52 protein-coding genes (2 of these 52 cut by a window edge) are annotated in these 56,540 nt (G+C 71.9%); 28 read left to right on the top strand and 24 right to left on the bottom strand.

Annotation, left to right across the window (positions count from 1 at the left end):
- From mfd to ABZ659_RS10415, 3 genes are all read right to left on the bottom strand, one after another.
- Positions 1-419, bottom strand: partial view of a transcription-repair coupling factor gene (gene mfd / locus ABZ659_RS10425; RefSeq protein WP_360216025.1) — the 5' portion only. Its footprint begins 3,115 nt before the window's first position; the window shows 419 of its 3,534 coding nt (coding positions 1-419); it begins with the start codon at positions 417-419; its stop codon lies off the left edge, out of view.
- A gap of 287 nt (positions 420-706) precedes the next feature.
- A complete protein-coding gene (locus ABZ659_RS10420; RefSeq protein ID WP_360216022.1) occupies positions 707-3,286 on the bottom strand; it encodes an FtsX-like permease family protein in 2,580 nt (859 codons plus the stop codon).
- Positions 3,283-4,071 carry an ABC transporter ATP-binding protein gene (locus ABZ659_RS10415; protein ID WP_360216019.1) on the bottom strand — a complete coding sequence of 263 codons (789 nt, stop codon included), beginning with the start codon at positions 4,069-4,071 and terminating at the stop codon, positions 3,283-3,285. Before ABZ659_RS10415 ends, ABZ659_RS10420 begins: the two co-directional genes overlap by 4 nt.
- Before the next feature lie 409 nt (positions 4,072-4,480).
- Here ABZ659_RS10415 and ABZ659_RS10410 point away from each other — a divergent pair, with 409 nt between their 5' ends.
- The 5 genes from ABZ659_RS10410 (at position 4,481) to ABZ659_RS10390 (ending at position 8,274) form a co-directional block, all read left to right on the top strand.
- Positions 4,481-6,058 (top strand): MFS transporter, encoded by a 1,578-nt coding sequence (locus tag ABZ659_RS10410; RefSeq protein WP_360216016.1) that lies wholly within the window; start codon positions 4,481-4,483, stop codon positions 6,056-6,058.
- 242 nt (positions 6,059-6,300) lie between these two features.
- Complete coding sequence (locus ABZ659_RS10405; RefSeq protein WP_360216013.1) at positions 6,301-7,140, top strand: helix-turn-helix transcriptional regulator; 840 nt, start codon at positions 6,301-6,303, stop codon at positions 7,138-7,140.
- Positions 7,112-7,318, top strand: coding sequence for a DUF397 domain-containing protein (locus ABZ659_RS10400; RefSeq protein ID WP_360216010.1), 207 nt, complete (start codon positions 7,112-7,114; stop codon positions 7,316-7,318). Before ABZ659_RS10405 ends, ABZ659_RS10400 begins: the two co-directional genes overlap by 29 nt.
- A 65-nt stretch (positions 7,319-7,383) precedes the next feature.
- The gene (locus ABZ659_RS10395) at positions 7,384-7,536 is read left to right on the top strand and encodes a hypothetical protein (protein ID WP_360216007.1); all 153 of its coding nucleotides are present in this window, start codon (positions 7,384-7,386) and stop codon (positions 7,534-7,536) included.
- 12 nt (positions 7,537-7,548) lie between these two features.
- Complete coding sequence (locus ABZ659_RS10390) at positions 7,549-8,274, top strand: DUF2637 domain-containing protein (protein ID WP_360216004.1); 726 nt, start codon at positions 7,549-7,551, stop codon at positions 8,272-8,274.
- On the opposite strand, the gene ABZ659_RS10385 is transcribed toward ABZ659_RS10390, so the two are convergent.
- The 3 genes from ABZ659_RS10385 to ABZ659_RS10375 form a co-directional block, all read right to left on the bottom strand.
- On the bottom strand, positions 8,264-9,139 hold the full coding sequence (locus ABZ659_RS10385; protein ID WP_360216335.1) for a cellulose-binding protein: 876 nt from the start codon (positions 9,137-9,139) through the stop codon (positions 8,264-8,266). The genes ABZ659_RS10390 and ABZ659_RS10385 overlap by 11 nt on opposite strands.
- A 180-nt stretch (positions 9,140-9,319) precedes the next feature.
- Entirely contained in the window at positions 9,320-12,079 is a 2,760-nt protein-coding gene (locus ABZ659_RS10380; protein WP_360216001.1) for an SUKH-4 family immunity protein, read from the bottom strand.
- A 7-nt stretch (positions 12,080-12,086) separates the two neighbouring features.
- Entirely contained in the window at positions 12,087-13,112 is a 1,026-nt protein-coding gene (locus ABZ659_RS10375; RefSeq protein WP_360215998.1) for an SMI1/KNR4 family protein, read from the bottom strand.
- 363 nt (positions 13,113-13,475) lie between these two features.
- On the opposite strand from ABZ659_RS10375, the gene ABZ659_RS10370 reads away from it, so the two are divergent.
- A complete protein-coding gene (locus ABZ659_RS10370; protein ID WP_360215995.1) occupies positions 13,476-13,991 on the top strand; it encodes a YwqJ-related putative deaminase in 516 nt (171 codons plus the stop codon).
- 77 nt (positions 13,992-14,068) lie between these two features.
- A complete protein-coding gene (locus tag ABZ659_RS10365; protein WP_360215992.1) occupies positions 14,069-14,563 on the top strand; it encodes an SUKH-3 domain-containing protein in 495 nt (164 codons plus the stop codon).
- Positions 14,564-14,578: 15 nt separating this feature from the next.
- On the opposite strand, the gene ABZ659_RS10360 is transcribed toward ABZ659_RS10365, so the two are convergent.
- On the bottom strand, positions 14,579-15,904 hold the full coding sequence (locus ABZ659_RS10360; protein WP_360215989.1) for a histidine kinase: 1,326 nt from the start codon (positions 15,902-15,904) through the stop codon (positions 14,579-14,581).
- A 133-nt stretch (positions 15,905-16,037) separates the two neighbouring features.
- On the opposite strand from ABZ659_RS10360, the gene ABZ659_RS10355 reads away from it, so the two are divergent.
- The 7 genes from ABZ659_RS10355 (at position 16,038) to ABZ659_RS10325 (ending at position 22,553) form a co-directional block, all read left to right on the top strand.
- Entirely contained in the window at positions 16,038-16,895 is an 858-nt protein-coding gene (locus ABZ659_RS10355) for a hypothetical protein (RefSeq protein ID WP_360215986.1), read from the top strand.
- 224 nt (positions 16,896-17,119) lie between these two features.
- Positions 17,120-18,568 (top strand): bifunctional UDP-N-acetylglucosamine diphosphorylase/glucosamine-1-phosphate N-acetyltransferase GlmU, encoded by a 1,449-nt coding sequence (gene glmU / locus ABZ659_RS10350; protein ID WP_360215983.1) that lies wholly within the window; start codon positions 17,120-17,122, stop codon positions 18,566-18,568.
- Positions 18,569-18,702: 134 nt separating this feature from the next.
- Complete coding sequence (locus ABZ659_RS10345) at positions 18,703-19,683, top strand: ribose-phosphate diphosphokinase (RefSeq protein ID WP_360215980.1); 981 nt, start codon at positions 18,703-18,705, stop codon at positions 19,681-19,683.
- Between the two features lie 201 nt (positions 19,684-19,884).
- Positions 19,885-20,475, top strand: a complete 591-nt coding sequence (locus ABZ659_RS10340; RefSeq protein ID WP_360215977.1) for a 50S ribosomal protein L25/general stress protein Ctc — start codon at positions 19,885-19,887, stop codon at positions 20,473-20,475.
- A 78-nt stretch (positions 20,476-20,553) separates the two neighbouring features.
- Entirely contained in the window at positions 20,554-21,156 is a 603-nt protein-coding gene (gene pth / locus ABZ659_RS10335; RefSeq protein WP_360215974.1) for an aminoacyl-tRNA hydrolase, read from the top strand.
- A 64-nt stretch (positions 21,157-21,220) separates the two neighbouring features.
- The gene (locus ABZ659_RS10330; RefSeq protein ID WP_360215971.1) at positions 21,221-21,709 is read left to right on the top strand and encodes a hypothetical protein; all 489 of its coding nucleotides are present in this window, start codon (positions 21,221-21,223) and stop codon (positions 21,707-21,709) included.
- 139 nt (positions 21,710-21,848) lie between these two features.
- A complete protein-coding gene (locus ABZ659_RS10325) occupies positions 21,849-22,553 on the top strand; it encodes an LPXTG cell wall anchor domain-containing protein (protein WP_360215968.1) in 705 nt (234 codons plus the stop codon).
- 76 nt (positions 22,554-22,629) lie between these two features.
- Here the strand turns inward: ABZ659_RS10325 and ppc are convergent, their stop codons facing one another.
- Positions 22,630-25,362 carry a phosphoenolpyruvate carboxylase gene (gene ppc / locus ABZ659_RS10320; protein ID WP_360215965.1) on the bottom strand — a complete coding sequence of 911 codons (2,733 nt, stop codon included), beginning with the start codon at positions 25,360-25,362 and terminating at the stop codon, positions 22,630-22,632.
- Between the two features lie 299 nt (positions 25,363-25,661).
- Between ppc and ABZ659_RS10315 the strand changes: the two genes are divergently transcribed.
- From ABZ659_RS10315 to ABZ659_RS10300, 4 genes are read left to right on the top strand one after another with little or no spacing between them, the layout of a single operon-like run.
- Positions 25,662-26,669 carry a fatty acid desaturase gene (locus tag ABZ659_RS10315; RefSeq protein ID WP_360215962.1) on the top strand — a complete coding sequence of 336 codons (1,008 nt, stop codon included), beginning with the start codon at positions 25,662-25,664 and terminating at the stop codon, positions 26,667-26,669.
- Positions 26,666-27,343 (top strand): TetR/AcrR family transcriptional regulator, encoded by a 678-nt coding sequence (locus ABZ659_RS10310; RefSeq protein ID WP_360215959.1) that lies wholly within the window; start codon positions 26,666-26,668, stop codon positions 27,341-27,343. Before ABZ659_RS10315 ends, ABZ659_RS10310 begins: the two co-directional genes overlap by 4 nt.
- A gap of 39 nt (positions 27,344-27,382) precedes the next feature.
- The gene (locus tag ABZ659_RS10305; RefSeq protein WP_360215956.1) at positions 27,383-27,634 is read left to right on the top strand and encodes a type II toxin-antitoxin system Phd/YefM family antitoxin; all 252 of its coding nucleotides are present in this window, start codon (positions 27,383-27,385) and stop codon (positions 27,632-27,634) included.
- A complete protein-coding gene (locus ABZ659_RS10300) occupies positions 27,631-27,879 on the top strand; it encodes a type II toxin-antitoxin system RelE/ParE family toxin (protein WP_360215953.1) in 249 nt (82 codons plus the stop codon). The genes ABZ659_RS10305 and ABZ659_RS10300 overlap by 4 nt, the downstream gene beginning before the upstream one ends.
- Here the strand turns inward: ABZ659_RS10300 and ABZ659_RS10295 are convergent, their stop codons facing one another.
- The gene (locus tag ABZ659_RS10295) at positions 27,880-28,689 is read right to left on the bottom strand and encodes a trans-aconitate 2-methyltransferase (RefSeq protein ID WP_360215950.1); all 810 of its coding nucleotides are present in this window, start codon (positions 28,687-28,689) and stop codon (positions 27,880-27,882) included.
- 73 nt (positions 28,690-28,762) lie between these two features.
- Here ABZ659_RS10295 and tamR point away from each other — a divergent pair, with 73 nt between their 5' ends.
- Positions 28,763-29,260: a MarR family transcriptional regulator TamR gene (gene tamR, locus ABZ659_RS10290; protein ID WP_360215947.1), complete on the top strand. Its 498-nt coding sequence runs from the start codon at positions 28,763-28,765 to the stop codon at positions 29,258-29,260.
- Positions 29,261-29,291: 31 nt separating this feature from the next.
- Here tamR and ABZ659_RS10285 read toward each other — a convergent pair whose 3' ends face one another.
- Positions 29,292-30,068, bottom strand: a complete 777-nt coding sequence (locus tag ABZ659_RS10285) for a response regulator transcription factor (protein ID WP_360215944.1) — start codon at positions 30,066-30,068, stop codon at positions 29,292-29,294.
- A gap of 294 nt (positions 30,069-30,362) precedes the next feature.
- On the opposite strand from ABZ659_RS10285, the gene ABZ659_RS10280 reads away from it, so the two are divergent.
- The gene (locus tag ABZ659_RS10280; protein ID WP_360215941.1) at positions 30,363-30,818 is read left to right on the top strand and encodes a GNAT family N-acetyltransferase; all 456 of its coding nucleotides are present in this window, start codon (positions 30,363-30,365) and stop codon (positions 30,816-30,818) included.
- Here ABZ659_RS10280 and galK read toward each other — a convergent pair.
- From galK to galT, 3 genes are read right to left on the bottom strand one after another with little or no spacing between them, the layout of a single operon-like run.
- Positions 30,815-31,978 (bottom strand): galactokinase, encoded by a 1,164-nt coding sequence (galK, locus tag ABZ659_RS10275; RefSeq protein ID WP_360215938.1) that lies wholly within the window; start codon positions 31,976-31,978, stop codon positions 30,815-30,817. The genes ABZ659_RS10280 and galK overlap by 4 nt on opposite strands.
- Positions 31,979-32,017: 39 nt before the next feature.
- Positions 32,018-32,980: a UDP-glucose 4-epimerase GalE gene (gene galE, locus ABZ659_RS10270; protein ID WP_360215935.1), complete on the bottom strand. Its 963-nt coding sequence runs from the start codon at positions 32,978-32,980 to the stop codon at positions 32,018-32,020.
- Complete coding sequence (gene galT / locus ABZ659_RS10265; RefSeq protein WP_360215932.1) at positions 32,977-34,038, bottom strand: galactose-1-phosphate uridylyltransferase; 1,062 nt, start codon at positions 34,036-34,038, stop codon at positions 32,977-32,979. The genes galE and galT overlap by 4 nt, the downstream gene beginning before the upstream one ends.
- Before the next feature lie 165 nt (positions 34,039-34,203).
- Here galT and ABZ659_RS10260 point away from each other — a divergent pair, with 165 nt between their 5' ends.
- Both ABZ659_RS10260 and ABZ659_RS10255 read left to right on the top strand, forming a co-directional pair.
- On the top strand, positions 34,204-35,895 hold the full coding sequence (locus tag ABZ659_RS10260; protein WP_360215929.1) for a sodium:solute symporter family protein: 1,692 nt from the start codon (positions 34,204-34,206) through the stop codon (positions 35,893-35,895).
- Positions 35,896-35,925: 30 nt separating this feature from the next.
- The gene (locus ABZ659_RS10255; RefSeq protein ID WP_360215926.1) at positions 35,926-36,237 is read left to right on the top strand and encodes a hypothetical protein; all 312 of its coding nucleotides are present in this window, start codon (positions 35,926-35,928) and stop codon (positions 36,235-36,237) included.
- A gap of 330 nt (positions 36,238-36,567) precedes the next feature.
- Here the strand turns inward: ABZ659_RS10255 and ABZ659_RS10250 are convergent, their stop codons facing one another.
- The 4 genes from ABZ659_RS10250 to ABZ659_RS10235 form a co-directional block, all read right to left on the bottom strand.
- Positions 36,568-37,242 (bottom strand): LuxR C-terminal-related transcriptional regulator, encoded by a 675-nt coding sequence (locus tag ABZ659_RS10250; protein WP_360215923.1) that lies wholly within the window; start codon positions 37,240-37,242, stop codon positions 36,568-36,570.
- A gap of 174 nt (positions 37,243-37,416) precedes the next feature.
- Positions 37,417-39,162, bottom strand: a complete 1,746-nt coding sequence (locus ABZ659_RS10245) for a PQQ-binding-like beta-propeller repeat protein (RefSeq protein ID WP_360215920.1) — start codon at positions 39,160-39,162, stop codon at positions 37,417-37,419.
- 74 nt (positions 39,163-39,236) lie between these two features.
- Positions 39,237-41,018: a PQQ-binding-like beta-propeller repeat protein gene (locus ABZ659_RS10240; protein WP_360215917.1), complete on the bottom strand. Its 1,782-nt coding sequence runs from the start codon at positions 41,016-41,018 to the stop codon at positions 39,237-39,239.
- Between the two features lie 225 nt (positions 41,019-41,243).
- Positions 41,244-43,052, bottom strand: a complete 1,809-nt coding sequence (locus ABZ659_RS10235) for an ABC-F family ATP-binding cassette domain-containing protein (RefSeq protein WP_360215914.1) — start codon at positions 43,050-43,052, stop codon at positions 41,244-41,246.
- Between the two features lie 121 nt (positions 43,053-43,173).
- On the opposite strand from ABZ659_RS10235, the gene cutA reads away from it, so the two are divergent.
- On the top strand, positions 43,174-43,497 hold the full coding sequence (gene cutA / locus ABZ659_RS10230; RefSeq protein ID WP_360215911.1) for a divalent-cation tolerance protein CutA: 324 nt from the start codon (positions 43,174-43,176) through the stop codon (positions 43,495-43,497).
- Positions 43,498-43,520: 23 nt separating this feature from the next.
- Here the strand turns inward: cutA and ABZ659_RS10225 are convergent, their stop codons facing one another.
- The 6 genes from ABZ659_RS10225 to rsmI all read right to left on the bottom strand — a co-directional run bounded on the left by ABZ659_RS10225 (position 43,521) and on the right by rsmI (position 49,002).
- The gene (locus ABZ659_RS10225; protein WP_360215908.1) at positions 43,521-44,426 is read right to left on the bottom strand and encodes a 4-(cytidine 5'-diphospho)-2-C-methyl-D-erythritol kinase; all 906 of its coding nucleotides are present in this window, start codon (positions 44,424-44,426) and stop codon (positions 43,521-43,523) included.
- Positions 44,423-45,316 (bottom strand): 16S rRNA (adenine(1518)-N(6)/adenine(1519)-N(6))-dimethyltransferase RsmA, encoded by an 894-nt coding sequence (gene rsmA / locus ABZ659_RS10220; protein WP_360215905.1) that lies wholly within the window; start codon positions 45,314-45,316, stop codon positions 44,423-44,425. The genes ABZ659_RS10225 and rsmA overlap by 4 nt, the downstream gene beginning before the upstream one ends.
- A 40-nt stretch (positions 45,317-45,356) precedes the next feature.
- Positions 45,357-46,589 carry a ubiquitin-like domain-containing protein gene (locus ABZ659_RS10215; RefSeq protein WP_360215902.1) on the bottom strand — a complete coding sequence of 411 codons (1,233 nt, stop codon included), beginning with the start codon at positions 46,587-46,589 and terminating at the stop codon, positions 45,357-45,359.
- 122 nt (positions 46,590-46,711) lie between these two features.
- Complete coding sequence (locus tag ABZ659_RS10210; RefSeq protein ID WP_360215899.1) at positions 46,712-47,584, bottom strand: TatD family hydrolase; 873 nt, start codon at positions 47,582-47,584, stop codon at positions 46,712-46,714.
- 45 nt (positions 47,585-47,629) lie between these two features.
- On the bottom strand, positions 47,630-47,950 hold the full coding sequence (locus ABZ659_RS10205; RefSeq protein ID WP_360215896.1) for a hypothetical protein: 321 nt from the start codon (positions 47,948-47,950) through the stop codon (positions 47,630-47,632).
- 206 nt (positions 47,951-48,156) lie between these two features.
- On the bottom strand, positions 48,157-49,002 hold the full coding sequence (gene rsmI, locus ABZ659_RS10200) for a 16S rRNA (cytidine(1402)-2'-O)-methyltransferase (protein WP_360215893.1): 846 nt from the start codon (positions 49,000-49,002) through the stop codon (positions 48,157-48,159).
- A gap of 104 nt (positions 49,003-49,106) precedes the next feature.
- Between rsmI and ABZ659_RS10195 the strand changes: the two genes are divergently transcribed.
- From ABZ659_RS10195 to ABZ659_RS10185, 3 genes are all read left to right on the top strand, one after another.
- Positions 49,107-50,870, top strand: a complete 1,764-nt coding sequence (locus ABZ659_RS10195) for a phospholipid carrier-dependent glycosyltransferase (protein WP_360215890.1) — start codon at positions 49,107-49,109, stop codon at positions 50,868-50,870.
- A 124-nt stretch (positions 50,871-50,994) separates the two neighbouring features.
- A complete protein-coding gene (locus tag ABZ659_RS10190) occupies positions 50,995-52,614 on the top strand; it encodes a penicillin-binding transpeptidase domain-containing protein (protein ID WP_360215887.1) in 1,620 nt (539 codons plus the stop codon).
- A gap of 131 nt (positions 52,615-52,745) precedes the next feature.
- Complete coding sequence (locus tag ABZ659_RS10185) at positions 52,746-54,443, top strand: penicillin-binding transpeptidase domain-containing protein (RefSeq protein ID WP_360215884.1); 1,698 nt, start codon at positions 52,746-52,748, stop codon at positions 54,441-54,443.
- 40 nt (positions 54,444-54,483) lie between these two features.
- Here ABZ659_RS10185 and ABZ659_RS10180 read toward each other — a convergent pair whose 3' ends face one another.
- Positions 54,484-54,849, bottom strand: a complete 366-nt coding sequence (locus tag ABZ659_RS10180) for an SsgA family sporulation/cell division regulator (RefSeq protein WP_360215881.1) — start codon at positions 54,847-54,849, stop codon at positions 54,484-54,486.
- A 175-nt stretch (positions 54,850-55,024) separates the two neighbouring features.
- Here ABZ659_RS10180 and ABZ659_RS10175 point away from each other — a divergent pair, with 175 nt between their 5' ends.
- Positions 55,025-56,068 carry an energy-coupling factor ABC transporter permease gene (locus ABZ659_RS10175; RefSeq protein ID WP_360215878.1) on the top strand — a complete coding sequence of 348 codons (1,044 nt, stop codon included), beginning with the start codon at positions 55,025-55,027 and terminating at the stop codon, positions 56,066-56,068.
- A 1-nt stretch (position 56,069) separates the two neighbouring features.
- On the top strand, positions 56,070-56,540 hold the 5' portion of the coding sequence (gene cbiQ, locus ABZ659_RS10170) for a cobalt ECF transporter T component CbiQ (protein ID WP_360215875.1). The gene runs 291 nt beyond the window's last position; 471 of the gene's 762 nt are visible here — the first part of the coding sequence; it begins with the start codon at positions 56,070-56,072; its stop codon lies beyond the right edge, outside the window.

The raw sequence follows: 56,540 nt of genomic DNA, 5'->3' as shown, positions 1-56,540 counted from the left end.
ACCTGCGGCTGGAGCACGGACCGTACCGGCGCGACGATGACGGAGACCGGTCCCGTCTCGGGGTCGTCGGCGCGCGGGTGGACCAGGCGGCGCAGGACGGCGAGCCGCCGTCCCACGGTGTCGCTGCGCGGGGAGAGCCGCTCGTGCGGCAGGGTCTCCCAGGACGGGTACTCCGCGACGCCGTCGGGCGGCAGCAGGGAGCGCAGCGCGGCGGCGAGGTCCTCGGCCTCCCGGCCGGTCGCCGTCACCGCGAGCACCGGGCGGGAGGTCTCGCGGGCCAGCGCGGCGATGGCGAAGGGGCGGGCGGCGGGCGGGCCGACCAGGTCGACGTTCATGCGGTTGCCGTCCGCAGCCGCCTTGATCGCTTCCGCGAGCGCGGCGTCCTTGACGACGGCGTCGAGCAGACCGTGCAGACTCATGGAGGGTTTTTCCGTCCTGGACCGGGGTCCTGGGTGTCCTGGTGTTCTCAAACGGGCAACGCGTGGGGCAACACGAAGGGCCCGGCGCGGAGCGCGACCGGGGCTGTCCAGAGTACGACGCCGCACCGACGCCCGCCGGACCTGTGGATGACGCCCGGCCTGTGGACAGAGGCGTCACCCGGGAGCGCGCAGCCGAAACGCCCGGTGCCGGGAAGCCCCCCAAGGCTCCCCGGCACCGGGCCTGCTGTCCGCCCCCGCAACCCCCGTATGCGGTGGCGTACGGCGGTCTACTCGGTGGCGATCGCGTTCAGCACGTTCATCCGCCCCGCCCGGAACGCCGGGATCAGCGCCGCGAAGAGCCCCACGAAGGCCGATCCGATGAACACCCCGATGATCGTCGGCCACGGGATGTCGAGGACGTTCAGCCCCTCCAGTGCGAGCAGCTGCTGCGCGGTGGCGCCCCAGCCCATGCCGAGCCCGAGGCCGAGCAGCGCGCCGAAGAGGGCGATGACGACCGACTCCAGGCGGATCATCCGGCGCAGCTGCCGCCGCGACAGTCCGATGGCCCGCATCAGGCCGATCTCCCGGGTCCGCTCGACCACCGACAGGGCGAGGGTGTTCACCACGCCCAGCACCGCCACGATGATCGCGAGGGCGAGCAGGCCGTAGATCATGTTCAGGAGCTGCCCGATCTGGTCCTTCAGGGCGTCCTTGTAGTCGGTCTGGTCGCGGACCGTGTACTGCGGGTAGCCGTCCAGCGCCGACTTCAGCGCGGTGTACGCGGCCTGCTCCTGGCCGTCCTTCGCGGAGGCGAAGACCAGCATGTCCAGCGGCATCTTGTCGGCCGGCACGTACGTGGCGAGGGTGTCGATGGACATGTACTTGGCGCCCTGGTCGATGACGCCGTCGCTGCTGGTGATCGCGCGGACCGTCAGTTCGGCGGTGGAGCCGCCCTCGAAGGTCACGGCGATCTTGGAGCCGAGGCTGATGCCGTGGTCCTCGGCGAACTCCTCGTGCACGGACATCGAGTCCGGCCGGTAGGCGTCGGCGAGGTCGCCCTGGACCGTCTCCACCCGCAGGTCCTGCGCGTAGGTCGGGTCGGCGGCGGTGATGTCGGTGTCCTTGAGGACCTTGCCGTCGGGCGTCTTGTAGTCGGCCTCCAGGTACTTGTACTCGGTGACCCGCTCCACCGCGTCCGCGCTCTTCACGGCCTCGACGGCCTGCGGGGTGATGAGCTGCCCGGAGTCGCTCTGGATGATGAAGTCGGTGCCGACGCTCTTGTCCAGCTCCTCGGTCGCGGAGGCGACCATCGAGGACCCGACCACCGACAGGCAGGCCACCAGGGCCAGCCCGATCATCAGCGCGGCGCCGGTGGCGCCGGTGCGGCGCGGGTTGCGCAGCGCGTTGCGCTCGGCCATCCGCCCGACCGGCCCGAACATCCGCAGCAGTACGGCGCTGAGGACCCGTACGACACCGCCCGCGAGGAGCGGTCCGATGATGACGAACCCGATCAGCGACAGCACCACGCCGAGGCCCAGCCACAGGGAGCCCTCGGTCGCCTTGCTGGCGTCGGCGGCCAGGTAGAGGGAGAACACGCCGCCGCCGGTGAGCAGCAGCCCGAGCACGGCCCGTACGGCACCGGCCTTGCCGTCGGCCGGGGCGCCCGCGTCGCGCAGGGCGGCCATCGGGGAGACCTTGCCCGCGCGGCGGGCGGGCAGGTAGGCGGCGAGGACGGTGACGACGACGCCGAGCACCAGGCCGATCACCGGGGTGGTCCAGGCGATGGTCAGGTCGTCGGTGGACAGGTTCATGCCCATGGCGCCCATGAGCTTCATCAGCCCGATCGCGAGCCCGACACCCGCGCCGACGCCGAGCACCGAGCCGAACAGGCCCAGCAGCAGCGCCTCGAAGAGCACCGAGCGGTTGACCTGCCGCCGTGAGGAGCCGATGGCCCGCATCAGGCCGATCTCCCGGGTGCGCTGGGCGACCAGCATGGAGAAGGTGTTGATGATCAGGAAGACGCCGACCAGGAAGGCGATCCCGGCGAAGCCGAGCATGGCGTACTTGATGACGCCCATGAAGCCCTGGACTTCCTCGGCGTTGGCGTCCGCGACCTCCTGGGCGGTCTGGACCTTGTAGTCGCCGTCGAGGGCGGCGGTGACGTTCTTCTTCAGCTGGTCGTCGCTGACGCCGGAGGCGGCGGTGACGTTGATGTTGGTGAAGACGTCCGGCTCACCGACCAGGGTCCGCTGGGCGGTCCTGGTGTCCAGGTAGAAGATCGCGGCACCGGGGTTGGTGACCTCGAAGGCGGCGATGCCGGAGACCTTGGCCTGGTGGGTGCCGACGACGGTGATGACGCCGATCTCGTCGCCGAGCTCGATGTGGTGCTTGTCGGCGGTGTCGGCGTCCACCATCACCTGGTCGGGGCCGCTCGGCGCGGCGCCCTCGGTGACGGTCATGGTGCGCTGCTCGTTGCGGTTCCAGTTGCCGACGATGGTCGGGGCGCCGCTGCTCGGGGAGAGGCTGTCCTTGTCGGCGTCGATGACGGTGACGGAGGTGGAGAAGACGGCGCCCTCGGCCTCCTTCACCCCCTCGACCTCGGTCACGTCGCTCAGGACGGACGCGGGCATGACGGGCGGCTTGCCGTTGTCCGAGGTCGTCTCGCCGGTGTCCGAGGAGCCCTCGGCGCTGACGGAGACGTCGGCGGACGTGGCCTCGAACAACTTGTCGAACGTCGTCGTCATCGTGTCCGTGAAGACGAGCGTGCCGCAGACGAAGCCCACCGACAGCAGGACGGCGACGGCCGACAGGGCCATGCGTCCCTTGTGCGAGAAGAAGTTGCGCATCGAGGTCTTGAGCACGGTCATGACGTGCGCCCCCGGGCGTCGAAGTCCTTCATGCGGTCCAGGACCGTCTCGGCGGTCGGCTTGAACATCTCGTCGACGATCCGCCCGTCCGCCAGGTACAGCACCCGGTCCGCGTACGAGGCGGCCACCGGGTCGTGGGTGACCATCACGATGGTCTGGCCCAGCTCGTCCACGGAACGCCGCAGGAAGCTCAGCACCTCGGCGCCCGCGCGGGAGTCCAGGTTGCCGGTCGGCTCGTCACCGAAGATGATCTCCGGCCGGGCGGCCAGCGCCCGCGCCACGGCGACCCGCTGCTGCTGACCGCCGGAGAGCTGCGTCGGCCGGTGCTTCAGCCGGTCCGCGAGACCGACCGTCTCGACGACCCGCGTGAGCCACTCCTTGTCGGGCTTGCGCCCGGCTATGTCCATGGGCAGCGTGATGTTCTCCAACGCGTTCAGCGTCGGCAGCAGGTTGAACGCCTGGAAGATGAACCCGATCCGGTCCCGGCGCAGCTGCGTGAGCTTCTTGTCCTTCAGGCCGGTGATCTCGGTCTCGTCCAGGTAGATCTGACCGCCCGTCACGGTGTCGAGCCCGGCGAGGCAGTGCATCAGCGTGGACTTGCCGGAGCCCGAGGGGCCCATGATCGCGGTGAACTGCCCGCGTGCGATGTCCACGTCCACGTGGTCGAGGGCGACGACCCGGGTCTCACCGGACCCGTACGCCTTCACGACCTGCCGCGCCCGCGCGGCAACGGCCGTACGCCCTCCAGTACCCCCGTGCCTGGGAATGGTCACAGCCGAAGTCACGGTGTTTCTCCTATGTCGGTATACGAGCTACGTCGGTGTCCGAGCCCTGCGGCGCCGGGCTCCGAAGTCCTGCGGTACGTCTCTGAGTCTGGCCGCCAGGAGGGGTGCGGCGCGCTGGTGCACGGCCCCCTCTTGTGCGGGGGAAAACCCCACCCCCCGAGCTGCGGCCTGTACGACCTGCCGCTCCCCCGCGGCGTAAAGCCAGGTTAAGGACTCCCCCGCCCCCGGCTCGTCCTCCGCCGGTACCAACCCTCCCCGAGACGTTGTACGGATCTACCCCTAGGGGGCTCCACCCACAGGCTGACCCCGGGTAGGGGTCACCTCCCCCCACGGGCGCATCCACTCTCCACCCTCCCGCCACGTCAGGCTCAAGTGGGAAGCTGTCCGACGGCAGATAGATGCAAGGGGCATGGGCACGGGGACAGGAAGCGAGGCACCCGGGGTGGGCGACACGGCGGAACAGACGGGACGTACGACAACCAGCAACCGGAGAGCGGTGGTCGCGGCGCTCATGCTCGCCATGGCGCTGGCGGCACTGGACGCCACCATCGTCTCCACGGCCGTACCGCAGATCGTCGGCGACCTGGGCGGCTTCTCCGTCTTCTCGTGGCTGTTCTCCGGCTACCTGCTCGCGGTGACCGTCACCCTGCCCGTGTACGGCAAGCTCTCCGACACCTTCGGCCGCAAGCCGGTCCTCGTCGTCGGCGCCGCGATCTTCCTCGTGGGCTCGCTGCTCTGCGCCGCGGCCTGGAGCATGTGGGCCCTGATCGCCTTCCGCATCGTGCAGGGCCTGGGCGGCGGCGCCCTCCAGGGCACGGTCCAGACCCTCGCCGCCGACCTCTACCCCCTCGAACAGCGCCCGAGGATCCAGGCCCGGCTCTCCACCGTGTGGGCGGTCTCCGCGGTGGCGGGCCCGGCGGTCGGCGGGCTGCTCACCACGTACGCCGACTGGCGCTGGATCTTCCTCGTCAACCTGCCGATAGGCGCGGTGGCGCTCTGGCTGATCGTCCGTCATCTGCACGAGCCCGCCCGCGAGAGGGCCGCCGCCCGGCCCCGCGTCGACTGGCCGGGCGCCCTGGCCGTCTTCGCCGCGGGCGGCGCGCTGCTCACGGCGCTGGTGCAGGGCGGGGTGGCGTGGCCGTGGCTGTCCGCCCCCTCCCTGACCCTCCTCGGCACCGGGGCCGTCCTGGTCGCGGCGGTCGTCCTGATCGAACGCCGGGCGGCGGAACCGATCATCCCCGGCTGGGTCTGGCGCCGCCGCGTGATCGCCGCGGTGAACCTCGCCCTGGGCGCGTTGGGCCTGCTGATGGTGGCGCCCACGGTGTTCCTGCCGACGTACGCGCAGTCGGTGCTGGGCCTCGCCCCCGTGGCGGCCGGTTTCGTCCTGTCCGTCTGGACCCTGAGCTGGCCGGTGTCGGCGGCGCTCAGCCAGCACGTCTACCGCCGCATCGGCTTCCGCGCCACGGCCATGCTCGGCATCGGCCTGGCGTCCCTGGTCCTCCTCGCCTTCCCGTTCCTCCCCTACCCCGGCTCCGCCTGGCAGCCGACGCTCCTGATGCTCCTCCTCGGCGCCGCGCTCGGCCTGTTCCAACTGCCGCTCATCGTCGGCGTCCAGTCCACCGTCGGCTGGGCCGAACGCGGCACCGCCACCGGCTCCGTCCTCTTCTGCCGCCAGACCGGACAGACCGTCGGCGCGGCCCTGTTCGGCGCCGTCGCCAACGGCGTCCTCGCCGCCCGCCTCGGCGGCGCGGGCGACCTCGACTCCGTCACCCGCGGCTACGACGCCGGGACGGCCGCCCCGGAACCGGTACGCGGGGCGATCGCCGACGCCGTCCACGCCGTCTACCTGGGCGCGTCCTGCGCCGCCGCGCTGGCCTTCCTCGTCCTGCTGTTCCTCGCCCCGCGCCGCTTCCCGGTCCTCACCACCGCTCCCGACCCCGGCATCGAGGACACGCACACGGCGGGAACCGGCCCAAGGAGTCGATAGGCACGTACTGCTTCGACGGCCGGAAGACCACGGTCGGCCCCCAGGTCCGTCCACCGTCCCGGGAGACACGGAGGGTGATGCCGGGGGCATCACCGTCGTCGTCGCGCTCGTCACGCTCGTCGTCCATCACCACTGGATTCTCACCTTCTGTGCTGTTCCGTACACAGGATGCGGCCGAGACAAGTAACCTCGGAAGATGACAGAGCGTGACAACGGGGTGCGCACGGAGGGGAGTTGAGCAGGTGGCCATCGAGGACAACCCGCGGTCGCGGGAGGAGTACGGCCAGGAGTTGAAGGTGCGGCGGGAGGCGGCGGGGCTGACGCAGGAGGAGTTGAGCCAGCGGGTCGTGATGTCGCGCACGCACATCGCCCACATCGAGGGGGGTCGGCGCCGACCGGACGTGGAGGACGCGCGGCGGCTGGATCGGGTCCTGGCCGCGGGCGGCTTCTTCGAGCGGTTCCTACCCGTCCTGGACGGACGGAAAGTCGCCGAACACTTCAAGGGGGCCATGGAGTTCGAGGGCAAGGCCACCGAGATCCGGCTGTACGCCCCGAAGCTGGTGCCCGGCATCCTGCAGACGCCGACGTACGCGCGCGAGGTCCTCAGTTCCGGAGCCTCACCGAGGACCACCGAGGACCGTGACCGGCTCCTCGCCACCCGCCTCGAACGCGGCCGCATCCTCCGCGACTTCTACTCCCCCGTGGTGTGGGCCATGTTCGACGAGGCCGTCCTACGGCGCCCCATCGGCGGCCCCGCCGTGATGTGCGAGCAACTCCGGCACATCGTGGCCCTCGGGGAGAGCCATCGCATCCGCGTCCACGTGCTGCCCTTCTCACGCGGCTACCACGCCCTGCTGGAAGGGTTCGTCTCGCTGATGTGGTTCGAGGACCTGCCGCCCGTCGCCTACGTGGAGGGCCTGAAGTCAGGCCGCCTGTGGGAACTCCCGTCCGTGGTCCGCGAGTGCCAGAAGGCCTACGATCACGCACTGGGCGATGCCTTGTCGCACCGGGAGTCCCTGGAGCTGTTCAGGTCCGTCACGGAGGATTACGAGCATGAAGCGCAGCGAGCCGACCATCTCTGACGCCTCGATGCTGTCCGGTTGGCGCAAGTCCAGTCACAGCGGAGGAGACAGCGGCGACTGCCTCGAAGTGAACGACGAGGTGGGGGCCGTCCGCGACAGCAAAAACCCCACCGGCCCGGCATTGGTGTTCTCCCCTACGGCCTGGCGCGCATTCCTTACGTTTTTCGCACAGGGATAATAATCAGCGCGCCTATTCACTCGTCTGCCCCGCATCCGGCGGAGTGAGGCGACGTTAGTCGGGATATGACTGAGGCAACCGAGGACGGACCGGTCGACCCGACGGCGACCGAGTCCCTGCTGCCGGAATTCCTCGACGCGATGGCGGCCCTGGAGGCCGACCTCGCCCAACGATGGCTCAGATGCGAGAGCGGCTGCCTTACGGGGAAACCGGAATAACCGGGCCGGGTCATGCGCGACGAAGAGACCGAATACGGCCGAGTACGCTCGATTCCCCTGGTGCCGCCGGACTCGGCGTGGGACCCGGCCGAGGAACTGGCCTGGATGCTCCAGGAAGCCATGACCGACGAGCCGCCGCTCATCCCCGCGCCCCGCGACGAGGAATCCGTGACCGCCCCGGCCGCCGGTACGCCCCTGAGTAATCTTCAGGAAATCACCGCGGAACTGCCACCCCTGAGAAAACCCACGCGCAGTCACCGCAAAGTGCGAGAACACCGACGCCTGAACGCGCTCCGGTCGATCAGTTACCTGGTCGCGGCGCTCGCGGCGGTCATCGCGTCCGCGGTGAGCTTCCTGAGCGGAATGGTCGCCAGCGACCCGCTCCGCGCGGTGGCCGCGGCACGCGCCGAGGGCGGGGTCGTCGCCTGGTGGCCGCTGCTGGTGTACGGCCCGTGGCTGGTCGCGGCGCTCTCCATCCTCCGGGCGGCCCTGCACCGGCGCCGCGCCATGCACTCCTGGTGCATGGTCATCCTCTTCTCCACGATCGCCGTCGTCCTGTGCGTCGTCCAGGCCCCGAACACCTTCCTGGACAGCGTCTCGGCCGCCCTCCCCGGCCTCGCCGCCCTGGCCTGCCTCCAACAGGCGGTCCGCCAGATCACCCTGACCCGCAGCCCACGCCGGTCGGCGCCGCGACACCGTCCGCAGCAACCGCCCGCGGCGGAGCGGCTCACTCCGTGACCGCGTGACCGCCGGTCAGGGCCGTGAGGCTGCTGCGGACGTGGTCCATGTGGGCCTGCACCTCGTCCCAGCGCTCGCCGTGTTCCCGTAGCACCCGTTCCGTCTCGCGGGCGACGCGCTCGGCGTGGGCACGGGCCTCGCGGAGGAGTTCCCCGGCGCGGGCGTCCGCCTCCTCCTGCCAGCGCCGGGCGGACTCCTCCGCGTCGGTGAGGCCCCGCGTGGCCTCGGACAGCGCGGCCTCGGCGCGGGTCACCGCCTCGGTGTGCTCCTCGTCGAGCGCGGCGGCGCGTTCGGCGGCCTCCCGCTCCACCGCCGCCCCGCGCTCGGCGTGCTCCTTCTCCTGCTCGGCGAGGAGCGCGTCCGAGCGCTGACGTGCCTCACGCAACCCGCCGAGCGCCTCCGAGCGCCGTTCCTTCACCTCGCGCCGGGTGTCCACCCGGATCTCGTCGGCCTCCGCCCGCGCCGAGAGCAGCCGCTGACGGGCGTGTTCCTCGGCGTCGGCGCGCAGCCCGTCGGCGTACTCCCGGGCCTTGCCCAGCACGTCGTCCGCCCACTCCCGGGCCCGCGCCCGCTCCTCGCGCCCCGCGGCCCGCGCCCGCTCCCGGACGTCCGCCGCCTCTTCCTCCCCGAGCAGGAAGAGGCGGCGGGCGCGCTCCCCGAGCGTGTCGTAGGTCTGCGGTCTGAGGTGCGCGACCGTCTCGCGCAGCTCCGCCGCCTCCTCGTCCATCTCCCGGGCGAGGACGGTGAGACGGGCGGCCCGCTCCCACGCGGCGTCCCGGTCGGCGGAGAGTGCCGCGGCGAAGGACTCCACCTGTTCAGGCCGGTAGCCACGCCCCCGCACGGTCGTGAACCCATAGGGCGGCATCAATGCGCTGGTCACCCTGGTACCCCTCTCCACCGGTCACACGAAACACGTCTATTTCGCGCACATCTTGATGGATCAGATGGAAGTGTTCATAACGCGACACTCCGCCTATAAGTTACGCATACAAAAGGGCCGGAACTGGTCGCACACCCAGTTCCGGCCCTCAGCCGACCGACTGCCCTACAGCAGCCCGTCCCACATCTGCTCCAGCAGCACCGACCACCAGCTCTCCGGCGAGCCCAGCGCCGCCGGGTCGAGCGCCGCCAGCTGGGCCTGGAAGTCCACCGTCCAGCGGCCCGCCTGCTCCTGGTTCAGCCCGAACCGCAGCCGCCACATCCGCCCGAGCAGCGCCAGGCACCGCACGAACTCCGGCAGCCCGGTGTTCACGAACTGCGGCGGCACCGGCGCACCGCCCGGACCGGCCTCCACCGGCACGGCGACGATGTGCGCGGTCCCGTACTGCACACAGACCGCCTTGCCGAAGTCACTGCCCATCACGAGGTACGACCCCGCGTCCGGCGCGGGCTGCACCCCGCGCTCGGCGGCCAGCTCCGCCAGCGTCGGCACCGGCCGCCCCGGCTGGGCCTGCGCCCAGAAGAACGGACCCATGTCCAGCGGCAGGCCCGCCATCATCAGCGTGTGTGCCACGACCGGCGGCACACCCTGCCGGGACACCGCCGCCTGCTCGAACCGGAACACGCCCGGCCCGAACGCCGCCGCCAGCTCCTGCGCCACGCCCTCCGGCGGCACCGGCGGCAACGGCTGCACCGGCGGCAACGGCGCCCGCACCGGCGCCGGACGCGCCGGACCGTCGGCGACCTGGTGCAACTCGCCCTGGTGGGCCAGGAGTTGCCGCATCCCCTGCTGACGGCTCGCGTGATCCGTGCCGTACGGCGCGATCGAGGTGATGCGCGCCTGCGGCCACTGCTCCCGGATCATCCGCGCGCAGTAGGCGCCCGGCAGCTCGCACGACTCCAGCTCCGTGTGCAGCTCCAGGACCTGGTCCGGGGGCACGTTCATGGCCCGCAGTTCGTGGAAGATCTGCCACTCCGGGTGCGGCGTGCCCGGCGCGGAACGCCGGATCAGCTGCTGCTCGGAACCGTCCGGCGCGCGGTAGCGCAGCACGGCCTGGTAGCCGGGGCCGACGGTCGGCTGACCGGCGGGCGGCTGCGGGTAGCCGTACGCCGGGGGCGGGCCGCCAGGACCGGGCGGGGGCGGCACCGCGCCGGGCCCCCCGGGCGGGCCGGGCGGCATCGGCTGCGGGGCCGGGGGCGGCGGGGGTGCGCCGGGGCCGCCGACCGGCGGTGTGGACAGCATGGTCTCGGCGTGGTGTACGGCACCCCCCGCACCGCCGGCGGAGGCGCCGGGCGCGCCGGGCGGCTGGGGTGCGCCCGGGGCTCCCGGGCCGGCGGGGTCGGGGTTGGCCAGCATCGTGGCGGCGTGGTGCACGTTCCCCGGCGGGGTACCGGCACCGCCGGGCGGGCCCGGAGGGGTAGGGGCGCCCGGGGCGGGCGGCGGCGTACCAGGGCCGTCGGGGCCGAGGGAGGACACCAGCTGCGTGGGTACGTACGCCCCACCCGTACCGCCCGCGCTTCCCGGCGCACCGGGCGGCGAGGGCGGCGGCGGAGTCGCGCCCCCGGTCCGCGCACCCGGCGCACCGGGCGCCCCCGGCGGAGGCGGCGGCGCCATGCCCCCGCCCCGGCGCGGCGGAGGCGCGGCCTTGCTCGTCGCGGCGTCGGCGATGTCCCCGGCGTGCGGCGGGAGCGGTCGCTCCGGGGCGCCGGGCGTGGCGGGAGGCGGCGGCGTCTGACCGGCTCCGCCGGGGGGCGGCGGGGGCGGCGTCTGGCCAACACCCGACGCACCCCCTGGCATCCCCGGGGGAGGCGTCTGACCAGGGACCGGCGTGCCCGGCACCCCCGGGGTAGGCGTCTGCCCGGCTCCCGACGCACCCGGGGGCGGCGTCTGCCCAACACCCGGCGCACCCCCTGGCATCCCCGGGGGAGGCGTCTGACCAGGGACCGGCGTGCCCGGCACCCCCGGAGGAGGCGTCTGACCGGCTCCCGACGCACCCGGGGGCGGCGTCTGCCCAACACCCGGCGCACCCGGCACTCCCGGAGGCGGCGTCTGCCCGGCTCCCGGCATCCCCGGAGGCGGCGTCTGCCCAGCCCCGGGCGCACCCGGCGCCCCCGGCCCGCCCACCACCGGCGCCACAGCCGTAGGCGGCAGCTGGCTGCCCCCCGACATCAGCGCCGTGGGAGCCTCCGGCGGCGGCGCCCCCGTACCCGCCGCGCCGCCCCGCGACCCCGCACCCGAGCCCGCTCCCGCTCCCGGGTCGCTCAGCTGCGGCGCGTACACCGTCTCCGGCAGCGGCACCGAACGGTCCTCACCAGCGTCGCCGTTGGTGTCCGTCCCCGCCCACGGCGTAGCCCCCGCGGGCGCCCCCGGCAGCCCGGCGTCGTCACCGCCCCCGGCGGCGGGCCACGACGTGGCCGACCCCCCGGACGCACCGGACGGCTCCGGCTCCCGGCGCGCGGGCGTCTCCGCCCCCTCCCGCCGGTCCGGAATCCCCATCCGGTCCGCCGCCTCCTGGAGCCACTCCGGCGGCGTCAGCAGGAACGACGTCTGATTGAGGTCCACCCGGGCCGGAGGCGCGGGCGGCGCGTCGGCCACGGCGTCCGCCTGACCGCCGTACTCCTCCTCGTAACGACGGATCACCTCGCCCACCGGCAGCGAGGGCCACAACGTGGCCTCCCCGCTGTCCCGGGCGATCACCAGCCGCTGCGCACCACCGTCCGAACGCGGCCCGTCGGCACGGTCCTCGGCCCACACCACGAACCCCAGCCCGAACTCCCGCACCCGCACCTCACGGTGCTGGTACGACGGCACGTCCCCGTTGATCCACTCCTCGGCGCGCTCCTGCGCCTGCGCGAAGGTCACCACGGCCAGCTCACTCCCCCACCGAAGAAGACGCCACCGGCACCGCCCGCGCGAAACCGCCGTCCACCATCAGGTTCGCCACCGTGTCCAACTCCGGCGGAGAACCCGCCAGCCGGGACAGGAACGCGTCGAAGTCGTCCCCGCACGGCAGCAGCAACCGCGCCACGCGCTCGGCGGGCGGCACCGACGGATCGGTGTCCCGCGCGTCGTCGTACGCGCAGAACCACACCGAACCGGCCCGCTCACCGCGCACCTTCACCGCCAGCAGACCGCCCTGGATGAAGGCCACCCCGAGGTAGTCCTTCGTCAGGTGGTCCCGCAGACACTTGTTGACGTAGACGAGGTCGTTGACCGCCGCCTCGTCCCGCACCGTGAAGAACGGCTGGTCGATCAGCAGCCCCAGCTCCGCGTCGAGCGCCGTCCCCACCGGCGCGCAACCGCCCGCCGCCTTCAGGAACGAACGGTAGGCACCCGGCAGCCGGTAGCCCAGGTCCTCCTCCACCCCCAGCACCTGCGCCTCGGTCACCGCCACCGACGCCTTCGGCAGCCCGAAGTGCGCCGGCCGGGTCTCCTGCAACGGACGCGTGCCCCGCTTGCCGTGGTCGACGGCCGCCGTCGCGATCCCGCCGTGGTGCCGCAACAGCGCCTTCACCTCGACCGGCACCAGTTCGAGCCGCCGCGTCCCGGCCACGTGGTGCCACGTCCACCCGTGCGGCGTCGCCACCGCCGGGACCGTGTCCCACAGCTCGTGCCCGGACACCGCCAGCGCCGCGTTCGCCGACACGTAGTCCGTCAGCCGCAACTCGTCGACACCGAAGCCCTCCGGGGGCTCCGCGATCTCCGCCGCCGCGCGCGCGTACGGCGAGAAGTCGGGATAGCCGCGCTCGTCCACCCGCACCCCTCGCGGATGGCGCGACGCCCGCACCGGATCCGGGAAGTGCACGACCTGCCCGGCATAGGCCGCGTTCGGCGGCGCGGCGTGTCCCCCGGCCTGGCGGCCGGGAGGTTCCCCCAGCCCGAGCCGACCTGTCGTCATGGCGGTTGCCCCCTGCGGCACTCTGGTACGGCCGCGACGACCGCCCTCGGCCGTCACGCCCCGTATCGACTTCCGATCTCCCACGTCTCTTCCACGCCCGGGACCCGGCGGATACACCGTTCCCCGACCGCGACGCGTTGCCCGCGCAAGCGCGGTGCCCGACAGCCTATGCGGTACGACCCCACCGGTCACCGGCGCCGGTAGCCACCCCCTCCACGACCGCCCCGCCACCGTGACCAGCCGTCACCCCACCGTGACGCACTGCCCCGACCGGGCGTGTCGCGGCGCCCCAGCTTCCGCACCAGCCACGCCGTTTGGCACTCTGTGTCAGCCGGGGGGATGCACTGGAGGGGAAAAACGATCATGAGCGGAACACAGACGGGGCCGCACACCAGCGCATCCGGCGACCCACGCGTCGGCTGGAGCGCCAACGAGACACCCGCACCGCCTACGCTCCGTCACCGCCGCGACGGCATCCTCCCCACCGTCGCCGCCGCCCTCTCCGTCCGCGGCGCCACCCTCACCGGCACCGCCGCGCGCGGCGACCAGCCACCCGCCCTCCACCCCCTCGTACAGGACTTCCTCGACACCCTCACCAGCGCCCAACGCGACCGCTACACCGGCCGCTGCGCCGAGACCATCCTCATCTCCCGGCACATCGCCACCGCCGACGCCGCCCGCAGCAAACGCGCCGCGCGCAAACCCATGACCAACGGCGAGGCACGCAGAGCCCTCAAACAGGCCAAGCTCACCGCCCGCCGCATCCGCGAGGACGGCGACCCCCTGCACGGCAGCTACGCCGCGCCCTGCCGCGCCTGCGCCGCGCTCAGCGCCCACTTCGGCGTCCGCGTCGTCGACCCGACGCCGACCAACGGCTGAACACCCCGCGCCCACCCCTCGTACCCACGTACGGAACCGCACGAGCCGCACCCACCCGACACACGATCGAAGGGCAGATGCACACCGACCGCACGACATCCACCCGCTTCCCCGTCCCCGTCGACGCCGCCCTGCGCGCGGCAGGCTGGCAACCCGGACACTGGGACATCAAGCAGGCGGAGATCTGGGCCGACACCCTGCGCGAACACACCTCCCCCGCCGGACACCGCCACGCCGTGTTCCCCGCCGCCGTCGAGGCGTGGGCCGAGTTCGGCGGCCTGCACATCGCCCCCACCGGGCCCGGCCGCCAGCTCGCCCCCACCGCCGTCCACCTCGACCCGATGCACGGCCTCCACCTCGCCCGCACCCTCGGCGACCTCGGCCGCGCCCTCGGCACCGAGGTCAGCCCCCTCGGCACCGAACCCGACTCCGAAGCCCTCCTCGCCATCGACGCCGAAGGCCGCGTCTACGCCCTCGACCACACCGGCGACTGGTACCTCGGCCCCACCGTCGACCAGGCCCTCACCACCCTGGTCACCGGCATGGAACCGGTCCGCCTCACCACGGGCTGACCCCACCCGGGGGTGCTACGACGCCGGGATGACCGCCGACACCCGGAACCCCCCGGCGTCCGTCGGCCCGGACACGAACACCCCGCCCAGCGCCGCGACCCGCTCCTCCATCCCCACCAGCCCGTTCCCGCCGGACGGCAACCGCGCCGACGACGCCGACGACGCCTCCGGCGGCGGCTCGTTCTCCACCTGCATCGCGATCTCCGCCGACCGGTGCGCGAGCCGGACGTACGTCTTGGCGCCCGCCGCGTGCTTGTGGACGTTCGTCAGCGCCTCCTGCACCACCCGGAACGCCGTCTGCTCCACCTCGGGCGCGTAGTCCCGCACCTCCCCGACCACCGACAGGTCCACCGCCATCCCCGCCGCCGCGGACTGCCCGACCAACTCGTCCAGCTCCGACAGACAGGGCCCCTCGCCCTCCTCGGCGACCCGGGACGCGGCAGCCGCGGCGGCCACCCCCACCGCCGCCAGCGGCACCGACTCCGCCCCCACGCCACGCACCGGCCGCTCCGCCGCCCCGTCCGAACTCCGCAACACCCCCAGCATCTCCCGCAACTCGGTCAGCGCCTGCCGCCCCATGTCCCCCACCAGCGCGGCGTTCCTCACCGCCTTCTCCGGATCCTTCCGGGCCACGGCCTGGAGCGCCGCGGCGTGCACCACCATCAGACTCACCCGGTGCGCGACCACGTCGTGCATCTCCCGCGCGATCCGCGTCCGCTCCTCGTTGCGCGCCCACTCGGCCCGCTCCTCAGCCCGCTCCGCCAGCAGCTGAAGCTCCCGCTCCAAGCTGTCCGCCCGCTCCCGCAGGCTCTCCATCAGCCGCCGCCGCGCGCCGACGTACATCCCGAGCAGCACCGGCGGCGCGGTCACACCCAGCGAAGCGGTAATCGAGATGAAGGGGACGAACCAGTCCCCGCCGATCTCGTACTCCCCCCGGTTCATCCCCTGCTGGGCCCGCACGAACGTCACGATCAACGTCCCCACGAGCGACATCCCGGCCAGCGAGGCGATGATCCGGCGGGGCAGTTCGGAGGCGGCGAGCGTGTAGAGCCCGACGACGCTCATCAGGAAGCCCATCTGGGCGGGCGCGATCGCGATGGCGACCAGCACGACGGCGATCGGCCACTGCCGCCGCACCAGCAGCGCGGACCCGGCCACCAGTCCGAAGACGACCCCCACCGCCACCGGTATCCCGGCGTCCCCCGCGAACTTGACCCCCTCGGCCCCGCACTCCGCGGCCGACAGCAGCGCGAGCCCCCCGTCGAGCACGGCACTGCGCCGCCGCTCCCACCACAGCGGCCCTCCCCGGGCCGTCACGTCCTCTTCCCCCGTCGCGGTCATGCCTCCAGCCTACGATCGCCCGCCACCCGTTTTCCGGCGACTTCAGCAAGCGATACGTCGCGATAGCCCTCGAACAGGTGAACCCCTCGGCATCCAGCCCCGGAACCAGGCATTCCTCCCGGACGGTATGCCCATGGCACATCCACAGGACAAGTACGCCGACTTCGAGGGGCTGCGCGAACAGGCCGTCGCCCTGCGCCGCGCGGGCCTCAGCCGTCGCCAGATCCGCGACCGGCTCCACGTCGACAACAACGACATCCTCAACCGCCTCCTGGAGGGCGAGCCACCCCCGGAGTGGACCCGCCGCCCGAACGCGAAGGACGACCTACGGGAGCGGGCCCGCGAACTACGGCGCCAGGGCTGGACGTACGACCAGATCCAGGTCGAACTGGGCTGCTCGAAGAGTTCGATCTCCCTGTGGGTACGGGACCTGCCGAAGCCGGAGCCTCGCCGCACACCAGAGGAGCAGCGGGCACTCATGCACGAAGGGCTCGCACAGCTACGCGCCCATCAGCACCGGGAGCAGGAAGCGGTGAGGCAGGCGGCCTCAGCAGCCGTCGGCGCGCTATCGGACCGCGAGCTGTTCCTCACGGGGGTCGCGCTCTACTGGGCCGAGGGAGCGAAGTCCAAGCCGCACCGCCGCACCGAGGTCCTGCAGTTCATCAACAGCGACGCCAACGTCATCAAGGTCTTCCTGCGCTGGCTGGAACTGCTGGATGTGACAAGGGACCGCCTGACCCTTCGCGTCAGCATTCACGAGACCGCGAACACCGAAGCCGCCGAGAGGTACTGGGCCGATGTCGCCGGGGTGCCCGTATCCGCGTTCAGCAGGGCCACCCTGAAGAAGCACAACCCCCGAACCAACCGCAGGAACACAGGTGACGACTACCACGGCTGCTTGATGATCTACGTCAAGCAGAGCGCCAACCTGTACCGTCGCATGGAGGGCGCCTGGTACGGCATAGTGTTGGGTGCCAACTCGGCGACCTGACCGGATGTCCGGTTTGGTGGAGTTTAATCCCCCATGGTGTAATCGGGCAGCACTGAGGGTTTTGGTCCCTTAAGTTCAGGTTCAAATCCTGATGGGGGAGCTGCTTGCCCTGCGGGCCCTGACTGGCACAGTCCAGTCAGGGCCCGCTCCCATGTCACCCCCAAGTCCCCCCGGTATCCTGCGCATGTCACCCCACCCCATCCCAAAAGCCGAAGGGCAACCCCGTGAGCGCCATTCGCCCGGCAGCCGTCGTCGTTCTCGCAGCGGGTGAGGGCACCCGTATGAAGTCGGCCACACCCAAGGTCCTGCACGAGATCTGTGGCCGTTCCCTCGTGGGCCATGTGCTGGCCGCCGCCGGCGAGCTGGAGCCGGAGAACCTCGTCGTCGTGGTCGGGCACGCGCGGGAGCAGGTGACCGCGCACCTCGCCGAGGCCGCCCCCGGCGTCCGGACCGCCGTGCAGGCGGAGCAGAACGGCACGGGGCACGCCGTACGGATGGCCCTGGAGGAGCTGGGCGGTGTGGTCGAGGGGACCGTCGTCGTGGTCTGCGGGGACACTCCCCTCCTCACCGGGGAGACGCTCGCGCGGCTCGCCGCCGCCCACGGCGGTGACGGGAACGCCGTGACCGTGCTGACCGCCGAGGTGCCGGACGCGACCGGGTACGGGCGGATCGTGCGGGACGACGCCACCGGTGCCGTGACCGGGATCGTCGAGCACAAGGACGCCACCGACGCGCAGCGGGCGATCCGGGAGATCAACTCCGGGGTGTTCGCGTTCGACGGGCGGCTGCTGGCGGACGCGCTGGGGAAGGTCCGCACGGACAACAGCCAGGGCGAGGAGTACCTGACGGACGTCCTCGGCATCCTGCGGGAGGCCGGGCACCGGGTCGGGGCGTGCGTCGCCGCCGACCACCGGGAGATCGCCGGGATCAACAACCGGGTGCAGCTGGCGGAGGCCCGCCGCATCCTCAACGACCGCCTGCTGACCGCGGCGATGCTCGCGGGGGTCACCGTCGTCGACCCGGCGACGACCTTCGTCGACGTCACCGTGTCGTTCGAGCAGGACGCCGTCGTGCATCCGGGGACCCAGCTCCTCGGGGACACGCACCTGGCCGAGGGGGCTGAGGTCGGGCCCAACAGCCGGCTGAAGGACACCCGGGTCGGTGCCGGGGCGCGGGTGGACAACACGGTCGCGGACGGGGCCGACATCGGGCCGCGGGCCAGCGTGGGACCGTACGCCTATCTGCGGCCGGGGGCGCGGCTCGGGGTGAAGTCGAAGGTCGGGACGTTCGTCGAGATCAAGAACACGTCGGTGGGTGAGGGCACGAAGGTGCCGCACCTGTCGTACGTGGGGGACGCGACGATCGGGGAGTACACGAACATCGGTGCCGCGAGCGTGTTCGTGAACTACGACGGTGAGCACAAGCACCACACCACGGTGGGCTCCCACTGCAAGACGGGGGCCGACAACATGTTTGTGGCGCCTGTCACGGTCGGGGACGGCGCGTACACCGCCGCCGGTTCCGTGATCACGCGTGACGTGCCGTCCGGTTCGCTGGCCGTGGCCCGTGGCCAGCAGCGGAATATCGAGGGTTGGGTGGCTCGCAAGCGTCCGGGGAGCGCCGCGGCGAAGGCGGCCGAGGCGGCTTCCCGGGAGTCGGACGGCGAAGGCTGACCGGAAACAGGTGCGTCTGGGACGGCGTACCGTGATAAGTGCACAACCGCACCCCACCAGCTGAGACGGCTTCCGGCCCGCCGCCGGTCCGCCGTGTCGACACCCAGCTGCGACACCTCTGAGGAGACAGTGCTGTGACCGGGATCAAGACGACCGGCGAGAAGAAGATGATGTTCTTCTCCGGCCGCGCCCACCCCGTGCTTGCCGAGGAAATCGCCCACCAGCTGGGAGTCGGGGTCGTCCCGACGAAGGCCTTCGACTTCGCCAACGGCGAGATCTACGTGCGGTACCAGGAGTCCGCGCGTGGTGCGGACTGCTTCGTGATCCAGAGCCACACGGCTCCGATCAACCAATGGATCATGGAGCAACTGATCATGATCGACGCGCTGAAGCGCGCGTCGGCCCGCTCCATCACGGTCATCGTGCCGTTCTACGGTTACGCGCGGCAGGACAAGAAGCACCGTGGCCGTGAACCGATTTCGGCCCGTCTGATCGCGGACCTGATGAAGACCTCGGGTGCGGACCGGATCCTGGCCGTGGATCTGCACACCGACCAGATCCAGGGCTTCTTCGACGGGCCGGTCGACCACCTCTTCGCGCTGCCGCTGCTGGCGGACTACGTGGGCGCCAAGGTGGACCGGGACAAGCTGACCGTCGTCTCGCCGGACGCGGGCCGGGTGCGGGTGGCCGACCGCTGGTGTGACCGGCTGGGCGCGCCGCTGGCGATCGTGCACAAGCGGCGGGACAAGGACGTGGCGAACCAGGTCACCGTGCACGAGGTCGTGGGTGACGTCGAGGGCCGTATCTGTGTCCTGGTGGACGACATGATCGACACGGGTGGCACGATCTGCGCCGCGGCGGACGCGCTGTTCGCGCACGGTGCGGAGGACGTGATCGTGACGGCGACGCACGGTGTGCTGTCGGGTCCGGCGGCGGACCGGCTGAAGAACTCGCGGGTCAGCGAGTTCGTGTTCACCAACACCCTGCCGACGCCGGGTGAGGTGGCGAGCGACCTGGACAAGATCAAGGTGCTGTCGATCGCGCCGACGATCGCGCGCGCGGTGCGCGAGGTGTTCGAGGACGGTTCGGTGACGAGCCTGTTCGACGAGCAGTGAGACACCGCTAGCGCGCTGTCTGCTTGATCGATTTTTCTGCGGCCTTCCGCGCCGGGTATCCTGCTGGGGTTGCTCGGCGAGGGAGGCCGTGGTCCGTGTGTGGCACGGATGTACGGCGGTCCGTTATCGACGCGCTCTTCGTAGCAGGCCGTTCGTGGCCGGGTGACCACGTCCGTCTCTGATGTTCTACGAGGAGTGATCATGTCTGAGGTGAAGCTGTCCGCCGAGACTCGTACCGAGTTCGGCAAGGGCGCCGCCCGTCGTATCCGTCGCGCCGACAAGGTTCCCGGTGTGCTGTACGGCCACGGTTCCGACCCGCTGCACCTGACCCTGCCGGGTCACGAGCTGCTGCTGGCGCTGCGTACCCCGAACGTGCTGATCGCGCTGGACATCGACGGCAAGGGCAACGAGCTGGCGATCCCGAAGGCCGTACAGCGGGACGCGATCAAGGGCTTCCTGGTCCATGTCGACCTGCAGCTGGTCACGCGGGGCGAGAAGGTCAACGTCGAGATCCCGGTCGTCACCGAGGGCGAGCTGGCCGCCGGTGGCAACCTGCTGGAGCACGTGCTGAACGCGCTGCCGGTCGAGGCCGAGGCGACCCACATCCCGGAGCAGGTGACGGTGTCGGTCGAGGGTCTGGCGGCCGGTGCGTCCGTCCTGGCCAAGGACATCGCCCTGCCGAGCGGTGTCTCGCTGGGCGTCGAGGGGGACACGGTGGTCCTCCAGGTGCTGGCCGCCCAGGCCGAGGAGGCCGCGGAGGGTGCCGAGGGCGAAGCGCCCGCCGAGGCCTGATCCGTACCGCCTTCGCTGTTTCGTCAGCCGCTGTTCCGCCGTCCGGCGGGGCAGCGGCTGGCGCGTATCCGAGGAGAGATGGACGTGACGACCGATGCCAGCGCCCCGTGGCTGATCGTGGGGCTGGGCAATCCCGGGCCGGAGTACGCCGGGAACCGGCACAACGTGGGGTTCATGGTGGCGGATCTGCTGGCGGAGCGGGTGGGGGGCCGGTTCAAGCGGGCGGGCCGGGCGCAGGCGCAGGTCGTGGAGGGCCGGATCGGTCCGCCGGGGCCGGGGAACCGGCGGGTGGTGCTGGCGAAGCCGATGTCGTACATGAATCTGTCGGGTGGGCCGGTGAACGCGTTGCGGGACTTCTACAAGGTGCCGTTGGCGCAGGTGGTGGCGGTGCACGACGAGTTGGACATCGACTACGGGACGCTGCGGCTGAAGCTGGGCGGCGGGGACAACGGGCACAACGGTCTGAAGTCGATGACGAAGGCGATGGGCGCGGAGTACCACCGGGTGCGGTTCGGGATCGGGCGTCCGCCGGGGCGGATGCCGGTGGCGGACTTCGTGCTGAGGGACTTCTCGTCGGCGGAGCGCAAGGAGTTGGGCTACTTCGTGGACCGGGCGGCGGACGCGGTGGAGTGTCTGGTGATCGAGGGTCTGGAGCGGGCGCAGAGTACGTACAACTCGTGACTTGTCCCGTGCTCCCCCACGTTCGAGTTGACTGCTCGTGCAGGCATGGCCAAGGATCTCGGCCATGCCGAACGCCGTCTTGTCGAGCCAGGGCGCTGCCACCGCGCTGCGGTTCGGACGGCTCGCGGCGACGGGGGTCGTCGCGGCGCTGATCCTGACCGCGGGCGTGTGGGCGTCCTGGGGGACCGCTCAGTACGTGATGCTCACCAAGGGCCGGGAGTCGGGCACGGTGACGGTGGAGCGGTGCGACGACGGGTGGTGCCGCGGCGCGTTCACGGGGGACGGGGGTGCGGTCGCCCGGCGCGGTGAGGTGGCCGTCGAGGATTCCGTGGCCGTGGAGAAGGGCCGTACCTATGACGTCGTGGTGAAGCCGGGCGGCGCCGAGGCGGTGCGGTCGGGTCCGGCCGGGGTGCTGTACGCGTGGGTGCCGTTGGGCGGTGCGCTGTTGCTGGCGTCGGTGGTGGTGGCCGGCGGGCTGCGGCGTACCCGGCTGGCGTGGGTGCTGGCGGGGGCGGGGACCGCGCTCCTCACCGCCGCTTACGTGGCGGTCTGAGGGTGACTGTCCGAATTCCGTGACTGTGGATCATTCGAGCGTTTCCTGTTCGTGATTGACCCACGGCCGTCCGGTGACGGATGCTAAACCGCCACCCCCCTCACATCTTCCCCATAGGCAACAGAAGATGGGTTGACTCATGCGTACCCTCTCCCGCGCCGGTGTATTCCTCACCGCCGCGTCCTCCGCCGTCCTGCTCGCGGCTCCCGTCGCACTCGCCACCGCTCCCGGTGACAACGGCACCGTCAAGATCCACGATGCGGTCACTGGTGAGGAGCAGCGCCAGAACGAGCCGCACGTGTGCACCTTCTACCTGGACGCATTCGGTTTCGACGGTGTCCAGGAGGTCGACTGGCACATCGAGGCCTGGGCGCCGTCCGCCGGCGTCAAGGGCGAGACGGTGGAGTCCGGCGCGATCACCCTCGACGAGGCGGGTCACGGCCGTACCGAGGACCTGTCGCTGGCCGACGGTCACTACAAGCTGTTCTGGAACTTCGAGGGCGAGCACGGCTCGGCCAAGCACAAGGTGTTCTGGACCGACTGCGAGGACGACGAGGAGGGCGGCGGTTCGTCGTCGCCGACGCCGTCCGCCTCGGCGTCCGAGAGTGGCGGTACGACGGCCTCCCCGTCCCCGTCCTCGTCCCCGTCCGCCAGTGAGTCCGGTGGCGAGGAGGTCGCCCCGGGCGCCTCGCCGTCGTCGGCTCCGTCGGCGCAGGGTGAGGACGGGAACCTGGCCGAGACCGGCAGCGGTGCCCCGGTGGGCCTGCTCTCCGGGGTCGCCGCGGTGCTCGTCGCGGCGGGCGGTTTCCTGGCGTTCCGTCGCCGGAAGGCGCAGCAGGGCTAGTTCCTCCGGGTGAACCCGGAGACGGCGGTGCCCCCGTGCTCGTACGTACAGCACGGGGGCACCGCCGTGTCTGGTGTCAGCCGGTGTTGCGCAGGCCCGCCGCCACGCCGTTGACGGTGAGCAGCAGGGCGCGGGCGAGCAGCGGGTCGGCCTCGGCGCCGGAGGCGGCGGCCTCGCGCTGCCGCTTGAGCAGGGCGACCTGGAGGTAGGAGATCGGGTCGAGGTAGGCGTCGCGGATGGTGAAGGTCTGCTTCAGCACGGGCTGCGCGTCGAGCAGTTCGTCCTCGCCGGTGATGCGCAGCACCTCACGGACGGTCAGCTCGTGCTCCGTGCGGATGGTGTCGAAGACGTGCTTCAGCTCGTCGGGGACGAGGGTGTCGACGTAGTGCTGGGCGATCCGCAGGTCCGTCTTGGCGAGGGTCATCTCGACGTTGGAGACGAAGTTGCGGAAGAAGTGCCACCGCTCGTACATCTCGTCGAGCACGGTGTCGAGCCCGGCCTCGCGCAGCGCCTTCAGTCCCGAGCCGACGCCGAACCAGCCGGGGACGATCTGCCGGGACTGGGTCCAGCCGAACACCCAGGGGATGGCGCGCAGTCCGTCGAGGGAGACGCCGGAGCCGGGGCGGCGGGAGGGCCGGGAGCCCAGGTGCAGGTCGGCGAGCTGGTCCACCGGCGTCGACGCGAGGAAGTACGTCGGCAGGTCGGGGTCCTCGACCAGTCGGCGGTAGGCGGCGTGGGCGGCGTCGGAGGCGACGTCCATCGCGGCGTCCCAGCGGGCGAGGGCCTCGTCGGACTGGCGGGGGGCGGTGTGCAGGGCGGACGCCTGGAGCGTGGCGGCGATGGTGAGTTCCAGGTTCTCCCTGGCCAGGGAGGGGATGAGGTACTTGTCGGAGATGACCTCGCCCTGCTCGGTGACCTTGATCTCGCCTTCGAGGGTGCCCCAGGGCTGGGCGAGGATGGCGTCGTGGGTGGGGCCGCCGCCGCGGCCGACGGTGCCGCCGCGGCCGTGGAAGAGGCGCAGCCGTACGCCGTAGCGGTGGGCGACGTCGCGCAGCCGGCGCTGGGCGCGGTGGATCTCCCACTGGCTGGTGGTGATGCCGCCGAACTTGGAGGAGTCGGAGTAGCCGAGCATGACCTCCTGGACGTCGCCCCGCAGCGCGACCAGGCGCCGGTAGGACGGGTCGGAGAGCATGTCCTCCAGGATGGTGTCGGCGGCCTTCAGCTCGTCGGTGGTCTCCAGCAGCGGCACGATGCCGATCTTCGCCCAGCCGGCGTGCAGGTCGATCAGCCCGGCCTCGCGGGCGAGGACGGCGGCGGCGAAGACGTCGTCGGCGCCCTGGCACATGGAGATGATGTACGACTCGATGACCTCGGGCCCGAAGACCGTCAGGGCCTTCTTCACGGTCTCGAAGACGCCGAGGGTCTTCTCCCCGGCCGCGTCGACGGGCGCCGGGGTCGGGGCGAGCGGTCTGCGGGAGCGCAGTTCCTTGGCGAGCAGCTTGGCGCGGTAGTCGCGGGGCATGTCGGCGTAGCGCCAGGACTCTTCGCCGAGCCGGTCGAAGAGCTGGCCGAGGGCGTGGTGGTGGGCGTCGGCGTGTTCGCGGACGTCGAGGGTGGCGAGCTGGAGGCCGAAGGCGGCGAGGGTGCGGATGGTGCGGGCGAGGCGGCCGTCGGCGAAGAGGCCGCCGCGGTGCTCCCGCAGCGAGGTCTGGATGATCCGCAGGTCGTGGAGGAGTTCGCTGGTGCCGAGGTAGTCGCGGCCGGGCTCGTGCGGGGTGCCCTGGGCGAGGCGCTTCTTGGTGTTGGCGAGCTTCTCGCGGACGCAGGTCGACTTCAGCCGGTAGGGCTCCTCGGCGTTGAGGCGCTTGTAGCGGGGGCTGATCTCCGGCAGGCGCTCCAGGTCGGCCTGGAGGGACTCCAGGAGTTCGTCGGTGGCGCCGGTGTAGCGGATGGAGTTGGAGAGGAAGCCGCGCAGTTCGTCGATCATCTCCAGGGCGTCGTTGATGCCGTGTTCGTGCTGGAGGATGAGGACGTCCCAGGTGACCTGCGGGGTGACGTTGGGGTTGCCGTCGCGGTCGCCGCCGATCCAGCTGCCGAAGGTGAGGGGGCGGGTGTCGTCGGGGAGCTTGACGCCGACGCGTTCCAGTTCCGCGGTGAGGTCCTCCAGGACATCGCCGACGGCGCCCGCGTGGAGTTCGTCGAGGTAGTAGATGGCGTTGCGGGCCTCGTCGGCGGGCTCGGGGCGGACGACGCGCAGTTCGTCGGTCTGCCAGACGAGGTCGATGTTCTCGGCCAGCCGGGTGTCGTGGCGGCGCCGGTCGGACTCCAGGACGGGCGTGTCGAGGAGGGCGGCGATACGGCGCAGCTTGTTGAGGACGGAGCGGCGGGCGGCCTCGGTGGGGTGGGCGGTGAACACCGGGCGGACGTTGAGGTGCTGGACCGTCTCGCGCAGGTGGTCGGGGTCCGCGTCCTTGAGCCGGTCGGCGGTGCGGGAGAGCAGTCCGCCCTCGGCGGCGCGGCGTTCGCGCAGTTCCCGGCCGCGGTGCACCTGCTCGGTGACGTTGGCGAGGTGGAAGTAGGTGGAGAACGCGCGGACCAGCTTGGCCGCGGTCTGTAGTTCGGTGCCGCGCAGCAGTTCCGCGGCGGCCTCGCCGTCCTCTCGGGTGAGTCGGCGTACCTTCTCGACGAGGTCCAGCAGCTCCGGGCCCTCCTGCCGTACCAGGGTCTCTCCCAGGAGGTCACCCAGTCGGCGGATGTCGGCGCGCAGTTCGCTGCTGGTCGTCGTGGTCTGGTCGTCGGCACTGCTCACAGGTGCGGCTCCTTGCAGTGTTGAAGCTCGTCTGAAGCTCGGCTGGAGGGGAACCCGGGTGACCGCCGTACGGCGGGTGCCGCATACGGACCGGACATCCGGGAAGTAAACAGAGCGGACCGCGCTGTCCGACCGACACCAGGATAGGTGGCGGGTGGGACGCGCAGGCTCACGGGCTCTTGCCGCCGGGCGACGCGCTGCCATACTTACGACGCCGTAGGTTACGGAACCGTAGGGAGCAAGCGCGGTTCCGCTGCCCGGCACCCGCCTCAACCACTGATCCCACAGGGACGCCGCATATGACCTCAAGCTCCGATGTGATCGAAGAAGCCCCGAAGGGGGCCGACGACACCCTGGCCCCCGCCACCCTGGGTGGTGAGCAGAAGCGTTCGGTCGAGCAGTTCGCGCTGCTGTTGTTCATCACCGTGCCGTTCCTCGCGCTGGTCGCGGCCGTGCCGCTGGCGTGGGGGTGGGGTGTGAGCTGGCTGGACCTCGGTCTGCTGGTCTTCTTCTACTTCCTCGGATGTCACGGCATCACCATCGGTTTCCACCGTCACTTCACTCACGGTTCCTTCAAGGCCAAGCGGCCGCTGAAGATCGCGCTGGCCGTCGCGGGTTCGATGGCGGTCGAGGGGCCTCTGGTCCGCTGGGTCGCCGACCACCGCAAACACCACAGGTTCTCCGACGCCGAGGGCGACCCGCACTCGCCGTGGCGGTACGGCGAGACGGTCCCGGCGCTGATGAAGGGCCTCTGGTGGGCCCATATCGCCTGGATGTTCGACGAGGAGCAGACGTCGCAGGAGAAGTACGCGCCGGACCTGATCAAGGACCCGGCGCTGCGTGCGGTCTCCCGCCAGTTCGTGCTCTGGACGGTCGTCTCGCTGGCCCTGCCCGCGCTGGTCGGCGGTCTGGTGACGATGTCCTGGTGGGGCGCGTTCACCGGCTTCTTCTGGGGCTCGCTGGTCCGCGTCGCCCTCCTGCACCACGTCACCTGGTCGATCAACTCGATCTGCCACGCCGTCGGCAAGCGGCCGTTCAAGTCGCGGGACCGCTCGGGCAACGTGTGGTGGCTGGCGGTGCTGTCGTGCGGGGAGTCCTGGCACAACCTGCACCACGCCGACCCGACGTCGGCGCGGCACGGTGTGGAGCGCGGCCAGATCGACTCCTCGGCGCGGATCATCCGCTGGTTCGAGAAGCTGGGCTGGGCGTACGACGTGCGCTGGCCGTCACGCTCGCGTATCGATTCCCGCCGCACCGCGGAGGAAGACGGCGCCCGCCGCCGGAAGGCGACCGCCGAGGCGGCATGATTGACGGCGTGGCGACCGACTCCAGCAGCACCCCAAGCAATGAGAAGCCGCGGCGTGCGCGTCGCACCCGGATGACCGGTGCCGAGCGCCGCCAGCAGCTGCTGGAGATCGGTCGCACCCTCTTCGCCGCGAAGGGCTTCGAGGGCACGTCGGTGGAGGAGATCGCGGCGAAGGCCGGGGTGTCCAAGCCGGTGGTGTACGAGCACTTCGGCGGCAAGGAGGGGCTGTACGCGGTGGTGGTGGACCGCGAGATGCGCCGCCTGCTGGACATGGTGACCAGCTCCCTCACGGCCGGGCACCCCCGGGAACTCTGCGAACAGGCGGCCTTCGCCCTCCTCGACTACATCGAGGAGTACACGGACGGTTTCCGCATCCTGGTCCGCGACTCCCCCATCCCCCAGTCCACGGGCTCCTTCGCGTCCCTCATCTCGGACATCGCCACCCAGGTGGAGGACATCCTCGGCCGCGAGTTCAAGAGCCGCGGCTTCGACCCCAAGCTGGCCCCCCTCTACGCCCAGGCCCTGGTCGGCATGGTCGCCCTGACCGGCCAGTGGTGGCTGGAGGTCCGCCGCCCGAAGAAGGCGGAGGTGGCGGCCCACCTGGTCAACCTGGCCTGGCACGGCCTGGACGGCCTGGAGGCGAAGCCTCACCTGATAGGGCGGCGCAAGAGCTAGGAAGTGCACACAACATACCTCTTGTGTAACCATCTGCGCATGACTGAGATCCCGATCAGCGCTGCCCGCTCCCAGCTCGGTGACCTGGTCCGCCGCGCGGCCCACGGCCGGGAGACCATCGCCCTCACCGACCACGGCCACGTGGCCGCGCTGCTCGTCTCACCTCAAGTGATAGAGGATCTTGAGGACGCCCTCGCCGTCGCTGACTACCAGCGGCGCAAGGCTGAGGGCACGCTCGGGGAAGGCATTCCCCACGAGGAGGTCGGACGCATTCTGGGGCTGCGTCCGTGACCTACCGCATCATCTGGGAGCCTGCCGCGACCAACGCGGCGGTCCGCTTCCTCAAGGACGACGCACAGGACCTCGCCGCCGTCTACGAAGCTGTCGACGCCCTCGCCGAGGCACCCCGGCCAGTCAACTCCCACGCGTACGGCGTGAACATCCGGCGCCTGCGCGTCGGCGGCTACCGAGTGCTGTACGTCATCGAGGACCAGGAGATCCACATCCTCGTCACCCACCTCGGCCGCACCCCCTGATCACACGGCACCGCCCTTCCGCGCCACCGCGAACACCCGGCGGAACGGGAACGGGGTGCCGTACCGCCCCGCGGGGTACGCCGCGCGCAGGGCGGCCCGGTACTCGGCGAGGAACGCCTCGCGGGCCTGCGGATCGTCGCCGAGGGCGGCGAGGACCGGGCGCAGGCCCGTGCCCTTCACCCAGTCCAGGACGGGGTCGTCCCCCGTCAGCAGATGGACGTACGTCGTCTCCCAGGCGTCCACCGCGCAGCCGAGGGCGGTGAGGTGGGCCAGGTACGCCTCGGGGGTGTGGACGGCGTCGTCGTGGCGGAGGGCGGTGGCGAGGCGGTCGCGCCAGCGGGCGGACCCGGTCAGCTCGCGCATCAGGCGGTGGCTGGGGGCGTCGAAGTTGCCCGGCACCTGAAAGGCGAGGGTGCCGCCGGGTACCAGCGCGGCGATCCAGTCGGCGAAGCGGTCCACGTGCCCCGGCACCCACTGGAGGGTCGCGTTGCTGATGATCAGGCCGTGGGAGCCCGGCGCGGGCGTCCAGGTCCGGGCGTCGGCTTCCGCGAAGGCCAGCCGGGGATGGTCGGCCCGGCCGCGCGCCAGCATCTCGGGCGAGTTGTCGTAGCCGGTGACGCGGGCGCCGGGCCAGCGGTCGGCCAGGAGCGCGGTGGCGTTGCCGGGGCCGCAGCCGAGGTCGGCGACGACCGGCGGGTCACCGGGCAGGTCCGGGACGCGGGCCAGCAGGTCGACGAAGGGGCGGGCGCGGTGGCCGGCGTGGCGCAGGTACTGCGCGGGATCCCAGCCGGAGGCGGTGGTCGTCGTCATACGACCAGACTGACGACCCAGGTATCTTGACGTCAAGAGACTTCACGTCGACACAACCACTACACTGATCGCTATGGAGGACGAGGTCGATCGGCTGGTCGCGGCGTGGCGCCGGGAGCGCCCGGACCTCGACGTGGAACCACTAGAGGTCCTCAGCCGGGTGAGCAGGCTGGCCCGGCACCTGGACCGTGCCCGGCGGCTGGCGTTCGCCGAGCACAGCCTGGAGCCCTGGGAGTTCGACGTGCTGACCGCGCTCAGACGCGCCGGAACGCCGTACCAGCTCTCCCCCGGACAGCTGCTGACCCAGACCCTGGTCACCTCCGGCACGATGACCAACCGCATCGACCGCCTGACCAAGAAGGGCCTGGTCGAACGGCTGCCCGACCCGAGCGACCGGCGCGGTGTGCTGGTCCGCCTGACCCCCGAGGGGCAGGACCGCGCCGACCAGGCGCTGGCGGGCCTGCTGGCACAGGAGCGCGCCATCCTCGCCGAGCTGTCCCACGCCCAGCGCGCCGAACTGGCGGCACTCCTGCGCCAACTGACGGCACCGTTCGACAACATCCCGGGCTGACCCGGACCCGGCCCACGAGCCGGGCCACCGCTCAGGCGCTGTTGCTCTCCTGCGGACCGATCCGCCCCGGCGGCCCCAGGTCGACCGGCCCCACACCCGCCCGCCGCGCCAGCGCGACCGCCGCGAGGGTGGAGTGGACGCCCAGCTTGCCGAGGACGTTCTGCATATGCGTGCGGACGGTGTGCGGGGACAGGTACAGGCGCTCGGCGACCGCCTTGCGCCCCAGCCCCGCCACCATGCAGCGCAGCACCTCCCGCTCCCGCGGTGTCAGCGACTCCACGAGCCGCTCGCTCTCGGTGCGGTGCTTGCGCGCGGCCGTCAGCTCCCGCAGCACCCCGGTGAGCAGCGCGGGCGGCAGGTGCGTCTCGTCGCGCAGCACGCCCCGTATGACCGTCAGCAGCCGGGACAGCGAGCAGTCCTTCGCCACCCAGCCGGACGCCCCGGCCTGGAGCGCCAGCGCCGCCCGCCGGGCGTCGTCCCGCTCGGCGAGTACGACGATCCGCACACCGGGCTGCGCGGACCGCACCCCCGCGACCAGCGACAACCCGTCGACGAGTCCGTCCTCACCGCCCTCCCGCACCGGTACGGCGGCGGGCCGCGCCCCCGGCACCGTGCCACCCAGGTCGGCGTCGACGAGCAGGACGTCGAACCGGCGCCCCTCGGCGGCCGCCCGCTCCAGACTGCGCAGCGCGGCGGGACCGCTCCCGGCCGCGGACACGTCGACATCGGGCTCGGCGGCCAGTGCCGCGGCGAGCGACTCCGCGAAAATGCGGTGATCGTCGACGACCAGGACTCGGATGCGAACCACGAAACCCCCTTCCCCAAGCTCTCCATGAGCAGGGGATCACCCCATCGTCGGGAGCCGCGACCGGTGCGGGTACGACACTCGAAGCTCCCGGTTCTCCTGAGCCACTTCCCCGGGAAAGGGTCGCCGCAGCCACACGGCCGCCGCCGTGCGGAGACTGCTACCCCCACTTCGGGCGTCGTACCCGACGTGTCTCGCCCCCTGAACAGCACCGGCCCCCACCGGCGCTGTTCATCAGAGTACGGACGGGGGCCGCGAGGGGAAGGAAATTCACAGAACTGGCCGTCTGACACGTCTATGGTGTGCCGCATGTTCCGTCTGGAGACAGAAGTCGACAAGGCCCGACGTGATCTGCTCCGCACCCGGCTCCGGGAGACCAACTCCACGCTCTCACCGGTCCTGCGGGCGCTGCGCGGCACCCCGGCCGAGGAACACCGGCCGCTGCACGTGTGGATCATGGACGAGGACGGCACCCTCGCGGGCGGCCTGGTCGGCTACACCTGGACGGCCTGGCTGCACGTCAACCTGCTCTGGGTGGACGGCCGCCACCGGGGCCGCGGCCTCGGCTCCCGGCTGCTCACCGAGGCCGAGCACCGCGCCGCCACCGAACGCGGCTGCACGGCGGCCCGCCTGGAGACCTGGGACTTCCAGGCCCCCGGCTTCTACACCAGGCAGGGCTACACCGTCGTCTGCGCGATCGAGGACTACCCGCCGGGCGTCACGGAGTACACCCTCACCAAGAGACTCGGTTAGCTCACCCGCCGCGCCCCCGCCGCGGGCACCGCCTCGAACACCCGCGGCTCGGTGTACCCGGCCGCCGCGAACGCCTCCCGGACCGCCTTGGTGACGCCGTCCACGTCGGCCGCCTCCGCCAGCACGATCGCCGAGCCGCCGAAGCCGCCGCCGGTCATCCGGGCGCCGAGGGCACCCGCGGCCAGGGCGGTGTCGACGACGAGGTCCAGCTCCGGGCAGGAGATCCGGAAGTCGTCCCGCAGGGAGGCGTGCCCCTCGACCAGGACGGGCCCGATGTCACGCGTCCGGCCGGCCTCCAGCAGCCCGACGACCCGCTCCACCCGCTCGTCCTCGGTCACCACGTGCCGCACCAGACGACGCACCTCCTCCTCGTCGCCCAGCCGATCGAGGGCCGCGTCCAGCTCCGCGTAGGGGACGTCCCGCAGGGCGTCCACGCCGAGCAGGGCGGCGCCCTTCTCGCAGCCCGCGCGGCGCTTGCCGTACTCACCCTCGCTGTGGGAGTGCTTGACGCGGGTGTCGACGACGAGCAGGCGCATCCCCTCGGCGGCGAGGTCGAAGGGGATCTGCCTCTGGGACAGGTCACGGGTGTCCAGGAACAGCGCGTGCCCGGCCTCGCAGCAGGCGGAGGCGGTCTGGTCCATGATCCCGACGGGCGCGCCGACGTACACGTTCTCGGCCCGCTGGCACAGCCGCGCGAGCTGCCACCCCCGCAGCCCCAGCCCGTACAGCTCGTCGAGCGCGAGCGCGACCACGACCTCCAGGGCCGCCGAGGACGACAGCCCCGCGCCCGCCGGGACGGTGGAGGCCAGATGGACGTCGGCCCCGGTCACCTCGTGCCCGGCCTCCCGCAGCGCCCACACCACACCGGCCGGGTACGCGGTCCAGTCCCGGTCGGACCCGGGCGCGAGGGCGTCCACGCGCAACTCGACGACGCCGCCGGCGACGTCGGCGGAGTGCAGCCGCAGCACGCCGTCGTCCCGCCGTGAGACGGCGGCGACCGCGGTGTGCGGGAGGGCGAACGGCATCACGAAGCCGTCGTTGTAGTCGGTGTGCTCCCCGATCAGGTTGACGCGGCCGGGCGCGGCCCACACCCCGTCCGGCGCACCCCCGTACAGCCGTGTGAACCCCTCAGCGACCTCGGCCGCCGTGTCGACGCTCATCAACCCTCGCCCTCTCCCTGCTCCTGAACTGCCAGCCTGCTACTTGCCGCGCCGCTGCGCGAAGGCCCACGCGTCCGCGACGATGTCCGTGAGGTCCGTACGGGACGGACGCCACCCGAGCCGCTCCCGGGCCACCTCGGCGGCGGCGACCAGGACGGCCGGGTCGCCACCCCGGCGCGGGGCGGTGACCTCGGGGACCGGATGCCCCGTCACCCGCCGCACGGTCTCGACGACCTCCCGCACGGAGAAGCCGTTGCCGTTGCCGAGGTTGCAGATCAGGTGCTCGCCGGGCCGGGCCGCCGTCAGCGCCAGCAGATGGGCCTCCGCCAGGTCGGCCACGTGAATGTAGTCCCGCACGCACGTGCCGTCCGGCGTCGGGTAGTCGTCGCCGTACACGGAGATGGCGTCCCGCCGCCCCCGCGCGACCTGGAGGACGAGCGGGATCAGATGCGACTCGGGATCGTGCCGCTCCCCGAACTCCCCGTACGCCCCCGCCACGTTGAAGTACCGCAACGACACCGCGCCCAGCCCGTGGGCCACGGCCTCACTGCTGATCATGTGGTCCACGGCGAGCTTGGAGGCGCCGTAGGGGCTGGTGGGCGCGGTCGGCGCGGTCTCCTTGATGGGCGTCCGCTCGGGCTCGCCGTAGGTCGCGGCGGTCGACGAGAACACCAGCCGCCGTACGCCCGCGTCCCGCATGGCGCCGAGCAGGGCCATGGTCCCGCCGACGTTGTTGTCCCAGTACTTCTCGGGCCGTACGACGGACTCGCCGACCTGCGAGAAGGCGGCGAAGTGCAGCACCCCGTCGAAGGACGGATCCAGCCATTTGGCGGCGTCGCGGATATCCCCCTCGACGAACGTGGCGCCGCCCGGCACGCCCTCCCGGAACCCGGTGGAGAGGTTGTCGAGGACGACCACCTCGTGCCCGGCCTCCAGCAGGTGCTGGGCGACGACACTTCCGACGTACCCCGCCCCGCCGGTCACCAGGTACTTCCCGCTCATGGACTAGCCACCTCTCGCAGTCGCTCGGCCGCGCGCTCCGGCGGCACGTCGTTGATGAACACGTTCATGCCGGACTCGGAGCCCGCGAGGAACTTCAGCTTGCCGGAGGTCCGGCGGATGGTGAAAAGCTCCAGGTGCAGCGCGAAGTCGTCCCGGCTGACACCGTCGAACCCCTCCAACTGCCCGAACGGCGCCTGGTGCCAGGCGGCGATGTACGGCGTGGGAGGCTCACCTTCCCCGAAGATCCGGTCGAACCGCCTCAACAGTTCCAGATAGACCTTGGGGAACTCTGTACGCGCGGCCTCGTCGAGCCCCAGCAGATCGGGCACCCGGCGCCGCGGATACAGGTGGACCTCGTACGGCCAGTGCGCGGCGTACGGCACGAAGGCGACCCAGTGTTCACCCGCGAGGACGACCCGCTCCCCGCCGAGTTCGCGCTCCAGCACGGCGTCGAACAGGTTCGCCCCGCCGGTGGCCTCCTTGTGGGCGGCGACCTGGCGCAGCATCAGGGCGGTGCGGGGCGTGGTGAAGGGGTACGCGTAGATCTGCCCGTGGGGGTGCTGGAGGGTGACGCCGATCTCGGCGCCACGGTTCTCGAAGCAGAACACCTGCTCGACGGACGGCACATGGGACAGCTCGGCGGTGCGATCGGTCCAGGCGTCCAGCACCAGCCGTGCCTGTTCCTCGCTCAGAGCGGCGAAGGAGGCGTCGTGGTCGGAGGTGAAGCAGACCACCTCACACCGCCCGGAGTCCCCGGCGAGAGAGGGGAACCGGTTCTCGAAGACGACCACGTCGTACGACGACTCGGGAATCTCACTCAGCCGCTCCCCCCGCGTGGGACAGAGCGGGCACTCGTCCGCGGGCGGGTGGTAGGTCCGCCCCTGCCGGTGCGAGGCGACGGCGACGGCGTCCCCCAGCAGCACGTCGTGCCGGATCTCGGAGGTGGTGACCGTCGGCTCCAGCGGACGCAGGTCGACCGCGTCCCGCACGGCGTCGTCGCGCAGGTCGTAATAGATCAGCTCACGACCGTCGGCCAGCCGGGTCGAGGTCTTCTTCACCGCTACTCCCGCCATCCTTCAAACAGAAACGCACACATCGAAACACAACCCACCAGAACCGTCAACATCACAATCAAACAAAGACGACCAACGGAAGTGTTCAATTACTAAACGCGGAGGCGTAGGTTCCGCCCTGTATCTATTCGCGCAACGAAGCGAGTACATATGCAAACCCCCACATATGCCCCCACCACCCTCGCCGCGGAGCTACGGCTCTCCACCAACTGGCTCGACTACCTGATCCTCGGCATCTACTTCGTCGCCGTCCTGGGCATCGGCTTCGCGGCCCGCCGCTCGGTGAAGACGAGCCTGGACTTCTTCCTCTCGGGCCGCTCACTGCCGGCCTGGGTCACCGGCCTGGCGTTCATCGCCGCCAACCTGGGCGCCACCGAGATCCTGGGCATGGCCGCCAACAGCGCGCAGTACGGCGTCTACACGACCCACTGGTACTGGATCGGCGCCATTCCGGCGATGGTCTTCCTGGGCCTGGTGATGATGCCGTTCTACTACGGCTCCAAGGTCCGCTCGGTCCCCGAGTTCCTGCTCCTGCGCTTCGACCGCGGAGCCCACCTGCTCAGCTCGATCCTGTTCGCCTTCGCCGCGATCCTCATCGCGGGCGTCAACCTCTACGCGCTGGCGATCGTCGTCGAGGCCCTGCTCGGCTGGCCGGAGTGGGTCTCGATCGTCGTCGCCGGGTTCTTCGTCCTCGCCTACATCACCCTGGGCGGCCTCTCCTCGGCGATCTACAACGAGGTGCTCCAGTTCTTCGTCATCCTCGCCGCGCTCATCCCCCTCTCCATCCTCGGCCTGAAGAGGGTCGGCGGCTGGGACGGCCTCTCCGACACCCTCACCGCGAGCAAGGGCGACAACTTCATGACCGCCTGGGGCGGTACGGGCATCGGCAGCGACAACCCGCTCGGCGCCAACTGGCTCACGATCGTCCTCGGCCTCGGCTTCGTCCTCTCCTTCGGCTACTGGACGACGAACTTCGCGGAGGTCCAGCGCGCCCTCTCCGCGAAGAACCTCTCCGCGGGCCAGCGCACCCCCCTCATCGCCGCCTACCCGAAGATCTTCATCGTCTTCCTCGTCATGATCCCCGGCCTGGTGGCGGCGGCCCTGGTCCCCCGGTTCGGCACGCCGGAGTCGGGCTACCAGTACAACGACGCGATCCCCTACCTCATGCGGGAGTTGCTGCCCAACGGCGTCCTCGGCATCGCGGTGACCGGACTCCTCGCCGCGTTCATGGCGGGCATGGCGGCGAACGTCTCGTCCTTCAACACGGTCTTCACCAACGACATCTGGTCGAAGTACGTCGTCCGGGGCCGCGAGGACACCTACTACGTCCGCTTCGGCCGCCTCGTCACCGCGGTCGGCGTCCTCGCCTCCATCGGCACGGCGTTCCTGGCGTCGTCCTTCTCCAACATCATGAGCTACCTCCAGACGCTGTTCTCCTTCTTCAACGTGCCGATGTTCGTGGTCTTCATCATCGGCATGTTCTGGCGGCGGGCGTCGATGAAGTCGGGCTTCTGGGGCCTGCTCGCGGGCACGACCGCCGCGATGGTCAACTACTTCGTCATCTACAAGCAGGACGTCATCGACATCCCCACCGACCAGGGCGCCAACTTCGTCTCCGCGATCGCCGGGTTCGTGGCCGGTGCGGTCGTCATGTTCGCGGTCAGCCTCTTCACCGCGCCGAAGCCCGCGGACGACCTCCAGGGGCTGGTGTACGGCACCCGCTCGCCCGGCATGGAGGAGCCGCCCGCCGAGGGCGACGACGCGTGGTACCGCAGGCCCGCGCTGCTCGGGTGGGGGGCGGTGGTGCTGGCTGCCGCCTGCTACATCCCGTTCTCGTTCTGACGACGTTCCGACTGGGGAGTTTGAAGGACCATGTCCGAGCACCACGAGTACTCCGAGCGTGACGTCAACCGTGAGGTCACCGAGCTACAGAGCAAGTCCGCGACCGCGGCCCGCCTCTTCGACATCCGCCGCGTCATCGGCGTCCTGTTCGTCCTGTACGGCGTCATCGTGACCATCGCCGGGATCGCGGCGTCCGACGCGGACATCGACAAGGCGGAGGGCGTGAACATCAACCTCTGGACCGGCCTGGGCATGTTGCTCCTGGGCCTGTTCTTCCTGACCTGGCTGAAACTACGCCCTACGGCTCCGCCCCCGCCGGTTCCTCCGGAGGAGAGCGAGTAGTCACTGGCGCGGCGGGTGGGCTGCGCGGCCCGGCGCTGGCCTGGTGCCCGGCGTGGGTGCTGCCGGAGGTGGGTCGCGCGCCCGGCGCTGGCGGGGTGCTGCCCGCAGCTGGGGCGTCAGCCGACGACGAGCCGCGGTCGCCGTACGACGGAAGGGGACGTGTCGGGGGGTGTCCGCCCGCAGTGGTTCGCGCGGAAAACCCCGTACACCCCCGAACCCACAGGGCGCGCGGTTCCGAGGACGGACACCCCCCGGCGCGGCCCCGACCCACCACCCGGCAGACAGCGCCACGCACGCCACCCACCGGAGCCGAGCAGGCCGCCGCAGGCGTCAGGCATCGGGGTGGGACGCGCGGTCCAGGAGCCCCGTGCGGGCGGCCAGGGCGGCGGCTTCCAGCCGGGAGCCGACGCCCAGCTTCATCAGAACGCGCTGGACGTGCGTACGGGCCGTGGACGGCGCGATGCCCATGCCCGCGGCGATCAGCCGGGTGTCCTCGCCCTCCGCGACCCGGACCAGCACCTCCACCTCCCGCGGCGTCAGCATCTGGAGCAGCCGCTGCCCCTCGTCGTCCGGCTGCTCCGCCGGGTTCAGCAGCTCACTGAACGCCCCCTGGAGCAACAGCGGCGCCACCGCCGCCTCCCCCGCCCGCGCCTTCATGATCGCCCGCTCGACGCCCTCTATGCGCTCGTCGTGCCGCACGTACCCGGCCGCCCCCGCCGCGAACGCCGCCGCGATCCCCCGAGGGCTCGGCACCGGCCCCAGCACCAGCACCGCCACCTGCGGCCGCTCCCGCTTGATCCGCAGCACCGGGTCGAACGCCCCGGCGTCGGCGGGCATGGCGGTCCCCCACAGGCACACCTCAGGCGCCCGCGCGATGACCAACTCCGCCGCCCCCGCCGCGGGCGCCGCCGCGGCCAGCACCCGGTGCCCCCGCAGCTTCAGCGCGGAGGCCAGCGCCTCGGCCAGCAGACGGTGGTCGTCGACCACCATGAGCCGCACTCCCATCGAGCAACCCCCCAGTCCCCCCAACGGACGCCCACCATGGATGCCCGGAGGTCCACACGGGAAGCCCCCCTGACGCCGCCAGCCCCCCACGACTCGACACGACGTCAGCTTCCCGACATGCTCCCGGAAGCTACACGCTCACTCGGCGTTGCGCTGCCCCTACCGGCGAACCTTTCACACCCCCGCACCGAAAGCGATCACGAGGTAGTCCCGCTCGCCCGAACTGGACGCACTCGCGTACACGTCGGACATGTACAGCCGCCCCTGCGAGTACAGGATCTCCGCGTACTCGGGCAACATGCTGGTCTCCACCCGCTGCACCGACTCCGTCGACGGGTTCTCCAGCAGCGTGGTCTCCTTGAACGTCTCCCCGTCGATGCTGACGATCTGCCCGCCCTTGTCGTACGGCGGCCTCTTGTACGCGATCACGTTGCCGCCGTCCATCCGCAGCGGTGTGATCGTGTAGCGGTCGCCCGCGTCCGCCCGCTGTCCGGTCTGCTTCCCCGTGGCGAGGTCGAAGGAGACGATCTCGTTGGTCCGGTTGTACGACTCCCCGCTGCCCTCGTGCTCCTCGGTCGGCAGGTACAGCCGGTCGTTGCCGACGGCGATCCCGGAGCAGTCCTCGATCCGGGAGATGCCGTCGCACTCGGCGGCGTAGGTGTCACCCGGCGCGGAGATCCGGTTGCGCAGCTTGCCGGTCTTGTTGTCGATGGAGAAGAAGTCCGAGATCCCGCTGCCGTCCCCCGCGGAGTCACCGACGTCCGCGGCGACGACCAGCGGCTCCGTCGAGACGACGCTCGCGTACTCGATGCCCTCGGTCATCTTGTACTCGGAGATCACCTTCCCGGACTTCGGGTCGATGGTCTGGATGTGCAGCTGCCGCTGGTCGTAGGGCCCGCACTTGCGCACGGCGACCAGCTTCGGCCCACCGCCGTACCCGGCGTCGCAGCAGGTGTCCGCGGGCTTGGGGGCCCACAGGGACTTGCCGGAGTTGATGTCGAAGGCGGCACCGCCACTGGTGCTGCCCACGGCCACGGTGTCCGCGCTGACGGTCACGTTGTCGAACCGGATCGGCTGGTCACCGGTCTTCGCGGTCTCCTCCCACAGCTTCTTGCCGGTGTCGAGGTTGATCGCCGCGACCTGGGTGCACCCGGCGGAGGAGTTCTTGTCCGGCATCTCCGGCTGGAAGATGACGGCGGTCAGGTCGTCCTCGGTCTTGAACCGGCTGGCCTGACACACCGGCCCGGACAGCGGGATCGTCCACTTCTCGGTGCCCTTGTCGCGGTCGTAGCCGACGATCTCGGCGATGCCGCTCTTGGCGTACACGTCGTCGGTCAGCCAGGAACCCTCGACCACCACGCTGTCGTCCTTGGCGACCTTGGGCGTCGGTACCTGGAAGAGCACCTTGGCGGCCGGGTCGGAGGGCACCTTCTCGGTCCCCTTGGTCGAGGTGCCCTTGCCGTCGCCACCGTCCGCGCCCTCGTCGCCGCCACCGCCACCGTTGCTGCTGGCGGTGTCGTTCTTCCCGTCGTCCGAGCCGCTGGACTTGGAGTACCAGACACCCCCGCCGACGATCAGCGCGATGGCCACGACCGCGGAGACGATGATGACGACCTGGGCGTTGAACTTCCCCCCACCCCCGCCGCTGCCGGGCGGCCCGGGCGTCTGCATCGGCACCGTGCTGGCACCCGGATACGCGTACCCGCCCTGCTGCTGCGCGGTATAGGGGTTGGGCTGCTGCCCCGGATACCCGTACCCGGGCTGCGGCGCGGGCGGCGTGGGCGGCCCCGCGGGCGGCGCGGTCGGCGGGGTGGGCGGAACCTGCGGATACCCGTACCCCGGCTGCCCCCCGGGCGGGGTGGGCGCACCGAATCCCCCCTGCGGGGGCTGGTTGGGCGGCGGGGGCGGCGGCTGGGTCATGGCGTCGGTTACCTCGTGAAGCTAGGGACAGCGGAACGGCTGGGGAAAAACCCGTACAGGGAACGAACGGGCGGCTACTTGCCGTAGGCAAGCATCAGCTTCTCCTTGGAGTCGTCGTTCCCGGACAGCCGGGTCGTGGAGATGTAGAAGCGGCCGTCGACCCAGTCCACGTCGCGGGAGAAGAAGCCGCGTTCGACCGTCGCCGCGCCCTGCGGGTTCTGGAGCAGCTTGGTCGGCTCATGGCTGCCGCCCGTCGTCGGGATGGACACCACCTGCCCACCGCCGTCGTACGTCGCCTGGACGTAGGCGACGAGCTTGCCGCCCTCCACCTTCAGCGGCAGCATCGCGGTGGCCGCCGGGGACTTCACGCGCCACTTCTCCTTGCCGCTGGCGAGGCTGATCGCGACGACCTCGTTGGCGCTGGCGGTGGACTCGGTCGGCAGGTACAGCGTGTCGTCGTCGACGGCGACGCCCTGGCAGCCGGTGAGGTCACGCTGGAGGATGGCCCAGCCGCACTCGGGGGCGAAGTCCTCGTCGACGCTGACCTGGGAGCGGATGGAGCCGTCCGCGCCGAGCGCGGAGATGTTCCACTGCTTCTTGTCCTCGTTGGTGCTGTAGACCACCAGCGGGTCGACGGAGTAGGTGCGGGCGACCCGCCACCCCTTGCCGAACTCGCGGGTCCACTTGGCCTTCCCCGTCCTCGGGTCCAGCTCCTGCACCTCGTCGTGTTCGCTGTCGGTGCCCGCGCCGCAGGACGACACGGCGACCAGCCGGGCGCCGCCCGCGAACGCGGTGGGGAAGCAGGCGTCGCCGTACTTCTCCTTGTCGAACAGCTTCTTGCCGGTCGTCACGTCGTACCCGGTGCCGGACTGGGAACGGCCGACCATCAGCGTCTTGCCGGTGATGGACAGCTCGACGCTGAGCGCGCTGTCGAAGAGCCCGCCGTCGGCGACCTCGCCGGTCCAGCCCTTCTCGCCGGTGGCGAGGTCGATCTCCTGGAGCTGGTTGCACTTGGCGCGGTCGCTGGCGCCGTTCATGTAGGCGACGACGATCTTGTCGTCGGCCGTCTTCTCCGCGGTGGTCGCGCAGATCTTCTGCTCGAAGGTGATCGGGTCCCAGCTGGGGGCGCCGTTGCTGACGTCGTAGGCGAAGAGCTGCTTGTACGCCGCCTTCACCGCCGTCTTGTCGGTGATCCACATGCCCTCGGCGTCGGCGCCGGAACCGGGCGCGTCCGGGGCCTCCTTGTACCAGAGGACCTTGGCCTCGCCGGCCTGGCGGCCCTCGTTGAGGTTCTCGGGGTCCTCGCCGCCGTCACCGCTGCCGTCGCCGGGGTTGACCGGGGCGCCGCTGTCGGTGGGCTTGGCGTCGTCGGTCTGCTGGGCGACCGGCTTCTTCTTGCCCTTGCCGTCGTCGTCGCCACCGCTGGTCACCGCGAACACCGTGGCCCCGGCGGCGACCAGCACGGCCACGGCCGCGCCGATGACGACGGCGGACTTGCCCTTGAAGGGGCCGCGCGAACCGCCCCCGGGCGGCGGGGTGCCGGGCGCGCCCGGGAACTGCGGCTGCGGATAGCCGTACCCGGGCTGCTGCGGCTGCCCGTAGGGGCCCTGCCCCGGCGTGTTGTACGGGCCGGGGGTGTGGTACGGCCCCGGCGGGGCGTACGGGCCGGACGGCGCGGGCTGCTGCGGGTAGCCGTACCCGGGCTGCGGCGGACCGGCCGGAGGGGGCGGGGTCGGCGCACCGAACCCACCCCCGGGCGGCGTACCGGGCGTGCCCGGCGCGGGCGCTCCCGGCGGCTGGTCCTGCGGCGCTCCGAAACCACCCGGCTGCGGCGGCTGGTTGGGCGGCTGCGTCATCAGCGGCTTCCCCCGTTCCTCACTGATTTCTAGCCAGTCGTAAGCCAGCTCTAGACGGCCCTTTCTATCACCCGGCACCGACAGCGCACCGGGCCGTATCCACCCCTGTTCCCAAGGGAGGACCGGCCCGTGATGCCCTTGTTACGCGCCTTCACGCCCCCTTCACGCGACGCGCGCCCCCGCGGGCGCGGCGGCACCCCCGCGGGCGCGGCGCGCCCGTCGGGATCAGGCGTCCTCGGCGAGTTCGAGCCACCGCAGCTCCAGTTCGTCCCGCTCACCGGCGAGCGCGCGCAGCTCGGCGTCGAGTCCGGCGACCTTGGCGAAGTCGGTGGCGCTCTCCGCGATGGCGGCGTGCAGCTTGGTCTCCCGTTCGGAGAGCTTGTCCAACTGCCGTTCGATCCGCTGGAGTTCCTTCTTCGCGGCGCGCTGGTCGGCGGCGCTCTTCTCGGTGGTGGCGGGCTTGGCCGCGGCGACCGGTGAGGACGCGGCGGCGGCCTCCTCCATGCGCCGGCGCCGCTCCAGGTACTCGTCGATGCCGCGCGGCAGCATCCGCAGGGTGCCGTCGCCGAGCAGGGCGAAGACCCGGTCGGTGGTGCGCTCGACGAAGAACCGGTCGTGGGAGATGACGATCATCGAGCCGGGCCAGCCGTCGAGGACGTCCTCCAGCTGGGTCAGCGTCTCGATGTCGAGGTCGTTGGTGGGCTCGTCGAGGAAGAGGACGTTCGGCTCGTCCATCAGCAGCCGCAGCAGTTGCAGCCGCCGCCGCTCACCGCCGGACAGGTCCCCCACCGGCGTCCACTGCTTCTCCTTGCCGAACCCGAACGTCTCGCAGAGCTGCCCCGCGGTCATCTCGCGCCCCTTGCCGAGGTCGACGCGCTCCCGCACCGCCTGCACGGCCTCCAGGACCCGCCACGCGGGGTTCAGCTCGGCCACCTCCTGGGAGAGGTAGGCCAGCCTGACGGTCTTGCCGACCTTGATCCGCCCGCCGACGGGCTGCCGCTCGCCCTCGCTGGACGCGGCGTCCGCCATGGCCCGCAGCAGCGAGGTCTTGCCCGCGCCGTTGACGCCGACGAGGCCGATCCGGTCGCCGGGGCCGAGGTGCCAGGTCACGTGCTTCATCAGCACCTTGGGACCGGCATGGACGGTGATGTCCTCCAGGTCGAACACGGTCCTGCCCAGCCGGGACGAGGCGAACTTCATCAGCTCGCCGCTGTCCCGCGGCGGCGGTACGTCCTTGATCAGCTCGTTGGCGGCCTCCACCCGGAACCGCGGCTTGGAGGTCCGCGCGGGCGCCCCGCGCCGCAGCCAGGCCAGCTCCTTGCGGACCAGGTTCTGCCGCTTGGCCTCCTCGGTGGCGGCGATGCGCTCACGCTCGGCGCGGGCGAAGACGTAGTCGGAGTAGCCGCCCTCGTACTCGAAGACCTCACCGCGCTGCACGTCCCACATCCGGGTGCAGACCTGGTCCAGGAACCACCGGTCGTGGGTGACGCACACCAGCGCCGACCGCCGCTCGCGCAGATGGCGGGCGAGCCAGGCGATGCCCTCGACGTCGAGGTGGTTGGTGGGCTCGTCGAGGACGATCAGGTCCTGGTCGTCGATGAGCAGCTTCGCCAGCGCGATCCGCCGCCGCTCACCACCGGACAGCGGCCCGATGACGGTGTCCAGGCCCTGCGGGAACCCGGGCAGGTCCAGCCCGCCGAACAGTCCGGTGAGGACGTCCCTGATCTTGGCGTTCCCGGCCCACTCGTGGTCGGCCAGGTCCCGGATGACCTCGTGCCGGACCGTCGCCTCCGGGTCGAGGGAGTCGTGCTGGGTGAGGACGCCCATGCGCAGTCCACCGGACTGGGTGACCCGGCCGGTGTCCGGGTCCTCCAGCTTGGCGAGCATCCGGATGAGGGTGGTCTTGCCGTCGCCGTTGCGCCCCACGACGCCGATGCGATCCCCCTCCGAGACACCGAGGGAGATCCCGTCGAGCAGGGCACGGGTGCCGTACACCTTGCTGACGTTCTCGACATTGACCAGGTTGACGGCCATTTCACTCCTGTGCGCGGGGACCGGGCAGCGTCCCAGCCTAGTGCGCGCGGCTCGCTGCCCGGTGCCCCCGCAGGCCAGAGGTGGGTACGGTCTGGGGGACGCCGTACGAAGGAGACCGAGCGTGGCCGCGTACCTGACCGTCCTGACCACGACCGACACCGCCGAGAAGGCCCGGGCCCTGGCCGCCAGCGCGGTCGAGGCCGGGGTGGCGGCCTGCGCGCAGATCGACGGGCCGATCACCAGCGTCTACCGGTGGGAGGGCGCGGTGCGCACGGACGACGAGTGGCGGGTGCTCTACAAGACGACCGCCGACCGGTACCCGGAGCTGGAGGCGCACATCAGGCAGGCGCACGACTACGACACCCCGGAGATCATCGCCACCCCCGTCACCCACGGCAGCCCCGCCTACCTGGCGTGGGTGGGCGAGGAGACCGCCAGGGGCTGATCAGACGGCCCCGCCGACGAGGGTCAGGACGTGACCGTCGCCCCGCGCGCCGGGCCCGACGCCGTGCGTACCGTGCGGCACGTCCCGGACGCCCGCAACACGTCCGCGACCTTCAGCGCCGACTCGGCGTCGCGGGCGAGGAAGGCGGTGGTCGGTCCCGACCCGGAGACCAGCGCGGCCAGCGCGCCCGCGGCGGTGCCCGCGGCGAGGGTGTCGGCGAGGGCGGGGAAGAGGGAGAGCGCGGCGGGCTGGAGGTCGTTGGAGACGGCGGCGGCGAGCGCGTCCGGGTCGCCCTTGGCCAGCGCGTCGAGCAGGGGGCGGGAGGCGACCGGCGCGGGCACGTCCCGGCCCTCGGCGAGGCGGTCGAACTCGCGGAACACCGCCGGGGTGGACAGGCCCCGGTCCGCCATCGCGAACACCCAGTGGAAGACGCCGCCGACGTCCAGCGCCGTCAGCTTCTCGCCCCGGCCGGTGCCGAGCGCGGCCCCGCCGAGCAGGCTGAACGGCACGTCGCTGCCCAACTCGGCGCAGATGTCGAGGAGCTCACGGCGCGGGGCGTCCGTCCCCCACAGCGCGTCGCAGGCGACCAGCGCGCCCGCGCCGTCCGCGCTGCCGCCCGCCATGCCGCCCGCGACGGGGATGTCCTTGGCGATGTGGACGCGTACGTCCGGCGTACGGCCGTAGCGGGCGGCGAGGGCCTCGGCGGCGCGGGCGGCGAGGTTGGTGCCGTCCAGGGGGACGAGGGCGGCGTCGGGGCCGTCGCAGGTGACGTGGACGCCGTCGCCGGGGGCGGCCGGGGCCACGGTGATCTCGTCGTACAGGCCGACCGCGAGGAAGACGTTGGCCAGGTCGTGGAAGCCGTCGGGCCGGGCGGCGCCGACCGCGAGCTGGACGTTGACCTTGGCGGGAACGCGTACGGTGACGCTCACTGCTGACCGGGCTCCTCGTGCTGGGCGGGTGCCGCGCCGTGCTCGGCGACGCGGGCGAACTCCTCGACCGTCAGGGACTCGCCGCGGGCCTGCGGGGAGACGCCCGCCGCGACCAGCGCCGCCTCGGCCGCCGCCGCGGAACCGGCCCACCCGGCGAGCGCGGCGCGCAGCGTCTTGCGGCGCTGGGCGAACGCCGCGTCGACGACGGCGAAGACCTCGCGCCTGCTCGCGGTCGTCTTGACCGGCTCGGCGCGGCGGGTGAGCGCGACCAGGCCGCTGTCGACGTTCGGGGCGGGCCAGAAGACGTTGCGTCCGATGGCACCGGCGCGCTTCACGTCGGCGTACCAGTTGGCCTTGACGGACGGGACGCCGTACACCTTGGAGCCGGGGGTGGCGGCGAGGCGGTCGGCGACCTCGGACTGCACCATGACGAGGGTGCGCTCGATGCTGGGGAACGTCTCCAGCATGTGCAGCAGCACCGGGACGGCCACGTTGTACGGCAGGTTCGCGACGAGGGTGGTGGGGGCGGGGCCGGGCAGCTCGGTGACCCGCATGGCGTCCGAGTGGACCAGCGCGAAGCGGTCGGCGCGGCCGGGCAGCCGGGCGGCGATGGTGGCGGGGAGCGCGGCGGCGAGCACGTCGTCGATCTCCACGGCGGTGACGTGCGCGGCGGCCTCCAGCAGCGCGAGGGTGAGGGAGCCGAGGCCCGGACCCACCTCCACGACGTTGTCGTCGGCCGTGACCCCCGCGGTGCGGACGATGCGGCGGACGGTGTTGGCGTCGATCACGAAGTTCTGACCGCGCTGCTTGGTGGGGCGTACGCCGAGGGCCGCCGCCAGCTCACGTACGTCGGCGGGGCCCAGCAGGGCGTCGGGGGTGGGGCTGCTCACGGGACAAGGGTACGGGTGGGCGGGGGGCCGCCGGTGCCGCTCACCCCTGCAACCGGGACCCGCAGTGCGGCCAGGGTGCCGTGCCACGGCGGACGTAGAGCTTCTTCGCGCGGTAGGTCTGTTCCGCGGCCGGGGCGTCCTGGGGGCGGCCGTGGCCGCCGAGGGTGTGCCAGGTGTGGGTGTCGAACTGGTACAGGCCGCCGTACGTCCCGGAGGCGTCCACCGCGTCCGGGCGTCCGCCCGACTCGCAGGCCGCGAGGCCCTCCCAGTTCAGGTGGTCGGCGCCCGCGACGGACGACGGCAGGGGGCGCGTGCCGACCTTCACCACCCGCTCGCGCGGCTCCCGCACCACCTCGGACCTGATCCGCCGCGGCTGCTGCCTGACCCCGTTGACCGTCCTGAGGAGGTAGGTGACGCGTCTCAGCCCCGGCTCACCCGCCTGCTCCACGAGCTCCGTGCCCTCGAACACCATGGGGTCGGGCACCCGCCGTTCCTCGAACGGGATCTCCTCGTCCCGCACCTCCCGCCCGCGCGTGATGCGCAGCACGGTGACGGTCTGCCCGTCGCGCGGGAAGCTCTCCGGCGGCACCGAGGTGGTGTCCTGCCCGCGCAGCGTGACCCCCGCCTCCCCGACGACCTCCCGCACGGTCGCGGCGTTGGTGCGGACGGTGCGGGCCCGCCCGTCGGCCATGACGGTGACCGTGCGCTCGGTGCGGACGTCGAGGGTGAGCCCGGCCCGTCCGATGCGCCGGGCGGTCGGTGTGGAGACGTACGCGCCCTGCGGCCGTACCCCGAACTGCCGGAGCGCGCCCTCGACCGTGCGCGCCGTCGTCCACACCTCGCGCCGCTCCCCGTCGAGGGTGAGCCGCAGGGGGCGCCCGTAGCGCACCTCGACCTCGTCGCCGCTGGCGATCCGCTCGCCGGGGCCGGGGGCGACCACGTCGTGGGCGCCGAGGTCGACGCCCTCGTCGGTGAGGAGTTCGGTGACGTCGTCGGCGAAGGTGTGCAGCCGCCGCGGCTGCCCGTCGACGTTCAGTTCGACCGCCTTGTCCTCGGCGACGAACGCGGTGGTCCCGCCCGCGAGGAACGCCACCACCAGCGCCCTCGGCAGCAGCCGCCGCACCGACCCCTCGGGGCGTGCCGCGCGGGGCCGGGCGCCGCGCCGGTGCGAGGTGGGCCGCCGCGCGCCGGTGTCGGTACGCGTCTGCTGCGGGGGCAGGTACACCGTCTCGACAGATGCCTCGTACGGCGTCCCGTACTGCGTACTGCTCATTGCCGACACGCTCCAAGGGCCGGTGGCGTCCGAAGGGGTGGGTCCGGATCGGGGCCAGAACCTAGCGGAGCGTCGGTCACTCTCCAAAGCGACGCGGCTACACGGAGTACGGGAACACGGGATCAGTAGTGGAACGCGCGGGCCGTGTTCGCGCCGAGCGCCGCCGCCAGCGTGTCCTCGTCGACGCCGCGTACGGCGGCCATCGCGCGCACGGTCACCGGGACCAGGTAGGGCGCGTTGGGCCGTCCCCGGTACGGCGCCGGGGTCAGGAAGGGGGCGTCCGTCTCCACCAGGACCAGCTCCGGCGGGGCCACCGCGAGCGCGTCCCGCAGGTGCCGGGCGTTCTTGAAGGTGACGTTGCCCGCGAAGGACATGTAGTAGCCCGCGCGGGCGCACACCTCGGCCATCTCGGCGTCGCCGGAGTAGCAGTGGAAGACGGTCCGCTCGGGCGCGCCCTCCTCCTTCAGCACGCGCAGGACGTCCGCGTGGGCGTCGCGGTCGTGGATGACGAGGGCCTTGCCGTGCCGTTTGGCGATCTCGACGTGGGCGCGGAAGGAGCGTTCCTGCGCGTCCTTGCCCTCCGGCCCGGTGCGGAAGTAGTCGAGGCCGGTCTCGCCGACCGCCTTGACCTGGGGCAGCGCGGCCAGCCGGTCGATCTCGGCGAGCGCGTCGTCGAGGGCGCTGTCGCCGCCGGGTGCGCGGGCGCCCTGCCGGGACCATCCGTCGGGGTCGCCGTGGACGATGCGCGGGGCCTCGTTGGGGTGCAGGGCGACGGCCGCGTGGACGCTGTCGTACGCCGCCGCGGTGTCGGCCGCCCAGCGGGAGCCGTCGAGGTCGCAGCCGACCTGGACGACGGTGGTGACGCCGACCGAGGCGGCCTTCTCCAGTGCCTCGGCCACCGTGCCGGACTGCATGTCGAGGTGGGTGTGGGAGTCGGCGACCGGGACCCTCAGGGGTTGCGGCAGGGGCGGGGCTTCGGCGTCACGGGAAGGCATGTCCCGATCCTACGGAAGTGGCGTGGGTGCCCCCGCCGTCCCGTCTCAGCTGGCCCGGCGCTGGAAGGGGTGCAGCAGCCCGGACAGCGGCCAGTGCCTCGGTTCCCGGCGCTGGCCGCCCGCGACGGCACGCAGCGCCGACGACACCCGGCCCGGCCGCATGATCCGCACCAGGTGCCCGTCGCAGTTGGCGCACACGGGACGGCTCAGCGGCGACGGAACGACGTGCCCGTCGACGACGTACTGCACGAACTCGTGTCCCCGCGCGTCCGTGTGGTGCTCGATCTCGTACGCCTGTTCCCAGCCGTGCCCGCAGCGCATACAGGCGAAGGAGTACGCCTCGTACCCGACAGCGATCTCGCTCATGGCAGCTCCCGTTTGATCCACTGGAGGACGTTTCGTCCCCCGCCCAGTGGATGCCCAGACAGCAGCGCCGAGCACGTCAAGTACGCAGTATTGCCCGGGATTTGAGCCGCCCTTGCCCTACGCGGCCCCCCTTTTACCGACGCATGGCCCAACCCGCCCAGGGGCGTGGGGAACCGCGCGACCGGCCCCCACGGACCCGCGCCCGCTCACGGTGATCTCTTGGCCGCCACCACCGCGTCGAAAACGACCCGCTTCGGCACACCCGCCTCCACCGCCACCGCCGCGATCGCCTCCTTGCGCCGCTCCCCGGCCTCCTCCCGCACCCGCACCCGCCGCACCAGCTCCTCCGGCCCGACCTCCTCGGCCCCCTTCTCCGGCGCCCCCTCCACCACCACGGTGATCTCCCCGCGCACGCCCTCGGCCGCCCACGCCGCCAGCTCGTCGAGGGGACCGCGCCGTACCTCCTCGTACGTCTTGGTCAGCTCCCGGCACACGGCGGCCCGCCGCTCCCCGCCGAACACCTCGGCCATCGCGGCGAGGGTGTCGTCGAGCCGGTGCGGGGCCTCGAAGTAGACGAGGGTGCGGCGCTCGGCGGCGGCCTCGCGGAGCCGTGCCAGCCGCTCCCCGGCCTTCCGGGGCAGGAACCCCTCGAAGCAGAACCGGTCGACGGGCAGCCCGGACAGGGCGAGCGCGGTGAGCACGGCCGACGGCCCGGGTACGGCGGTGACCCGGATGTCCCGCTCCACCGCGGCGGCGACCAGCCGGTAACCGGGGTCGGACACGGACGGCATCCCGGCGTCGGTGACGAGCAGCACGCGCGCGCCGCCCGCCAGCTCCTCGACCAGCTCGGGGGTGCGGGCGGCCTCGTTGCCCTCGAAGTAGGAGACGACGCGCCCCTTGGTCGTCACCCCGAGGGCCTGCGTCAGCCGGCGCAGCCGCCGGGTGTCCTCGGCGGCGACCACGTCGGCGGCCGTCAGCTCCTCGGCGAGCCGGGGCGGGGCGTCCGCGATGGCGCCGATGGGGGTACCTGCCAGTACGAGGGTTCCAGTCACGTCCCCATCCTCCCAGCCCCGGCGATGCGCCTGATATCCGGACGCAACCGGCCCCGTGCCCCCATGCGCGGGACTCGCACAGACGCGTTCCCTACGATGGCGCGGTGACCAGTACCGCGTCCTCCACGGACACCCGTCAGGACCAGGCCCCGCACGACCAACGGACGCCCTGGCAGCGGCGGCTGCGCCGGTTCGGCTACCAGGGCCCCCAGGACCACCCGGGCGGCCCGCGCGGCGGTGACGTCGGTGACCGCCTGGTGCCGCCGTACGCGGCGCCGGGTCCGCGGCTGTGGGCGGCGCTCGGGGTGCGGAAGACGCTGGCCGAGCGGATCGCGCGCTGGTCGGGCTGGGGCGGTCCGCTGCTGGTGACGCTGTTCGCGGGGGTGCTGCGGTTCTGGAACCTGGGCAGCCCGAAGGCGGTGATATTCGACGAGACGTACTACGCCAAGGACGCCTGGGCGATCATCCACCGCGGCTTCGAGGTCAACTGGGACAAGAACGCCAACGACCTGATCCTGTCCTCGGGCGGGAACGTGCCGATCCCGACGGACGCGGCGTACGTCGTGCACCCGCCGGTCGGCAAGTACGTCATCGGGCTCGGGGAGCTGGTCTTCGGCTTCGACCCGTTCGGCTGGCGTTTCATGCCCGCCCTGCTCGGCACCCTCTCCGTCCTCCTGGTCTGCCGGATCGGGCGGCGGCTGTTCCACTCCACGTTCCTGGGCTGTCTGGCGGGCGCGCTGCTGGCGCTGGACGGGCTGCACTTCGTGATGAGCCGCACCGCGCTGCTGGACAGCGTGCTGATGTTCTTCGTGCTGGCGGCGTTCGGCTGTCTGCTGGTCGACCGGGACCGGGCGCGGGAGCGACTGGCCGCGGAGCTGCCGGTCGACGAGGACGGCCTGGTCCGCCCGGACGCGTACGTGGCCGAGACGACCTGGCTGGGGTGGCGGCCGTGGCGCTGGGCGGCGGGCCTGATGCTGGGCCTGGCGATCGGCACCAAGTGGAACGGCCTGTACGTGCTGGCGGCGTTCTGCGTGCTGACGGTGCTGTGGGACGTCGGGACGCGGCGGGTGGCGGGCGCGCACCGCCCGTACCCGGCGGTCCTCAGGCGCGACCTGGGGCTGGCGTTCCTGGCCACGGTCCCCGTAGCCGTCGCCACCTACCTCCTCTCCTGGCTCGGCTGGATCCTCTCCCCGTCGGACGGCTCCGGCGGCTACTACCGCGACTGGGCCACCGCGAACGGCCGCTCCAGCGACTGGAGCTGGCTGTTCCCGGACTGGTGGCTGAGCCTGTGGCACTACGAGCACCAGGTGTACGACTTCCACGTGGGCCTGTCCTCGCCGCACACCTACGAGTCCAACCCGTGGAGCTGGCTGGTCCTGGGCCGCCCGGTGTCGTACTTCTACGAGTCCCCCGCGCCCGGCACGGACGGCTGCCCGGTGGACGCGGGCGAGAAGTGCGCCCGCGAGGTGCTGGCGCTGGGCACGCCGATGCTGTGGTGGGCGGCCTGCGTCGCCCTGCTGTACGTGCTGTGGCGCTGGCTGTTCCGCCGGGACTGGCGGGCGGGCGCGATCGCCTGCGGGGTCGCGGCGGGCTATCTGCCCTGGCTCCGCTACCAGGAGCGCACGATCTTCTTCTTCTACGCCGACGTCTTCGTGCCGTTCCTCTGCCTGGCGCTGGCCATGCTCGTCGGCGCCCTCCTCGGCCCACCCGGCAGCCGGGACACCCGACGGGTCGCGGGGGCGGCGGGCGCGGGCGTGCTGGTGCTGCTGATCGCCTGGAACTTCATCTACTTCCACCCGCTGTACACCGGCACCGCGATCCCGATCGATGACTGGCGTTCACGTATGTGGCTGGATACGTGGGTCTGACCTGGTACTGAGCCCTTCGGGGGTCTCCGTTCGGACACCATACGAGAACAGACGTGAACAGCCCTCACGTCACTCCAGCCCCGGCGCCTACAGTCGAAGGTCCACGAGGGGGAGGGACCAGGGCATGGGGAACGGGGTAAGGGCCGCCGTCATCGGCGGGGTCTTCGCCGTGATGATCGGGGGGGCGGGGTACGGCGCGTACACCTTCGTGTCCGCGCTGGACGACGACGGCGGCACGGCGGGGGCCGAGCTGAGGAGCGGGCCGCCGAGCGCCGACGAGGTCGAGGAGACCACCCGGGAGTTCTTCGCCGCCTGGGCGCAGGGCGACGCCGGGCGGGCGGCCGGGTTCACCGACAACGCCGTCGCGGCCGAGCCGCTGCTGTCGTCCTACACGCGGGCCGCGCACATCGGGAACGTGAGGATCACGCCGGGCACGGCCACCGGCGACACCGTGCCCTTCTCGGTCCAGGCGACCGTGACCTACGAGGGCGAGAGCGGGAAGCTGGCGTACGACAGCGAGCTGAGCGTGGTGCGCGGGGAGACCACCGGGCGGGCGCTGGTCGACTGGCAGCCCTCCGTGGTCCACCCGGAGCTGGGCGAGGGCGACCTGCTGGTCACCGGCGAGGCGGCGGCCCCGCAGATCGAGGCCGTCGACCGCGACGGCACCGTGCTGACGAAGAAGAAGTACCCCTCGCTCGGGCCGATCCTCGACGAGCTGCGCGCTAAGTACGGCTCCACCACGGGCGGCACCCCCGGCGTCGAGCTGGCGATCCAGCACACCAACACCGGCGCCGCCGACACCCCGCTGCTGACGCTGGCCGAGGGCAAGCCCGGCAAGCTGCGCACGACGCTCAGCGCGCCCGTGCAGGCGGCGGCCGAGAAGGCGGTCACGGAGTACGACGAGTCGTCGGTGGTCGCGGTCAAGCCGAGCACCGGCGAGGTGCTGGCGGTCGCCAACCACCGCCAGGACGGCTTCAACGCGGCGTTCCTCGGCAAGCTGGCGCCCGGCTCCACCATGAAGGTCGTCAGCGCGGCCATGCTCATCGACACCGGGCTGACCTCGATGAACGGCCCGGCACCGTGCCCCAGTGAGGCGGTGTGGCAGAGCCAGACCTTCCACAACCTCACCGGTATGACGCCCAACGAGAACGCGACCCTCTCGGAGAGCTTCGCCCGCTCCTGCAACACCGCCTTCGTGAAGTACGCCGACGAGGTGCGGGTCGACGCCCTCACGAAGGAGGCCGAGGAGCGCTTCGGGCTCGGCAAGGACAACTGGAAGGTCGGCATCCCGTCCTTCGACGGCTCGGTCCCCGCGTCCGGCGGGCCCGACACCGCGGCCAACATGATCGGGCAGGGCCAGGTGCAGATGAGCCCGCTGAACATGGCGTCCGTCACCGCCACCGCGATCACCGGCGCGTTCCGGCAGCCGGTGATCGTCCCGCAGGAGCTCGACGACCGCCCGCTGGCGCAGGCGCGGGGCCTGGACCCGGGGACGGTGCAGCAGCTGCGGGCCATGATGAACCGCACGGCGACCAGCGGCACCGCCGCCACGGTGATGTCCCAGGTGCCCGGCGTGAAGGGGGCGAAGACCGGGTCCGCCGAGGTCGACGGGCAGGAGGCCGCCAACAGCTGGTTCACCGGCTACCGGGACGACATCGCCGCCGCCGCGATGAGCCAGGAGGGCGGCCACGGCGGCGACGCGGCGGGCCCGATCGTGGCCGCCGTACTGCGGGCGGGTGGCTGAAACCGGACGGCCGGCGGGTGACGTCACCCCTGCCGGGGGGCCGGGCGACGGGACTCTAGGGTGATGCCGTCGTTGGGGAGTAGGTACGGGCAGGTCACGGGGCCGGGAAGAGCGCGGAGGAACAGGGAGCTGTGGGCAAGAGAAGGCGCGTCGCCGAGCGGCGGAGCAGAAGACGGCCCGTCGTCGTCGGCGGAGTGATCGCCGTGGCGGCGGTCGGCGCCGGGATCGGCGCCTGGGCGCTGTTCGGCGGCGGCGAGGGCGAGGCCACCGCGTCCGTCGCCGCCACCGGGACGGCGAGGAAGACGGGCCCGCTCACCGCCCGCGAGGTCACCACCGCCGCCAAGGCGTTCCTCACCGCCTGGCAGCACGGCGACGCCGCGAAGGCCGCCGCCGCGACCGACGCCCCGGACGCGGCGAAGCCGCTGCTCACCGGGTACGCCAAGGACGCCCACATCCAGGACGTCACCCTCACCCCGGGCACCCGCGAGGGCGGGCGGCTGCCGTTCGCCGTCAAGGGCACGGTCGTGTTCGACGACCTCAGCAAGCCGCTGGCGTACGACAGCGCGCTGACCGTCGTACGCCGGGAGTCGGACGGCGAGCCGGTCGTCGACTGGTCGCCCGCGGTGCTGCACCCGGAGCTGAAGGACGGCGACCGGCTGGTGACCGGCGAGGCGGGCACCCCGCCGGTGATCGCCCTGGACCGGGACGGCGGCGAGCTGACCACCGACACCTACCCGTCCCTCGGGCCGGTCCTCGACGGGCTGCGGGAGAAGTACGGCAAGACGGCCGGGGGCAAGGCGGGCATCGAACTGCGCGTGGTGCGCGGCGAGGCGGCGAAGGACGACGCCGAGTCCGACGAGGGCGACGAGGCCGCCGAGCTCGCCGACAAGACGCTCCTCGAACTGAGCGAGGGCACGCCCGGCGAGGTGAAGACGACCCTCAGCCCGTCCCTCCAGAAGGCGGCCGAGCAGCAGGTCGCCGCCCGGGACCGGGCGTCGGTGGTGGTGCTGCGCCCGTCGACGGGCGAGATCCTCGCGGTGGCGAACTCCTCCCACGGCTTCAACACCGCCTTCCAGGGCTCCCTGGCCCCCGGCTCCACGATGAAGGTGATCAGCGCCTCACTGCTGCTGGAGAAGGGCCTGGCGTCGGTGAACGGGCCGCACCCGTGCCCGAAGTACTTCACGTACGGCGGCTGGAAGTTCCAGAACGACGACAAGTTCAAGATCGACGGCGGCACCTTCAAGGCGAGCTTCGCCCGCTCCTGCAACACCGCCTTCATCAGCCAGGCGCCGGAGCTGGCGGACGACGACCTGACCAAGCAGGCGCAGCAGGTGTTCGGGCTCGGCCTGGACAACTGGGCGGTCGGCGTGCCCACCTTCGACGGGGCGGTGCCGGTGACGTCGGACGCCCCGATGGGCGCCGCGCTGATCGGCCAGGGCCTGGTCCGGATGAACCCGCTGAACATGGCGTCGGTCTCCGCGACCGTCAAGGCGGGCGTCTTCCACCAGCCGTACCTGGTGGCCCCGTCGGTCGACGACCGCACGCTGGCCACGGCCTCCCGGACGATGTCCGCGGCCACGCTCGCCCAGCTGCGGGAGCTGATGGCGTACACGGCCGACTACGGCACGGCGGCGGAGGCGATGGCGGGCGTCGGCGGTGACGTGGGCGCGAAGACGGGCTCGGCCGAGGTCGACAACCAGAAGAAGCCCAACGGCTGGTTCACCGCCTACCGGGACGACCTGGCCGCCGCCGGTGTGGTGCAGTCGGGCGGCCACGGCGGCGAGACGGCGGGCCCGATCGTGGCGGCCCTGCTCAGGCAGGGCGGCTGACCGGTGTCACGGCGGGCCCGATCGTGGCGGGCGGCCCTGCTCAGGCAGGGCGGCTGACCGGCGTCGCCGCGGCCTGGTAGGTGCGGCCGAGGAAGCGCAGCAGGGTCTTGGACTCGAACTGGACGACCGAGACCCCGCCCGCGGAGTGGAACTCCACCACGGCCTGCACCCGCCCGCACGGCCACACCCGCACGCTCCCGCTGCCCACGGGGGTGCGCAGGCCCTGCTCCAGCAGGGACCGCGAGAGGGTCCACTCGTGCGGCCCCGGCAGACCTATGCGCACCGAGCGGGGGTCGCGGTCGGGGTCGTAGCGCAGGACCACCGGTACGGCCCCCCGCTCGGTCGGCACCTGGTCGTCGGTGTCCGTGACGATCTGGGCTCGCGCGTACTCTTCGACTACGGACATCGTACGGCCCCTTACCATGCGTGACCTATGGGAAAGCCAGGAATCCGCTTCCACTCCCAATGTCCCACAATCCGCGTTTCATGCCCGCCGGGCAGCGGAAAGCCTTTCCGGTGCGGCGAGACAACGACCACCTCGCTCTTGCAACCTGTTCGCATTAAGCCTCTATCATCGAACGGTGCACGTACCTGACGGATTCATCGACGCCCCCACCTCCGCCGCCGCCGGTGCGCTCGCCGCGGGCGCGATCGCGGTGAGCCTGCGCGGCGCGCGCAAGGAACTGGACGAGCGCACCGCGCCGCTGGCCGGGCTGGTGGCCGCGTTCATCTTCGCCGTGCAGATGCTGAACTTCCCGGTCGCCGCCGGGACCAGCGGACACCTGCTCGGCGGCGCGCTGGCCGCGATACTCGTCGGCCCCTACACCGGGGTCCTGTGCGTGTCCGTCGTCCTGCTGATGCAGGGGGTCCTCTTCGCGGACGGCGGACTGACCGCGCTCGGCGTGAACATCACCACCATGGCGCTCGTCACCACCGTCGTCGCCTACGGCCTCTTCCGCGGCCTGGTGAAGGTGCTGCCGCGCACCCGCCGCACCGTCACCGTCGCCTCCTTCGCCGCCGCCCTGGTGTCGGTGCCCGCCGCCGCGCTGGCGTTCACCGCGCTGTACGCGGTGGGCGGCACCACCGACGTCTCCCTCACCAAGGTCGCCACCGCCATGGTCGGCGTGCACGTCCTCATCGGCCTCGGCGAGGCCACCATCACCGCCCTCACGGTCGGCGCGGTCATCGCCGTACGCCCGGACCTGGTGTACGGGGCGCGCGGGCTGACGCAGCGGCTGAAGCTGCGGGTCGACGGCGAACTCGTCGACGCCCCGGCCGCCGCGCCGGAGCCGGTCGCCGCGCGCTCGCCGCGCCGGGTGTGGATCGCCGGTCTGGCGGCCTCCCTGGTGCTCGCCGGGTTCGTCAGCTTCTACGCCTCCGCCGACCCGGACGGCCTGGAGAAGGTCGCCGCCGACCACGGCATCGACGAGAAGGCCGAGGACCACGGCCTGGCCGACTCCCCGCTCGCCGACTACGGCGTCAGGGACGTCGACGACACCCGGCTCTCCGGCGGCCTCGCGGGCGTGCTCGGCGTCGGCGTCACGGTCGTCGCGGGCACGGGCGTGTTCTGGGCGGTCCGCAGGCGCCGTACGGCGGACGCCAGCCCCACCACGACGAGCGTCTGACATGGGAGCCGGGCACGCGCACAAGCTGTACCGGCACGGGCACTCCCCCGTGCACGGGCTGCCGCCGCACACCAAGCTGGCCGCCGCGTTCGCCTTCGTGGTCGTGGTGGTGTCCACGCCGCGCGAGGCGGTGTGGGCGTTCGGGCTGTACGCCGTGCTGCTCGCCGGGGTGGCGTGGGCGGCGCGCGTGCCGCCCGGGTTCCTGCTGAAGCGGCTGCTCATCGAGGTGCCGTTCGTCGCGTTCGCCGTGCTCCTGCCGTTCGTCGCGGAGGGCGAGCGCGTGGAGGTGCTCGGCATGTCGCTGAGCGTCAGCGGGCTGTGGGGCGCCTGGAACGTGCTGGCCAAGGGCACCCTCGGCGTCGCCACCTCCGTCCTGCTGGCCGCCACCACCGAACTGCGCGAACTCCTCCTCGGCCTGCAACGCCTGAAGCTGCCCCCGCTGCTGGTGCAGATCGCCTCCTTCATGATCCGG

The organism is Streptomyces sp. NPDC006997 (assembly GCF_040635175.1).
Lineage (GTDB): Bacteria > Actinomycetota > Actinomycetes > Streptomycetales > Streptomycetaceae > Streptomyces.
This window is presented reverse-complemented; position numbering and strand designations above follow the sequence as displayed.

Excerpts from the sequence above, each read along its gene's own strand:
- ABZ659_RS10410 (WP_360216016.1), top strand. The coding sequence starts at position 4,481 with ATGGGCACGGGGACAGGAAGCGAGGCACCCGGGGTGGGCGACACGGCG.
- ABZ659_RS10315 (WP_360215962.1), top strand. The coding sequence starts at position 25,662 with ATGACCTCAAGCTCCGATGTGATCGAAGAAGCCCCGAAGGGGGCCGAC.
- galK (WP_360215938.1), bottom strand. The coding sequence starts at position 31,978 with ATGAGCGTCGACACGGCGGCCGAGGTCGCTGAGGGGTTCACACGGCTG.
- ABZ659_RS10360 (WP_360215989.1), bottom strand. The coding sequence starts at position 15,904 with ATGACCGCGACGGGGGAAGAGGACGTGACGGCCCGGGGAGGGCCGCTG.
- ABZ659_RS10370 (WP_360215995.1), top strand. The coding sequence starts at position 13,476 with ATGAGCGGAACACAGACGGGGCCGCACACCAGCGCATCCGGCGACCCA.
- ABZ659_RS10255 (WP_360215926.1), top strand. The coding sequence starts at position 35,926 with ATGTCCGAGCACCACGAGTACTCCGAGCGTGACGTCAACCGTGAGGTC.
- ABZ659_RS10205 (WP_360215896.1), bottom strand. The coding sequence starts at position 47,950 with ATGAGCGAGATCGCTGTCGGGTACGAGGCGTACTCCTTCGCCTGTATG.
- ABZ659_RS10240 (WP_360215917.1), bottom strand. The coding sequence starts at position 41,018 with ATGACGCAGCCGCCCAACCAGCCGCCGCAGCCGGGTGGTTTCGGAGCG.
- ABZ659_RS10365 (WP_360215992.1), top strand. The coding sequence starts at position 14,069 with ATGCACACCGACCGCACGACATCCACCCGCTTCCCCGTCCCCGTCGAC.
- ABZ659_RS10210 (WP_360215899.1), bottom strand. The coding sequence starts at position 47,584 with ATGCCTTCCCGTGACGCCGAAGCCCCGCCCCTGCCGCAACCCCTGAGG.
- ABZ659_RS10385 (WP_360216335.1), bottom strand. The coding sequence starts at position 9,139 with ATGCCGCCCTATGGGTTCACGACCGTGCGGGGGCGTGGCTACCGGCCT.
- pth (WP_360215974.1), top strand. The coding sequence starts at position 20,554 with ATGGACGTGACGACCGATGCCAGCGCCCCGTGGCTGATCGTGGGGCTG.
- ABZ659_RS10375 (WP_360215998.1), bottom strand. The coding sequence starts at position 13,112 with ATGACGACAGGTCGGCTCGGGCTGGGGGAACCTCCCGGCCGCCAGGCC.
- ABZ659_RS10260 (WP_360215929.1), top strand. The coding sequence starts at position 34,204 with ATGCAAACCCCCACATATGCCCCCACCACCCTCGCCGCGGAGCTACGG.
- ABZ659_RS10355 (WP_360215986.1), top strand. The coding sequence starts at position 16,038 with ATGGCACATCCACAGGACAAGTACGCCGACTTCGAGGGGCTGCGCGAA.
- ABZ659_RS10310 (WP_360215959.1), top strand. The coding sequence starts at position 26,666 with ATGATTGACGGCGTGGCGACCGACTCCAGCAGCACCCCAAGCAATGAG.
- ABZ659_RS10245 (WP_360215920.1), bottom strand. The coding sequence starts at position 39,162 with ATGACCCAGCCGCCGCCCCCGCCGCCCAACCAGCCCCCGCAGGGGGGA.
- ABZ659_RS10325 (WP_360215968.1), top strand. The coding sequence starts at position 21,849 with ATGCGTACCCTCTCCCGCGCCGGTGTATTCCTCACCGCCGCGTCCTCC.
- ABZ659_RS10235 (WP_360215914.1), bottom strand. The coding sequence starts at position 43,052 with ATGGCCGTCAACCTGGTCAATGTCGAGAACGTCAGCAAGGTGTACGGC.
- tamR (WP_360215947.1), top strand. The coding sequence starts at position 28,763 with ATGGAGGACGAGGTCGATCGGCTGGTCGCGGCGTGGCGCCGGGAGCGC.
- galE (WP_360215935.1), bottom strand. The coding sequence starts at position 32,980 with ATGAGCGGGAAGTACCTGGTGACCGGCGGGGCGGGGTACGTCGGAAGT.
- ABZ659_RS10305 (WP_360215956.1), top strand. The coding sequence starts at position 27,383 with ATGACTGAGATCCCGATCAGCGCTGCCCGCTCCCAGCTCGGTGACCTG.
- ABZ659_RS10420 (WP_360216022.1), bottom strand. The coding sequence starts at position 3,286 with ATGACCGTGCTCAAGACCTCGATGCGCAACTTCTTCTCGCACAAGGGA.
- ABZ659_RS10330 (WP_360215971.1), top strand. The coding sequence starts at position 21,221 with ATGCCGAACGCCGTCTTGTCGAGCCAGGGCGCTGCCACCGCGCTGCGG.
- ABZ659_RS10340 (WP_360215977.1), top strand. The coding sequence starts at position 19,885 with ATGTCTGAGGTGAAGCTGTCCGCCGAGACTCGTACCGAGTTCGGCAAG.
- ABZ659_RS10400 (WP_360216010.1), top strand. The coding sequence starts at position 7,112 with ATGAAGCGCAGCGAGCCGACCATCTCTGACGCCTCGATGCTGTCCGGT.
- ABZ659_RS10395 (WP_360216007.1), top strand. The coding sequence starts at position 7,384 with ATGACTGAGGCAACCGAGGACGGACCGGTCGACCCGACGGCGACCGAG.
- ABZ659_RS10390 (WP_360216004.1), top strand. The coding sequence starts at position 7,549 with ATGCGCGACGAAGAGACCGAATACGGCCGAGTACGCTCGATTCCCCTG.
- ABZ659_RS10250 (WP_360215923.1), bottom strand. The coding sequence starts at position 37,242 with ATGGGAGTGCGGCTCATGGTGGTCGACGACCACCGTCTGCTGGCCGAG.
- ABZ659_RS10190 (WP_360215887.1), top strand. The coding sequence starts at position 50,995 with ATGGGGAACGGGGTAAGGGCCGCCGTCATCGGCGGGGTCTTCGCCGTG.
- ABZ659_RS10280 (WP_360215941.1), top strand. The coding sequence starts at position 30,363 with ATGGTGTGCCGCATGTTCCGTCTGGAGACAGAAGTCGACAAGGCCCGA.
- ABZ659_RS10295 (WP_360215950.1), bottom strand. The coding sequence starts at position 28,689 with ATGACGACGACCACCGCCTCCGGCTGGGATCCCGCGCAGTACCTGCGC.
- ABZ659_RS10180 (WP_360215881.1), bottom strand. The coding sequence starts at position 54,849 with ATGTCCGTAGTCGAAGAGTACGCGCGAGCCCAGATCGTCACGGACACC.
- ABZ659_RS10215 (WP_360215902.1), bottom strand. The coding sequence starts at position 46,589 with ATGAGCAGTACGCAGTACGGGACGCCGTACGAGGCATCTGTCGAGACG.